Genomic DNA, 57671 nt, shown 5'->3' with positions numbered 1-57671 from the left:
AACATTTGAAATTTCAAAGGGTTAAGGATGGTTTTATTTCCTATACACTTGAAGACCATGCGAATGGTGATAGTTGGAAAAATATTTTGGTTATATATAACGCATCTAACAAAATCATTGAGTATCAAATAGATGAAACTTGGCAAGAAGCAGTTTCAAGAGATACGTTTGCTCTAGAAGGAAAGCGTACCCTGGAAACGAATATAAAGGTTCCAGCCCTATCTTTGTACATAGCATTTCAGCAATAACTGAAAATATATGCTCAAATAAAACTAGAACTAAATTCATGAATTCTGAAGCCCAACCAAATAATCCGCTACACGGAGTTAAACTAGTCACTATTCTAGAAGAACTTACTGAAAAATATACATGGGAAGATCTTGCAGGTCAAATAAACATCAATTGTTTTAAAAGTAATCCCACCATTAAATCCAGTTTAAAATTCCTTCGAAAAACCCCCTGGGCAAGAACCAAAGTTGAACATTTGTATTTACAATCCATCCCAAAAAAATGAGCTTAAACATCGTACTCATAGAGCCGGAAATTCCAACCAATACTGGAAACATTGGCAGACTTGCGTTAGCAACAGGCGCCCACCTCCATCTTGTAAAACCTTTTGGATTTGAAATTTCAGACAAAAGGCTTAAACGAGCCGGGTTGGATTATTGGCAGTATATTTCCCTGTTTACCTATGAGAGCCAAGATGCTTTTTTTGCCACTCACCAAGACAAGCAAATGATTTTCTTTTCCTCTCACGGCAAAAAAGACCATTGGGATATTTCTTATGAAGATGACATGTTCCTTGTTTTTGGAAAAGAATCCGTTGGACTTCCAAAATCAATCGTAGAAAACCAAGCAGTACAAACGGCTAAAATTCCGCTATATAATACTAAAATAAGAAGTCTAAATTTAGCCAATGCAGTAGCTATAACTGTTTACGAAGGATTACGTCAATTGCATGGTTAACCTCATGTGAGCCCCAAAAAAAAAGACCAGTATTCTTTTCTTTTATATCTGTGCAAACAGCGCATACCTGTTCTTTTTTCTACAGAAATTCGTACAATGGCCTAACTAGAATCTATTTTGGCGGTATAAGCACATCGCAGACAACCTTAAAAATTTAAGTATCCTACCTCAGTTTTTATTATTTTTAAATAAATTACTATTTTTGAAAGCAATGCGATATGCCGTCTTACTCCTATTACTACTAGGATGCCTATTTTTTTCCTGTAAAAATGATGCTAGTGAGAAGCTTGCCATGGATAATTCGAAAGAAATAAATTTCAATATCCCTACCGATTTTGTATTAGAAGAACTGTACCGACCTAGTGAACATAATCAAGGATCATGGGTTGCCATGGCACGGGGTACTGGAAATACGATCTATTCCTGCGATCAGTATGGTAAAATCTATTATTTCAAAGCACCTGCAATAGGAGAGACCCTAAAAAATGTTGACGTACAACCTCTAAATTTAGAAATTGGGGAGGCACACGGACTACTTTGGGCTCATAATAGCCTTTATGTAGCCGTAAATAAACGATGGCAAGACGATGTAAAAAACGGCAGTGGCATCTACAGGCTTACAGATACCGATGCCGATGGCTCATTAGATACCGTGAAAATACTCTTGAAGCTTGATGGCGCAGGGGAGCATGGACCTCACAGCTTTGTACTAGCACCAGATGGGAAAGAAATCTATTTTATAGCGGGTAACCATACCTCGGTACCGGATCAACTAAAGGAAAATAGTAGAATACCTAACAACTGGGATGAGGACAATCTTTTTGAACCCTATTTGGATGCACGTGGGCACGCTAATGATATTAAAGCACCGGGAGGCTGGGTCTGTAAATTTAATCCGGAGGGGACCGAATGGGAATTGATTTCCGCAGGCTACCGAAATCCATTTGATATCGCTTTTAATGCAGATGGGGAACTTTTTACCTATGACGCTGACATGGAATGGGATATAGGTATGCCTTGGTATCGTCCTACGAGAATATGCCATGTAACAAGCGGTAGCGAATATGGTTGGAGAACTGGTTCTGGAAAATGGCCAGCCTATTACCCAGATGCCCTACCTGCCGTTCATAATCTAGAGCAAGGCTCACCCACAGCAGTATTATCAGGACAAGAACTTAATTTTCCAGATACGTATTCGAACGGCCTTTTTGTGATGGACTGGAGTTTTGGTACTATTTACTTTGCAGATTTAAAGGCAAAAGGAAGCAGCTATACAGCAGAACGAAGAGAGTTTCTATCAGGCACTCCCCTACCTTTAACTGATATGATTGCCGGTACCGATGGGCATTTATATTTTGCCACTGGCGGGCGTAGAATAGACTCCCGCTTGTTTCGCCTACGTTATATTGGAGAGAATCAGCAAAAAAAAGAAACATCTTCTTATGCTAAGGAAGGTAAACTAAGAGAATTACGTCATAGCCTTGAAACATATCATAAAGAACAAACCCCAAAAGCTATTGAAACAGCTTGGTCTAATCTAGACCATGAAGATCGTTTTATTAGATATGCTGCCCGTATTGCGCTAGAACACCAATCAATAAATCAATGGTTTAGCACATTCTTAGAAGAAAAGAACCCTAAAAAAATTATAGAGGCAAGTATTGCTTTAGCGCGTCAAGGCGATGCCTCTCAACAATCAAAAATTTTAAAAAAATTAGCACCTATTCCCTTGCAAAATCAGTCGATGGAGCAGCAATTGAATCTCCTCCGTGCTTATCAATTACTTTTTATTCGGATGGGCGAACCGAATGATACTGATAAAAAGGCAGCCGTAAAAAAATTAAAAACCTCTTTCCCCAATACAAGTAACGATATCAATCGAGAATTAGCACAACTGTTGTTGTACTTAAAAGCTGACAATATTACCCAAGAACTGGTTGCATTATTACAACGCCATACCGAAGAAGGTACTGCAGGTAAAAGTGAGTTCCTTTCGGAAGCAATTACAAAACGTAGTGAGCAATACGGACCACTGATTAGAGAAATCATCGCTAAAATGCCCCCTACGGAAGCTATTTATTATGGGGTACTACTCAGTCATGCGGATAAGGGATGGACAAAAGAGGCTCGTGCCTCCTATTTTCAGTGGTTTTACGACGTCCTTAATGCCAAGGGAGGTCTAAGTTTTAAGCCAGGAATGGAAAATATTCGTCTGGCGGCTATGATACACGTTCCCGATAGTAAAAAGGAGTACTTTCAGGAATTATCCGGAGTCTATTCGCCCGAAAGTGCTGTTGCAGATTTACCAGCACCAATTGGGCCGGGGCAACAATACAGCGCCAACGAAATAGGTAGTGTGGTCTGGGGCGCCGAACTTGCAGATTATAAGGTGAATTTTGAAAAAGGACAGCGTGCTTTTCAAGCGGGTATGTGTATTTTATGTCATAGGATTCGAGGCGAAGGCGCAGCGGTAGGGCCAGATCTGACCCAGGCCCATACCAAATTCAATAATTACGAAATGTTGTTCGCTACCTACAGCCCAAATGATGAAATATCAGACCAATATGCCAATACCTTGTTCCATTTAAAAGACGGTAAAAAAGTGTCGGGTCGCATAAAATCCGAAACTGATGATACCGTGACAGTGATGCCTAACCCTTTCAATGATAGTTATGCCTTTAAGGTTTTAAAAGAAAAGGTTGACAAAAGGGAAGCATCTCCCCTATCCCCAATGCCGTCAGGGCTTTTAAACCGCCTGAACGCTAAAGAAATTAAAGACCTATTTGCCTATTTACAGGCAGGCGGCAGTAAGGACCACGAGGTCTTTACACAACAAAACTGATATAACAAGCATTTAAATCAAATACGAAATGAAAACAGCAGCACAACTATTGACTTTTATTGCATTTATGATAGGATGCATTGGGCACGGCCAAACGACTACCGACCCCCAAAACGGTAATTCCAACAAAATTATGCCCACTTCCTTCTATGAAGGATTGGAATGGCGAAACATTGGCCCATTAAGAGGAGGACGCTCCCTTGGTTGCGCAGGTAGCCCTTCGCGACCCAATGAATATTATTTTGGTGCCACAGGTGGCGGACTTTGGAAAACTGTAGATGGCGGTACCGAATGGAAACCGATAACTGACGGACAATTAACCAGCTCATCCGTTGGTGCGGTAGCCGTAGCAGAGTCAAATCCAGATATTGTGTATATTGGAATGGGCGAAGTACAGTTGCGCGGTAGTATAACCCAAGGTGATGGTGTCTACAAAAGCACGGATAGCGGTGAAAACTGGGAACATATGGGCTTAAAGGAAACCCAAGCAGTGGCACGGATACGCATTCACCCCACCAATGCCGATATTGTGTATGTAGCAGCTTTGGGCCACCCCTATGGTGACAATGCCGAACGCGGTGTTTTTAAAAGTACGGATGGTGGTAAGAACTGGAAAAAAGTATTGTATGTAAGTGATAAGGCAGGTGCCGTAGATTTGATTATTGACCAAAACAATCCACAAGTAGTATATGCAACCACCTGGGAGGTACAGCGTAAAGCTTGGAAAATGTGGGGCGGCGGTGGCGACAGCAAACTTTGGAAGTCTACCGATGGTGGTGAAACGTGGAACGACCTTACCGAAAATAGTGGTATGCCAGCCCCCCCGATAGGTAAAATCGGAGTGACCGTTTCGCCCGTAGATTCCAATAGAGTCTGGGCCATTGTAGAAGCTAACAAAGGCGGTGTGTTTCGCTCCGATGATGCAGGAAAAACATGGATACGCACCAATGACGAACGTAAATTGAGACAACGTGCTTTTTATTATTCTAGAATTTACGCCGACCCAAAGGACAGGGAAACCGTGTATTGTTTAAATACTGGCTTCTATAAGTCTACCGACGGTGGTAAAACCTTCGATACCACGATTAAGGTGCCCCATGGCGACAATCATGACCTATGGATAGATCCCAACAATCCTGAACGTATGGTGAATTCCAATGATGGGGGTGGTAATGTAAGCATCAATGGTGGAAAAAGCTGGACGGAGCAAGATTACATTACCACGCAATTGTACCACGTAATGGCAACGAGTGATGTTCCCTACCACGTGGCAGGGGCACAACAGGATAATAGCACAGTAGCAGTGCCTAGCGAGGGTTGGGAACACAAACAGGCAAGAGGACCTAACCACGGATGGTATTATCCCGTTGGTGGTGGGGAAAGCGGTTGGATTACACAACATCCCATAGATAAAGATATTTTTTACGCCGGTAGCCAAGGAGCACTATTGACCCGTTATGACCGAAGCAATGGGCAAACCAGAGACATTCAAGTCTACCCGCGCTTCTTCTCAGGAGAGCCTGCTAGTGCCCTACCAGAACGATGGCAATGGACCTTCCCTATTATGTTCGCACCACAAGATTCCAAGGTAATGTACACTTGCTCACAACACGTATGGAAAACGACCAACGACGGGCAATCTTGGGAAAAAATAAGTCCAGACCTTACCTATGCAGACCCAAGTACCTTAGGAAAAACTGGTGGGGTTATTACGATGGACATGAACGGACCGGAAATCTATGCTACTGTTTTTGCCCTAGCACCCTCATCCCATGATATCAATACGATATGGGCAGGTTCTGACGATGGGAAAATTCACATTACCAGAGATGGTGGAACGAATTGGTCAGATATAACACCTACTGAACTTCCGAAATTTTCTCGTGTCAGTATCATAGAGGAGTCTTTGCACAGACCAGGGACACTCTTCGTCGCCGCAAACCGTTACCAAGTAGATGACCGTCAACCCTATGTTTTCAAAACACATGATTACGGCAAAACATGGACGAAGATTATTAACGGCATTGCGGATGGTCATTTTGCCCGAGCCGTGCGGGAAGACCCAATGAAACAAGGACTTTTATTCTTGGGTACCGAACACGGGGTTTATTTTTCTTCCAATGATGGAGACGTATGGCAACCGCTTCAATTAAAGCTTCCTGATACACCAATTAGAGACCTCGTAATTAAAGACAATGATGTTGTATTGGGAACACACGGTCGGGGGTTTTGGATTTTGGATGACATTCATCCCTTACGACAATACCAAGAAGAAATGAACGCTGAATCCGCAGTATTGTTCAAGCCCTCCAATGCCATAAGGGGTATTTCGGATGCAAAGATTCAATACTACCTAAAGCAAGAATTGGATACCATCACATTTGAAGTTTTGGATGCCGAGGGCAATCTCATAAACACGTTTACAGGTAGTAAGCCCAAGTACGAAGAAGACCCTGACCTCCCTTGGTGGAAAAAAGGAGGCTCTTCCAAACCTACCACGGCAAAAGGGCTAAATACGTTCACTTGGGATTTACGCTATCCAGGAGCTACCGATTTTGAAGGGATGATTATATGGAGTGCACAACCTACTAGAGGACCAAAAGCACCTTTAGGTGACTATCAAATACGTATCAAAACCCCTGACTATGAAAAAACAGATAACTTTGCTATCGAACTAGACCCAAATTTAAAAGGCATTACTAAAGCACATTTGGATGAGCAATTTCAATTATCCAAAGACATTATGAAAAAAACCGATAAGGCAAATCGTACGGTTATTGAAATCAGGGAAATGAAAAAACAGTTGGCAGCAACCAAAGAAAAAATTGAGAGTGGAGACTGGAAGAAAACCATGACCCCTTTCCTAACCGAAATTTCAGTAATTGAGGAGGAGCTATACCAAGTAAAAAATCAATCCAATCAGGATCCTTTAAATTTCCCCATAAAGTTGAACAATCGATTGGCTTCGCTTAGAAGAAGTGTGGAAAACGGTGATGCTAAACCTACGGATGGCGCCTATAAGGTATTCAAAGAGCTAACGGCAGAACTAGACCAACATCTGGCTAATCTTAAAACGATAATGAAAGAAGGTCTTCCCAAAGTAAATACCGCTTTAAAGAATATTGGCAGTGCAGAAATTGAAGCGTCTAAATAAGTTCAAACAGATGAACATACCGAAAAAAAGTTTAAAATTTATTTTAACAGTTCTTTTTACATCCTTTATCGTATGCAGCGGCTGTAAGCACGATATAAAAGAAGCGCAGCCAATAGAAAAGACAAAAGCAGATAAACCGCTATCTTTTACCACACCCTTAGGTAAGAACTATTTGATTTCAGAACCTTCGGATAAATTGCGTAAGCTATATAATGAAGCAAAGAGGGACTATGAAGTAAATTCAAATGACAAAGATGCCATCATTTGGTTTGGAAGAAGAACTGCCTATTTAGGCCTCTATGATGATGCCATTGCTATTTATACCATGGGTATTAAAAAATACCCTGATGAACCACGGTTATACAGGCATCGCGGTCATCGCTATATTTCGATACGCAGATTCGATGAAGCCATTGCCGATTTCGAAAAAGCAGGACAGCTGATTCAGGGCAACGAAAATGAAATAGAACCCGACGGCATGCCCAATGCACAGAATATTCCAGTAAGTACATTACATGGTAATATTTGGTATCACTTAGGGCTTGCTTACTACCTCAAACACGACTATGAGAAAGCCTTTGACGCTTATCTAAAATGCAGGCAGGCAGGATCGCTCCCAGATAATATCGTTTCAAGTACGCATTGGCTCTATATGATTCAACGGCGCTTAGGCAATAAAAACTTGGCCAACACCCTTTTGAAACCAATTAATATGCAAATGGATATCATTGAAAACCAAAGTTATCATGACTTATGTAAATTATATAAAGGGCTTATCCCAACAGATTCTTTACTGCAAACAGATACTGAGAGCCCCTCAAATGATGCCGTATCATATGGCCTCGCCAGTTGGTATTTATATAATAATGAAAAAGAAAAATCAGCCGAAATCATGAATGAAATAGTAGGTCGATCATCTTGGAGCACCTTCGGATATATTGCGGCTGAAAGTGACCTTATTCAATATTTTGAAAAATAAAGCTATAGGGGCTTTTTAAAAGTACCGGAAAAACTCAAATCACTACTTTTGCATATATATTTTTAGACTTGACAAAATGCAAAAAATAAAAATAGCCCCTTCACTTCTTGCAGCGGATTTTGGGAATTTACAACGTGATGTAGAACTGGTAAACCAGAGCGAAGCGGACTGGCATCATATTGATGTGATGGATGGTGTTTTTGTGCCTAATATTTCCTACGGAATGCCCGTTATAAAGGCCATTCAAAAGCATGCGACGAAACCTTTGGACGTGCATTTAATGATTGTAGATCCAGATCGCTATATAGCCAAATTTGCAGCTTTAGGGGCGACTTACCTAACCGTGCATTATGAAGCCTGTACCCATTTACATAGAACGGTACAAGCTATAAAGGCAGCCGGTATGAAAGCAGGAGTGGCGTTAAACCCGCATACCTCCGTACAACTACTTGAAAACGTTATCCAAGATGTCGATTTGGTCTGCGTGATGAGTGTAAACCCCGGTTTTGGTGGCCAATCTTTTATACCCAACACCTTTGCTAAGGTAAAAGGTCTTAAATCCCTCATTACCGAAAATGGGAGTGCTGCCTTAATAGAAGTTGATGGTGGCGTTTCTTCGGCAAATGCAACCGATTTAATAGCAGCAGGAGCCGATGTACTTGTGGCCGGAAGTTTCGTTTTTAAGAGCGAAGACCCTAAAGCAACCATAAAAAGCTTAAAAGGATAATGGAACAGTTAGACGTTATTATTGTTGGAGGAGGGCCCATAGGCATCGCATGCGGATTAGAGGCGCATAAAAAAGGCCTTAACTATGTGATTATAGAAAAAGGCCCTATTGTTAACTCACTTTTCCACTATCCAGCAAATATGCAGTTTTTCTCCTCTTCGGAAAAGCTGGAAATTGATGAGATACCCTTTATCAGTACTGAGGCAAAACCAAAACGGGACGAAGCCTTGGAATATTACAGGCGAATCGTCACCTCCAATAAGCTACATATTAGACTATTTGAAAAAGTTGAAAGCATTATAAAAGCAGATCAAGGCTTTCAAGTTCAAACCACAAAGCACCGCTACACCGTATCAAATGTAGTTATCGCTACTGGGTTTTACGATATCCCCAACACGATAAATGTGCCGGGAGAAGCCTTAGAAAAAGTATCTCATTACTACAATAATCCACATTATTATGCAGGCCAAAAATTAGCGGTTGTTGGTGCCAGTAATTCCGCTATCGATGCGGCATTGGAATGCTATCGTAAAGGAGCGGAAGTAAGCCTAATCATTAGAGGACCCGAAGTAGGACAACGGGTAAAGTACTGGGTACGACCAGATATTATCAATCGTATTAAAGAAGGAAGCATTAAAGCCTATTACAACAGTACCGTTAAAGAAATTACCCAAGAGGAAATACTTATAAATACATCAGAAGGCACCATCAACCTTGAAAACGATTTTGTTCTTGCCCTAACAGGTTACACCCCTAACTTTAAGTTTTTACAGCATTTAGGCGTTACGCTAAGTGATGATAAAAAACGCTTACCCCAGTATAATTTAGAAACCATGGAAAGTAATGTAGCAGGGCTCTATCTTGCCGGTGTTATCTGCGGCGGCATGGAAACGCATAAATGGTTTATAGAAAATTCCAGAGTGCATGCGAAAATGATTATGAAGAATATTATTACAGGAGTAAAAAACACCAAAAACTAATGGACAACTTTTCTATTGCCATACATGGTGGCGCCGGCACTTTAGTGAAAGGCACGATGACACCCGATAAAGAAATAGCATACAAAAGCACCTTACAAAAGGCTTTGGACACAGCCTACGACTGTTTAGCACAAGGAGGTTCTTCCGTAGATGCCGTTGAAAAAGCAGTTGTATTTTTAGAAAACTCTACCCTGTTTAACGCGGGTAAAGGAAGTGTATTTACAGCGGAAGGTACGCATGAAATGGATGCTGCCATCATGGAAGGTGCCACATTGCACGCTGGTGGTGTTTCCTTAATTACCGGTATAAAAAATCCAATTTGTTTGGCTCGGGACATTATGGAAAAAAGCGAACATGTTTTTCTGGCAGGTAAAGGTGCGATGGACTTTGCCATAAGCCTAGGCTACACCTTAAAAGATGCTAGTTATTTTTATGATGCCCTTCGCTATGAACAATGGCAACAAATTAAAGGAACGGACAGCTTTCAATTGGACCATTCTACAAAAAAGAATCATAAATTCGGTACCGTTGGCGCCGTAGCCAAGGACCGCAATGGTACGATTTCGGCTGCGACATCAACCGGCGGTATGACCAATAAAAAATTTGGTAGAATTGGCGATAGTTCCATGATAGGGTCAGGAACCTATGCCAACAACAAAACCTGCGCGGTATCTTGCACAGGTAGTGGTGAATTTTTTATACGCGGCGTAACCGCTTATGATGTTTCCTGCCTTATGGAATATAAAAATTATTCGCTGCAAGAGGCCACGGACGAAGTCATTTTAAAAAGAATGGTAAACTTAGGGGGTGATGGTGGACTCATTGCTATTGATGCCAACGGAACCATAGCCATGCCTTTTAATACCGAGGGAATGTATAGAGGTTTCAAAACATCTTCTGGTCAAGAAGCAACGGCTATTTATAAAGATTAGACCAAAGGAGCATCCAAGGGTAATACTTTCAATTTACGGCTCTTAATATTAAATCGGTCTCCATTTGCTAGGATATGTGTCCTAAGATTGGATAATGACATGGGCTCTCCCTCCTCTAATATTTTTTGATTGTTATGCTTCAATTTACTCGGATCGAACAAAATCACCATGCCAGAACCTATCACTTCGAAAGTGTTACATTTTTTTATTACCAGACCCGTATCCTCTGCAAGTCCAACACCCAATAAATTCGGAAATTTAGCAACTGCTTCCGATAAGCGTCCAAACCGGCCTCGTCTTATAAAATGGGAGTCTATGATGAGGTTGGGAATAAAGTCCATTCCCTCTCCCATACCAACGGCCCCCTTTATAAAAGCCTCCTTACTGCTCCCCCCTGTAATCATCTCTTTTGACATACACATGGCACCAGCACTGGTACCTGCAATGACCAAAGAATCTTTTTGATATCTATCTACAAGAACCCTATGAAGGCTAGTAGTACCGATTTTACGAGTAATTTGAGACTGATCACCGCCAGAAAACATAAAGCAATCCGCTTGTTCTGCTAGCGTAATATTTTGTTCTAACTCGGAATCCTCACGTTTTCTAACGTCCATTAGGTGCACATTGGTACAGCCTAATTTACCAAAGGCATCCAAATAGTTCTTCCAAACCTCATCGGGAATACTAGAGGCAGTTGGTACGACTACAATCATTGCATCTTTACCGCCACTTTCGTGAACCACCCGAGCTAAGATGCCATCTCCAATAAATTCCAAGGTACTTTGTTCAGGTGTATCTACTCCCTTATCCTCATTACCTCCTATAGGTATCAAAACTCCCCGAATGTCCATTTAATTTATTTTATGCCGCAAAAATACATCTATCAATTGAATATAAAATCATATCTTTTCTTTTTAGCAATACGAACTAGAACCTCTATTAGATGAAAATAAGAACGATTAATGCCATGAAAGGACCAAATTACTGGTCCGTCCGCCGCCACAAACTCATCGTAATGGTCTTGGACCTTCAGGGAATGGAAGACCGACCATCCAATAAGATACCAGGATTTTCAGACCGGCTTAAAGCACTTTTCCCCAGTATGTACTCCCACCGCTGTTCAGAAGGTTGTGAAGGTGGTTTTTTTATGCGCGTTGATGAAGGAACTTGGATGGGCCATGTAGTAGAACATATAGCATTGGAAATACAGACTATGGCAGGCATGGATACTGGTTTTGGTCGTACGCGAGATTATGGAGAACACGGCGTCTACAATGTTGTCTTTTCCTATCTTGAAGAAAGTGTTGGACGGTATGCTGCCAAAGCGTCTGTAGCCATCTGCGAAGCTTTAATAGTAGGAGAGAACTACGATTTAGATGAAGATTTACAAAAGATGCGAGAACTGCGCGAAGAAGATCGCTTAGGTCCAAGTACAGGTTCTATAATCGAGGAAGCAGAAAGCAGGGGTATCCCATGGATAAGATTAAACAAATACTCCCTGTGCCAATTAGGTTACGGAGCCAATCAAAAAAGGATTCAGGCAACCGTTACGAGTGAAACCAGTAGTATTGGTGTAGAACTTGCCTGCGACAAAGAAGACACAAAGCACCTTTTGGAACAAGCGGAGGTTGAGGTTCCAAAAGGAGAAATTATTTCTAAGGAAAGTAGTTTAAAAGAGGCGTGTGATTATGTAGGCTATCCCTTAGTTATTAAACCTATAGATGGTAACCACGGCAGGGGAATCACTGTAGATATAAATACTTATGACCATGCTTTGAAGGGGTATCACGAAGCTAAGGAAGTCTCTAGAAGAGTTATTGTTGAAAAATACATTACTGGTGAGGATTTTAGACTTCTGGTAATCAATAATGTTCTTGTTGCCGCCGCTAAACGCACCCCAGCACATGTTATCGGAAATGGAAAAAATACTATTGAAGAGTTGGTGGCAGAAGTAAACAAAGACCCCAGACGTGGTTACGGTCATGAAAAGGAATTAACGGCAATTACCATTAATAATCTTACCCAAACCATAATAGCCGACGCAGGATATACTGTAGCTTCGGTATTACCGGAAGGTGAACGATTAATTTTAAAAGACACAGCCAACCTCAGCACAGGAGGCACAGCTGAAGATGTCACAGATAGGGTACATCCGGCAAACGTTTCCATGGTGGAACGTATCTCCAAAATTATAGATTTGGATATTTGTGGTATTGATATTATGGCAAGTGCCATAAGTAAGCCCTTATCCAAAACTGGGGGAGCAGTCTTAGAGGTAAATGCCGGACCTGGATTCCGAATGCACCTGGCGCCAACTACAGGACTACCAAGAAATGTGGCAGCACCTGTGGTGGATAAACTATTTCCACAAAGTGGAGACACAGGCAAAATACCCATCGTTGCCATAACCGGCACCAATGGCAAAACCACCACAAGCCGACTCATTGCCCATATTGCTAAAATGAGAGGATTTAGGGTGGGCTATACTACTAGTGATGGTGTATATATCCAAAATAGGCTTCTTATGAAAGGGGATTGTACCGGACCACAAAGCGCAGAATTTGTATTAAAAGATCCCACCGTAAATTTTGCAGTTTTAGAATGTGCTCGAGGGGGAATGCTAAGGGCTGGGCTAGCTTTTCCAAGTTGTGACGTAGGTATCGTAACCAATGTCTCTGCAGACCATCTAGGTCTTAAGGGAATACATACCATAGAACAGTTGGCACGAGTTAAAGGCGTAGTGCCCGAAACGGTTGCACCAGATGGGTATGCGATTTTAAATGCAGATGATGATTTGGTCTACGCAATGCGAAAAGGAATACAATCCAATTTAGCCCTCTTTTCTATGGATGAGGAAAACCCAAGGATAATGGCCTTACAACGAAAAGGAGGAATTACGGCTATTTACGAAAACGGCTACGTAACATTATGCAAGGGCACTTGGAAAATGCGTATCATGAAGGCCGAAAATATACCGCTGACATACGGAGGAAAAGCCAAATTTATGATACAGAACATTCTCCCTGCTATTATTGCGGCAAATGTGCGCGGTATTAGTATCGAAGATACTAAAGCTGCGTTGGAAACCTTTATTCCTTCAGCTTCGCAGACTCCGGGCAGACTTAATCTATTCAAATTCAATAAATTTCAAATGCTCTTAGATTATGCACATAACCCTGCAGGAATGCGGGCGCTCCAAAAATTTACTAATCAGCTGGATGCCACCGTAAAGGTGGGTATCGTGGCCGGTATTGGAGATAGACGGGAAGAGGATAACATGGAAATAGGACGGATTGCAGGAGAAATGTTTGATGAAATAATTATCCGCCAAGACAAGCAACTCCGCGGAAAAACAGAGCAAGAATTAATAAAAATGGTAAAAGATGGAATCTTAAAAGACTTTCCAAAAAAGAAAATTACCGTAATACCTTCTGAAAAAGAGGCCATACATTACGCCGTAGACAATGCTATCGAAGGAACATTGATTGTACTGTGCAGCGATGTGGTTCCGGACGCCCTTGATTTGGTAAAAGACTTGAAGAAAAAAGAGGCAGAAGGCAAAAGGTTTATAACTAATTGACTAAAACTACAATTTAAAAAGCAGCCATAGGTTTAAATAAACCTATGGCTGCTTTTTAGTAGAGATACCTTAAATACCTATTGTATTAAAAGGTTAGTCTTGATGACCTATTGCCAGCCGCCACCTAGGGCTTGATACAAATCTACGATTGCTTGAAGTTTAGCATTTTTCGTGTTAATAAGGTCTAAATTAGTGTTCAAAGTATTCTCTCTGGCATTCAAGACCTCCAGATAATTGGCTAAACCATTGTCCAATAATTCTTGTGAATATTCTCTTGCCAAGGTATACGCTTTATATTCCTTTTCCTTGATTTTTATCTTTTCAAAGGCCGCATCATAGGTATACAAGGCATCCGAAACTTCTTTTGAAGCGGTTAACAAAGCAAGCTTAAAATCCAATTTTGTTTGTTCCTGACGTGCTTGTGTTACTTCGTATCGGGTTCGTATAGTCCTTCTATTAAAAATTGGCTGTATTAAACCACTCACTACAGTAGCAAATAAGGAACTGGTGTCAAATAATTTATCAAACTGTAAACTCTGTAATCCTCCAGTAGCGGTCAATGTTAATGCAGGATAAAAATCACTTCTCGCTACATTGGTCAGCTCAAAGGAGTTTATGAGGGCATACTCGGCAGCTATCACATCTGGCCTATTAGCTAATAATTCGTATGGAATTCCAGACTTAAGCGGGGTTGTTATCCGTTGCTCCTCTAGCCTGCTTCTATTAAGCTCACCAGGCTCACCGCCCAATAAGATGGACAAGGAGTTTTCAAGAAGACGAGCAGAATTTTTTAAATCGATTAAAATCGCTTCGGCAGTATGTACTTGTGCTTCTGTCTGTTTTACCGCAACTTCGGTAACATTTCCTGCTTCCTTTAGGGCTTTGGTCGTTTCCAGTCCACTTTTACGGGTAGCGATAGTAAGCTCGGTAATCTGAATCTGTTCATCAAGGGATAAAAGCTGATAATAGCGCGATGCGATATTCGCCACCAATGTACTTTTCACAGCTTTATGCGCTGCAACGGATTGTAGATACGTAGCTTCAAAAGCACGCTTGTTGCTTCGTATTTTCCCCCATATATCTGCCTCCCAAGATAAACCCCCGCTAATTTGATATTGATCTAGCCTATTGAACTGGGCTCCAAATTGACTATTAGAAGAAAGTTCGCTGTGCGCATATTGAGCGATAAGGTCCAACGCAGGTAGATAGCCTGCCTTGCCCTGTTTTAAAAATGCTTCGGAAATTAATATCTGTTGAATGGCTTTTCTTATATCGATATTATTTTGAAGCCCTTCAGCTATGTAATTCTGTAATATAGAATCCGTAAATAGTGTTCTCCAAGATACCAAAGCCATGGAAACGCTATCTTTTTGTAAAGAATCTGTCCTGAAATAATTTGCTTTGAGCAATTCATTCTCTGGGCGTTCATACGTTTTTGCAGAAAAACAGGAGACCAATAACATTGGAAGGACCACAACCACAATAATCTTTATATATTTTGATAATTTCATACTATTACGACTCTTGATCAGTTTCTAATTTTTCCAAATCCGGTGATCCGCTTATCTTTTCTTGTAACCATTGGAAGAAAATGAATAGTATCGGTATTACAAAAACACCAGTTACAGTACCTATCAAAAGGCCTCCAACAGCTCCCGTACCAATAGATCTATTACCTGCGGCACCAACGCCACTTGCAAGCACTAAAGGCATTAATCCTAAAATAAACGCAAAAGAAGTCATTAAAATAGGTCTAAGCCTAGATTCGGCTCCTTGAATTGCGGCATCTAGAATACTATTTCCTTCCCGCCTTCTTTGAATTGCAAATTCTACAATTAAAATGGCATTCTTCGCTAATAATCCCACTAACATAATAAGTGCAATTTGAAAGTAAATATTATTCTGCAATCCAGCCATTTGGGTGGTAAAATATGCCCCAAATACACCCAAGGGTAAAGATAGTAGTACTGCAAATGGAATGAGATAACTTTCATATTGCGCTGCTAATAAAAAGTAAATAAAAACCAAGGACAGTAAAAATATCGTTGTTGTTTGATTTCCTGCATTTACTTCTTCCCGTGTTAAACCGGAATAGGCGGTAGTATAATTGACCGGTAAGGTCTTGGCCACCTCTTCTACCGCAGCAATCGCGTCCCCAGAACTATATCCAGGATTGGTTGCGGCAGTAACTTTTGTGGAATTAAACAAATTAAAACGGGTAACCGATTGAGGTCCATATACTCTAGTGAGGGAAATGAATTCTGTAATCGGGGTCATTTCACCTGCATCTGTCCTAACAAAAATTTGATCTAGGTTATCTATATTGGCTCGATCTTCTGGCAAAGCCTGAACATACACACGGTACTGTTTTCCGAATCTAGAAAAATCCGAAGCGAAAATACTTCCAATATATCCTTGCAAAGTGGAAAAAATACTACTCACAGACACGCCCAACTCTTTGGACCTAGGAACGTTTATCTCTAACTCATACTGCGGATACTTAGTATTGAAAGACGATTGCGCATATTGAATTTCAGGCCTTTTGGAGAGTTTTTCCATAAATACCTGATTCATCTTGTCCAAATCTGTAAAACTTCCACCAGAGCGGTCTAGTAAATTAACCTCTACACCGGCAGAACTACCAAATCCTGGAATACTCGGTGGCGCAAAAAAGATAATATTCGCTTCTGGTATCTTAGCGGCAACCCCAAACATTTTGGCTGTAATACTTTCAATAGATAATGAATCTGCCCTACGCTCATCCCAATCTTCTAAACGAATAAATCCGAGGCCATAGTTACTTCCTGAACCACCTAAGAAACTTCTACCTTCTACAATAGAACCTTCGCGCACACCGGGAATCTCAACTAGTTTTGCATATAGCTCTTCGTTCACCTGGTGTGTCCTATCAATGGAAGAGCCTGCGGGCAACTCTACGTTCAAGAAAATAATTCCTCTATCTTCATCCGGCACAAAACCTGTTTTAACACTTCCAGAAGACCACCATATACCTCCCAAAGCCAATAAAAGTATAACTACTGTCATCCATTTATTTCGATATAGAAAATGAACCGCATTCGTGTACTTTCGGGTGGTTGCCTTAAAGCCTGCATTGAAAGCATCAAAAAAACGCTGTACAAAGCCTTTATTTTTACCATCCTCTTCCTCGTGCGGTTTTAATAATAAAGCGCACAAAGCGGGACTTAAAGTTAATGCATTAATTGCAGAGATACTGATGGCCACGATTAATGTGACGCCAAACTGTTCGTAAAAAACACCTGTGGGGCCTTGAACAAAGGTAACAGGTATAAAAACCGCAGCCATTACTAGGGTAATAGAAATAATAGCACCGGATATTTCCTGCATGGCAGTCTCAGTAGCCTTCTTCGGATCCTTTGCTCCTTCATCTAATTTAGCATGCACAGCTTCGACTACGACAATAGCATCATCCACAACAATCCCAATGGCCAAAACCAATGCGAAAAGTGTTAGCAAGTTTATAGAGTATCCAAAAAGGTTGAGAAAGAAAAATGTCCCTATAATCGAAACAGGTACTGCTATTGCCGGAATCAATGTCGATCTAAAATCCTGAAGAAAAATAAACACCACTAAAAAAACCAGCAAGAAAGCCTCAATTAAAGTAGTTACTACTTTTTCTATCGAAGCATTCAAAAAATTATTGGTATTATACGGAATAAAGATTTCAATACCGGCAGGTAAATCTTTCTTAATTTCTTCCAATTTACTTTCAATTTCCAAAATGATATCCCTAGCATTAGATCCTTTCGTTTGGAAAATTCCCATATTTACCGCAGGATAGCCCGAGGTCATAGAACTACCAGTATAGGACTGTGCGCCCAATTCTATATCAGCTATATCGTTTAACCTAAGAAAACGACCATTTGGTAATGCTTTTACAATAATATTGCTGTATTGTTCCTCGGTTTTAAAACGACCTCCATATTTTATAGTGTAACTAAATGCTTCCCCATTATTTTCTCCCAGAGAACCTGCTGCCGCTTCTAAACTCTGCTCCCTTAAAACAGCTGTAACATCCGTAGGTATAATTCCATATGCAGCTAGTTTTTCAGGTTGAAGCCAAATACGCATAGCATAGTCCTTGGAACCGAAAACATTGACAGCTCCAACACCGTTTACCCGTTGCAACTCTGGAATTACATTGATTTTTAAATAATTCTGTATGAAGGTATCGTCATAATCGGGATTACTACTATAAAAAGACATGTACATTAAGGCACTAGTCTGTTGTTTTTGCGTAGTAACTCCTGTTTGTATTACTGCTTGAGGCAATAAGGAATTCGCACGTGCCACCCTATTCTGTACATTTACAGCGGCAATATCAGGGTTCACGTTTTGGTCAAAAAATACATTGATAGAAGCCGTGCCGCTATTGGTTGCCGTAGAGGTTAAATAGGTCATGCCCTCAACCCCATTTATTTGCTCTTCTAAAGGAATAATAACACTTTCCAAGATAGTTTCCGCATTGGCGCCTGGATAAGTAGCGCTCACACTTATCGTAGGCGGTGCAATATCTGGATATTGTGTAATGGGGAGTGTAGACAAACCCAATACGCCTAAAATAACTATAATTATAGATATAACAGTAGACAATACCGGACGTTCAATAAATATTTTTAACATGCTCTTTGGTTTAAATCCAATTTATCTAAATACTTTTTTAATAGGTTTGGCGATACTATCAAAAGGAACCGATTTTGGAAAAATCTTAGTCTCACCCTTTATTTTATCTACGCCGATACCAACGATTTCATCCCCTTTATTCAACCCTCCTGTTACCAAAAGCAAATTATCTACGGCAGTAAGTATATCAATCGAGGTTGATACGGCCATACTATCCTTACCAACTATATAAACATAAGTATTTCCTTGGCGCTCATAGGTGCTTTCCTTAGGAACAACAATGATATCACTATACGTTTTAGGAATTTGTATTTTAGCGCTGTTTCCATTGGTTAAAAGTCGTGACGGATTATCAAATTTGGCCCTGAACGTAATAGCACCTGTAGCCTCATCCACCTGAGAATTAATTGTTTCAATTGTTCCCTCCTGATTGTAAACTCTGCCATTTGCCAATATGAGTTTCACCTTGGGCAGATTCTTGATCTTATCAGCAATGGTTTCGCCTTGCGTATCTTGAATGAAATCTAGATAATCCTTTTCGTTCATTGAAAAATAAGCGAATACCTCACTTATATCGGCAACGGTGGTCAATGGTAATTGATTTGTGGGACTAATCAATGCACCCATTCTAAATCGTATGGAACCTACATAACCATCCACTGGGCTTTTTATAGACCCGTAATTAATATTAGCATTTATAGAGTTATAACTACTCTGTGCCTGTTGTAATTTTGCCCTGGCAGTTTCCAATTGTACATTACTGATGATATCCTTTTCCACCAAAGGCATCAATTTATCAACTTCTACTTGCGCTGCATTCACGTTTGCTTTTGCCGCAGCGGCGTCTTGGGAAAGCGATTGCGTTTCTAATTTGAATAATGTTTCGCCTTTTCTTACTTTCTGACCCTCATCAACTAAGACGTCGGTAATGTAACCTGATATTTTCCCACGCACTTCGCTGTTTATAATACCCTCAATACTTGCAGGATAGGTAGTTAATGCAGTAATGTCCTTGGTTGGGATTTCTATTACCTGAAATTCCTTTGGGCCTGAATTCTGAGCGTTTTCGCCCGAATTGTTTTCTCCACAAGAATGAAGGAACAATATTGGAACCAGTACTAATAAAAATCTTAATTTATTCATAGCAACGGATGGGTATTATTTAATTATTATTTTGAAATGCAACTATCTTTTCTAAAGTATCCTCCAAATTTTGTTTTTGAGTTTCCAAGTAGGTTTGAAATATGATTCCCACATAACCTTTTTCTTTAAATTTTGCAGGATTATAGTTTTTATTGAATGTATTTACTTTGTTTGCAATTCGTAATTCTTTGTAAACGGAATCTACATGCTCATTCAGCATATTTTTCACATAGCTGCCAGTGCTATGAAAAAAGCGTTTCCTATTTCCGGTTCTAGTATAGTAGTCCACAAATTTTAAAGAAATTAGCAACTTTAAATTCGTAGATACGGAACTTTTACTTGATTGGGTGATTCCCATCAACTGTTCAAAAGAATAGCCCTCATTAGAAGACAAAACGAGAATGGAATAAATCCGCGCTGCCAATGGAGGTAGTTTATGCCGTTCTTGAACGAATAACCCCAATTCCTCTACCAAATCCTTTTTTTCCTTAGAAGTACAATTCATCCTTGTCCTATTCCATTTATGATACAAAAGTAAAAGTTAGTTCGTATAGTTCGGAACTAATTAATCTAAATAAATGTTAATACGATAACCGTTAAAATAAGTTGTTGCTTTTATTTAAAAAAATAGTAATAGAATTAGAACATTAGCTATGGTCTTTCCTGTTTTTTCGAGTCTACAGAAACTAGAATTCAAATACCAAAATTGCTACTTCAAAATATTGATGCATGGTAGTTATTTTCTGTAATATACCTTTAAAAAAGAACGACGAAGTTCTACAATTATATTAATTTAAGACCACTAGGTAATAAAATCCAATATAAACAGACAGCATTTTCCCTTGGATTGATGCAAAGGGATTGTATATTCTATAACTGCTAATGTTACAACTAGAATACCGCTAGCTAGTACCCTATCACTTTATTTTTTCGAAACAATTCATGCCTTTACCTTGATTATTAACTAAAACAAAGAACCATGTCTAAAAAGACATGGTTCTTTGCTTGCAGTGACCGCGAAGGGATTCAAACCCCCAACCCTCAGAGCCGAAATCTGATGCGCTATTCAGTTGCGCCACGCGGCCTTTTATTAAATATTCAAAAATAGAATTTCTACTTGCGATAGTGTTACTTTACGACAATTTAATTTTAACAATACTAGAAATAGTTTTTCCATCAGCCTGACCTGCCAACTCCTTTGACACCATGCCCATAACCTTACCCATATCTTTCATCCCAGATGCTCCTGTTGCCGCTATAGTCTGGATGACTACTTTTTCTATTTCGGCATCGGTTAACTGTTCTGGTAAAAACTGTTCTAAAACTGCAATTTGTGCCAATTCAGGTTTCGCTAAATCTTCTCTACCTTGCTCACTGAATATGGCGGCACTATCCTTCCGTTGTTTTACCAACTTTTGCACTAATTTCACTTCATCATCTTCGGAAAGCATTCCATCCCCACTTGTCTGAGACAACAGAAGCTCTGATTTAATGGCGCGCAACGATTCCAAGGCCACGGTATCCTTTGCCTTCATCGCTGTTTTCATTTGATCTGTTACCTGCTGTTGCAATCCCATAATAGCCTATTTTAAGAAAGTACGAATATAAAAAATATACCCGTCAACAACTCTTTTTTCGGGTATAAAAGTTATGATTTAAGGTAAGTCTAGTCTACATTATCGTGTAAGAAAGAGTTATTTGACCGCAACTGAATATCATTGTTGCTATCATCACTTAAACTAGTCCTAGAAATCTTTTGCTCTCTAGTATTTTCGTTTAAATCGACCCCTTGTCTTTTGTATGCAGGTTGCTTTTCAAATTCGTCTATATTGTTTACACTATTCTTAAACTTATAATTAAAATCCTTCAATTTCCTCCTTCTTTCATCAGCCCTTTCCTTTAATAATTCCTCTATAGGTGTTTCCATTGGGTCCATTTGCTCATCGGGCCGCGCTAAAGGAGTTTTAGGAGCAAGGGTTTTTCTTTCAAAAACCAGCTCATCCTCCACTATCTTAGGTTCAAATTCCTCCGCTTTTGATTTTGCTCCCGTAAGTTTGTTTTCCAGTTGCATATAGTCATCTAGACTATATCTCGTTTCTCCCTTATTATTATACTCCAAGACCGGGATAATTTCAACGCTATCATTTACGTCCATATCCTTAACTTCATCATTAAGGTCGAACATGACAACATTTTTATTTTCCTCTTCATCGGTGACCAAAGGCAACTCAAAGCCCATTGCAAATTGGTCCTCTTTATCTTCTGCTTTCAACTCTTCTGCCTGAACCACCTCTATCTCGCGCAGTGCATCCGAAGATTCTATGATTACAAAATCTTCCTCCGAAACATTTTTAGCTACTACCTCTTCATAAAAAACATTAAAATTTTTGATATAATTTGTGGTAGGTATTAAATCGAAATCTCCATGATCAACCAATTCATAACGGGTTTGTGGTGTATCGTCCACTTTGTCCTCTACAACAACATGTACCGTTTTATTGGAGGACATAAGCTCCATTTCCGCTTTCTGCTCCTCCTCCAGATTATGGATTATTTTTTTTGACTCAGTGTTTACAATATCGTCCTGTTGTTCTATATTAAATCCCGTTGCGATAACTGTTACAGCGATGGCTTCGCCTAATCCATCATCTTCACCAACACCCATAATGATGTTCGCTCCATGCCCTGCTTCAATTTGAATGTGGTCATTGATTTCACCAATTTCATCTATAGTAATTTCTTGAGCACCTGAAACGATGAGCAACAACACATTTTTAGCCCCCTGGATTTTATTATCGTTTAACAAAGGCGAATCCAAGGCCTTCATAATAGCCTCATTTGCCCTAGCGGAACCCGAAGCAATTGCGGAGCCCATGATGGCCGTACCACTATTGGAAAGTACGGTTTTAGCATCGCGTAAATCTATATTCTGTGTGTAGTGATGTGTTATTACCTCGGCAATCCCTCTTGCCGCGGTGGCCAAAACTTCGTCTGCTTTTGAAAACCCAGCCTTAAAACCAAGGTTACCATATACCTCTCTTAGCTTGTTATTGTTAATTATGATTAAGGAATCTACGTTATTTCTAAGCTTCTCTATACCTTTTTGAGCTTGATCACAACGCATTTTCCCTTCAAAATTAAAGGGCATGGTAACGATACCAACCGTGAGCACATCCATTTCTTTTGCAAACTTTGCGATAACAGGAGCAGCACCAGTTCCTGTTCCCCCACCCATACCCGCAGTAATGAATATCATCTTGGTTGTATTGTCTAACATCTGTTTGATGTCCTCCATGCTCTCCATGGCAGCTTGCTCCCCAACTTCGGGGTTGGCACCAGCGCCCAATCCTTCTGTTAACGAAACCCCCAATTGAATCTTATACGGAACGGGACTGTTGTCCAAAGCCTGTGAATCTGTATTACAGATAACGAAATCTACTCCGTTAATTCCGGCCTGGAACATATGATTAATGGCATTACTACCACCTCCTCCTACGCCAATGACCTTGATTACATTGCTTTTATTCTTTGGTAGATCAAAAGAGATATTGTCAAATTCGCTGCTGTTGCTCATATTGTTTTTATTACTGGTTATAGTATGCTTTATGCTGTGGTTGTTCTACTCTGCGTTATCTAAAAATTCCTTTAACTTTTCGGACCATTTATCAAACACTGATTTACGTTCCTTTCTTCTTTCTTCGTTGACGTGAAGCTCCTCCACTCGTTCTTCTTCATCGGTTACTATATCCGATTCTAGAGCTGAAGTAACCTCGGCCTGCATTTTAGATTGATTCTTCACCGCATTCATTAACAGACCTACCGCCGTGGCATATAAAGGACTTGCTATCTCGGCGTCAGAATCACCTGCCAAATGCTCATTCGGATATCCTATTCTGGTATCCATTCCTGTAATGTACTCTACCAATTGCTTTAAATGCTTTAACTGGCTTCCCCCACCAGTAAGAACAATACCCGCAATTAGTTTTTTCTTTTGTTCGTCATGTCCATAGTTCTTGATTTCTACGTACACCTGCTCAATAATCTCTACAACCCTAGCATGTATGATTTTTGAGAGGTTTTTTAAAGAAATCTCCTTAGGCTCCCTTCCTCTTAGACCCTGTATGGAAACAATCTCATTCTCTTTGTTTTCCCCTGGCCATGCAGAACCAAACTTCATTTTTAATAACTCAGCCTGCTTCTCTATAATAGAACAGCCTTCCTTGATATCTTCGGTGATTATACCACCACCAAAAGGGATGACCGCGGTGTGCCTTATAATACCATCTTTAAAAATGGCTAAATCGGTAGTACCTCCTCCTATATCTATTAGTGCAACCCCTGCTTCTTTTTCTTCCTGACTTAAAACAGCATCGGATGACGCCAATGGTTCCAACGTAATATTCCCTAGTCCAAGGCCTGCACTTTTAATACACCTACCCACGTTTTTTATGGAGGTTACCTGACCTACAACAACATGGAAATTAGCCTCTAAACGCCCACCATACATGCCTATAGGCTGCTTAATTTCCGCTTGCCCATCAACCTTATATTCTTGTGGAAGCACATGAATAATCTCCTCTCCCGGCAGCATAATTAACTTATGCACTTGATTTACGAGCCTGTCTAAATCAATATCTCCAATAACCTCCTCAGAATCTGCTCTGGTAATATAATCGCTGTGCTGTAAACTTCGGATGTGCTGCCCTGCGATGCCCACTACTACGTTACTGATTTTTAGGCCCGAGGTACTTTCGGCCTCTTCAACAGCCTGTTGTATCGATTTTATGGTTTGTGTGATATTGTTTACTACACCACGGTGAACGCCCAAACTTTTAGACTTTCCAATGCCCAAAATCTCAATCTTTCCATATTCGTTTTCTTTACCAATGATGGCAACGATCTTCGTTGTTCCGATGTCTAGACCGACTGAATAATTAGCTTGTTCCATTCCCTTTTAAATTTTAGTGCACACTACTTGATTATTGAATTCCAAACTTACTACGGCAAAATCTTCCAAGGTTTTATCCTTGTTCGCCTTAGCGTAAAACGCTTTGAAATTGCTGAACTTTTCCGCTAGACTATCTATATTTCCTAAATTCACTACAAATTGGTTTAATCTAAATTTCAATTTGTAATTGTCCTTTTCATCAATATGAATACCAATTACGTTTTTACGCAAAAAGCCATCCGCATTGATAAATTCCAAAATAACATATACATCCTCCAGGCTTTCACCGGTAACATTCCCTGTGATTATTGGAACCCTGGCAGAATGATTAGCCGAAAATGGCATACGCCTTCCTTCGTCATCCAGATAGAATTTCGATTTTCCCTCTATGCGACCGATTGGTTTACGTTGAATAATTCTAGACGTAAGTTCACCATCTATAGTAAGATACACTTGGGCACTTTTCACCATTTCATTAGCTTCTATTGCCTTTTCTACAGTATTCAAAGCTATCTTTTCTTTAGGTACATTTTTAAGTCCACCATAATTTTGTATTAACAATTTATTAACCGTTCCTTCCGTGAGGTAGAGGTTCTCGTCCCCACTAAACTCTACCTTCATTTTAACAATATTTCTCCTGCTGTTTCGCTGATTGGAAAACGCGTACAGCCCCATGATTGCTAAAATCAGCGCAATTAACTTTATGTTACTCCAGTTCGTTTGCATATGTCAGTTCATTTTTAATTTTTTCTATTTCCAGACCTATATCCCCAGCTCCCATAGTCACCAGTAAATCAGGATTTTGAGCCTTTATTTCTGCCAGAATAGCTTCCTTTTTTACTACCTTTTTACTGGAATTGGTCATTTTTCTTAACAACCAGTCGGAGTCTATTCCAGATATAGGTGTTTCCCTTGCAGGATAAATTTCGAGCAATAGGACCGAATCGAATTTGGAAAGGCTTTTCGCAAATTCATTACCAAAATCCCGAGTTCTAGTAAAAAGATGTGGTTGAAAAACAGCCAATACCTTTTTATTAGGGTGCATTTCTTCAATCGCATCAAACACGGCATCTATTTCTGTTGGGTGATGTGCATAATCATCAATAAATACAAACGCCGGTGTATGTATCTTATATGAAAATCTACGCTGCACACCCTTAAATGTACCCAATGCACGTGCCAAGTGCTCCGGTGGGGACCCAGCTTCTATTGCCATAGCAAACGCAACCAAACCGTTAAGTAAATTATGCCTACCCGGTTTTGCGAACCTGACGCCTTTCAAAGCTATATTAGGCGCTACCAAATCAAATACATAGGCGCCTTGTTCTATTGTTATGCTATGGATACAATAATCAGAATCGTCCTCTATGCCATATGTTATGCCTTCCAACGGAAGACCTTGGCGAACAAAAAGAGTTCCTCCGGGCTTTATACGTTTTGTAAAGTCGATGAAGGAATTAGTTAATGCTTGCGCATCACCATATATATCTAAATGATCGGCATCCATAGAGGTTATACAAGCGACATTAGGTGTAAGACGCAAAAAAGAACGATCAAACTCATCTGCCTCTACAACTGAATACTCGGTTCCTTCCAATAGAAAATTACTATAAAAATCTTCAGAAATACCTCCTAAAAATGCTGTAAGCGGCGTGCCAGTTTCTTTTAGTAAATGTGCCAAAATACAAGATGTCGTTGTTTTGCCATGCGTTCCTGCAACCGCAAAACAGAATGAATCTTTAGTGATAAGACCCAGTACTTCGGAACGCTTTTTTATCACAAAACCATTGTTCTGAAAGTATTGGTATTCACTATGCGATGCAGACACGGCAGGCGTATACACAATTAGGGTACTTTTCTTGTTCTGAAATGATGCTGGAATCAATTGCACGTTATCTTCGTAATGAATAGAAATTCCTGTTTCAACCAATTCACTAGTCAACGGGGTTTTTGTTTTATCATATCCTGCAACAGGAAGGTTTATAAACCTGAAATATCGCGCTAACGCAGACATACCTATGCCTCCGATACCAATAAAATAAACCCTATGTATGCTTTTCAAATCCATATTAAAATTTCAAGAACCTATTAGTAGGTATGCTATATTTTTAATAATTTCTCCACCTGGTCACATATATCTTTTGTGGCATTTGGTAACGCCAGTGCTTTCATATTACTAGACAGCTCCTCTTGTTTTTCTTCCGAATTAAAAACCGCTATAAAACTGGCTTCAAAATCTACATTTAAATCGGATTCCCTAATCAGAATTGCTGCCGACTGATTCTCCAGAGATTGGGCATTTTTGGTCTGATGATCTTCCGCTACATTGGGCGATGGAATAAAAAAGGTAGGTTTTCCTACGATACACAATTCAGATACCGAACCAGCACCCGCCCTAGAAATAATGATATCTGCAGCAACATAAGCCTTATCCATATCATTCAAATAGGAATGCACTTTTACCGTTTCGTTCGCATGTCCTTTATACTCTTCTATATAACCTTTTCCGCATTGCCACAAGACCTGTACTCCTAGATCCTGAAAAAAAGCTAGCTTTTCAGATACAAGAGAATTGATACGTCTTGCACCAAGACTGCCACCCAAGAACAGAACCGTCTTTTTAGTTGGGTTCAGCTCAAAGAAATCCAAAGCATCTTTCTTATTTACCGTAAGCAACACCAAATCAGCACGAACCGGGTTCCCTGTTTTAACTATTTTATCGGCTGGAAAAAAGTGTTCCATACCATCATAAGCCACACAGATTTTCTGCACCCTGTCCTTAAGTAGTTTATTGGTAATACCAGCATAGGAATTCTGCTCCTGTAACACACAAGGTATACCCTTACCTGATGCCATCCTTAAAAGCGGCCCACTGGCAAACCCTCCCGTACCGATTACGGCATGGGGCTTAACCCGTTTTACTATGTTACCTGCTTTTATCAAACTACTTATTAATTTAAATGGAAACATCAAGTTCTTAAAGCTTAGTTTCCGTTGTACCCCTGTAATCCACAAACCTTCTATCCTATACCCCGCTTGGGGTACTTTTTCCATTTCCATTCTATCCTTCGCACCTACGAATAGGAATTCAGCCTTTGGAAACCTTCGTTTTAATTCGTTCGCTATGGCTATCGCCGGATATATGTGTCCGCCTGTTCCTCCTCCAGAAATAATAAATCTATAATTGTCCACTTAACACTTCTAAAGGGTTGCTCTCATCAAAATCGGCTGATTCACCATTATCCTGCACCAAACTCTTGTTACTAGCACTCAAAATAATTCCTATAGCCAAGCAGGTCATCCAACTGGAAGTTCCCCCACTACTTATCAATGGCAAATTCTGACCTGTTACCGGAAATAATTCTACGGCTACCGCCATATTAATAAAGGCCTGAAATACAATTGGTAGTCCCACACCTAAAACCAATAGCTTGCTAAAAATAGAGGTAGAACCATTGGCTACTACCACAATACGAAACAGTAAAAACAGGTAAACCAATACAAGGCCAAAACCACCCACAAGACCGTATTCTTCGACAATTATGGCATAAATAAAATCCGAAGAACTCTGTGGTAAAAAGTTTTTCTGCACACTCTTTCCAGCACCCTTACCTACAATACCACCCGTAGCGATAGCAATCTTTGCTCTTTCTATCTGGTAATTCGCATCTGTATCTTCTGGACTCGTAAAACTATCTATACGGCTCATCCAAGTATCTACACGGTTAGGAAACAAATCTGGAAATGCTTTTGCCGTTACCACAAATAGGGTCAAACAAACCAATCCGGTCGCTACTATTCCCATCAAATACTTTATAGGGTAGCCTCCCAAAAAACATAGCATCAATACCATGGAAAATATAATACCTGCGGTAGAAAAGTTAGCAGGTAAAATCAAGACCACTACAAAAAATACAGGAAGCCATAAGGGTAATATACTTTCGGTAAACGTAACTGTACTATCCCGTATCTTAGAAAGATATCTAGCCACATAAATAAGTAGTACTACTGCCGCCAAATTGGAGGGCTGAAACCCGAACCCGACATAGGGTATATGAATCCACCTACTGGCATTGGTCTCCCCACTATTTGTTCCTTGTGCCAATACAAAAACCAACAAAACCAAAATTATGGGTAAGGCAATCAAAGAGAGTCCCCTAAAAAAATGTGTCGGGATTTTATGAACACCGTAGATAATGCCAAAACCAAAAAATAATAATAACGCATGCTTTACCAGATGACCAACAGTAGTTCCATTACCTAACACATAGACCAGATTACTACTGGCGCTATAGACCGGTAAAAAGGAAAATAAGGCCAATAGAGCCGCAATGGCCCAAATAGCTTTATCTCCTTTAATATTTTTAAACAGTTTTAGCACTTATAAATTTTTTACACAATTCTTAAACTGATTACCGCGGTCCTCATAATTTTCAAACAAATCAAAACTAGCACATGCCGGAGACAACAAAACCGTATCTCCGCGTTCGGCAATCTTATAGGCTACCTTTACCGCTTCTTCCATGGCATATGTTTCTACCACTAAATCCACAACGTTCCCAAAGGTTTCCTTAATCTTACTATTATCCATGCCTAGGCATATAATAGCCTTTACTTTTTCACGCACCAATGACATCAAGGCCGTATAATCGTTTCCTTTATCCACACCCCCAACAATCCAAACTGTTTGGGTCTTTACACTGTCTAGTGCAAAATAGGTGGCATTTACATTGGTTGCCTTAGAATCGTTTATGTACTGCACGTGATTTATTTTCAACACCTTTTCCAAACGGTGGGGTGCTCCCTGAAAATTAGAAATGCAATCTCTTATGGTCTCCTTCCGGATACTTACCAATTTTGCAATGGTAGCCCCTGCCATTGTATTCTTTACGTTGTGTTGTCCTTCGAGTGCTAAAGCGTCTGTCGTCATCGTTATCTTATCCGTTAGTGTTCTTATTACAATATTTTTATCTTCTAAGTAAGTTCCTTCCTTAAATTTTTTAGTTAAGGAAAATGGCATTAATTTGGCTTTGACCGGGTTGGCTTTGAGCCAGGAAACGATTACTTCATCGTCCGCATCGTAAATGAGATAGTCGGTCTCCGTTTGGTTCATTGTAATCCTGAACTTTGAGGCGATATAGTTCTCGAACTGGTAATCGTACCGATCTAAATGATCTGGCGTAATGTTCGTGATTACCGCGATATCTGGCCTAAATTCCTGAATACCATCTAGCTGAAAACTACTTATCTCCAAGACGTAATACTCAAAATCAGTATTAGCGACCATTTTAGCAAAACTATCCCCAATATTACCAGCCATACCTACATCTAGGTCTCCACCTTTCAATAGGTGATTAGTAAGCATCGTGGTAGTCGTTTTTCCATTACTACCAGTTATACCAATAATCTTGGCACCAGTATACTTGGATGCAAACTCAATTTCAGAAATAACCGGTATACCTTTCGCTACCAATTGCTTTACCAAAGGCACGGTATCCGGAATACCTGGACTTTTCATTACGATAGTTGCCTCTAGTATGCGGTCCTCTGAGTGGTTTCCCTCTTCCCAATCAATTCCATAATGCGAAAGAACGTTCTTGTACTTCTCTTTAATTTTTCCTTTGTCGGATACAAAAACATCGTATCCCTTTTTTTGACCTAAAATAGCCGTACCCACGCCACTTTCTCCGCCCCCAAGAATCACTAAAAATGCCATTTATCGTAATTTTAAAGTCACTATAGTCACAATGGCCAATAGGATTCCTACAATCCAAAAACGGGTTACGATTTTACTTTCATGGTATCCTTTTTTCTGATAATGGTGATGTAAGGGCGCCATTAAAAAAACACGCTTCCCTTCTCCATATTTACTCTTCGTATATTTAAAATATCCTACCTGCACCATAACGGAAATAGACTCCGCAAAGAATATCCCACATAGAATAGGTATCAATAATTCCTTGCGGATAATGATGGCAATTACGGCAATGACACCACCGATAGTCAAACTTCCAGTATCTCCCATAAATACCTGTGCGGGAAATGCATTGTACCATAAAAACCCTACGAGAGCACCTGTAAATGCAGTTATAAAAACCACCAACTCCTCCACTCCCTTTATGTACATAATATCCAAATACTCCGAAAAAATTATATTACTGGAAACCCAGGCAAAAATCCCTAGGGTAATTACGATAATGGCCGAAGTACCGGCTGCGAGTCCATCTATACCATCGGTAAGGTTGGCCCCATTGGAAACCGCCGTAACGATGAGAATGATGATAGGGATAAAAATTAACCAGCTATATCCTGCGAAGCCATCGCCCATCCATGAAATAAAACTGCTATAGTCCAGCTCATTATTCTTAAAGAAAGGAACTGTGGTCATTGTAGACTTGATATCCGACCCTTTTACCTCTTCTACGGTAAAATTCTCAGTAATCATTGTTTTCGTATGCTCGCGCATGGTTACTTCTGGATGAAAATAAAGCGTAGCACCAACTACCAATCCTAATACCACCTGACCCAAAATCTTAAACCTACCTTTTAGTCCGTCCTTGTTCTTCCTAAAAACTTTGATATAATCATCTATAAAACCGATAATCCCCATCCATAGGGTAGTTACAATAAGAAGGATGATATAGATATTATGTAATTTCGCGAAAAGCAAGACTGGAATCAGTGTTGCAAATATGATAATAATACCGCCCATCGTTGGCGTTCCAGCTTTTTGTTTTTGCCCATCTAGTCCCAAATCCCTTACAGTTTCGCCAATCTGCTTTTTTTGAAGAAAAAGAATGATGTGCTTACCGAATATCGTAGCCAAACCCAAGGAAAATAGGATAGCCATAGCCGCCCTAAAAGTCAGAAACCCAAAAAGGGATGCCCCAGGGAACTGGTATTCATTTTCTAAATATTCGAATAGGTAGGTTAACATATATTCTCGCTACAAGCCAATTAATATTGGCCTTGATTATTTATCTAAACTTTTCAATACTTCGGTTACCATCTTAAAATCATCAAAATCTATCCGCTTCCCGTTGGATTCCTGATAGGTTTCGTGTCCTTTGCCGGCTACTAGAATAATATCATTGGCAGCGGCTAATTGACAAGCCGTTTTAATCGCTTGTTCCCTATTTTCAATAGCTAATATTTTATTGGTATACTGGGGTTCCACACCCGTCTCCATTTCTGCAATAATTTCAGAGGGTAATTCTGTTCTAGGATTATCCGAGGTGAAAATCACCTTGTCACTCATTTCCGAAGCGATATTACCCATTACCGGACGCTTTGATCTGTCTCTGTCGCCACCACACCCCACAACGGTGATGACGTTTTCATTTCCAGTCCTCAATGTGTTGATTGTCTCAAGCACATTTTTTAAAGCATCCGGCGTATGGGCATAATCGACTATAGCCGTGATTTTTTGTTTTGATATGTAATATTGAAACCTGCCATCTACATTATCCAACTCACTTAACAGTCTAAGGGTCTCTAACTTTTCCAAGCCTAGTAAATCTGCCGTAGCATAAATGGCTAACATATTATAAGCATTAAAATGGCCTATTAATTTGGTCCACAACTCATGGTCGCCCACCTTCAACAATTGACCATCGAACTGATTCTCTAAAATCTGGACCTTAAAGTCAGCATAATTCTGTAAGGCGTAGGTATATTTTCTAGCATTGGTATTTTGTAGCATCACCAAACCGTTCTTATCATCTATATTGGTAAGGGCAAATCCTTTTTTAGAAAGGTTATCAAACAGTAATTTCTTGGTATCCCTATACTCTGCAAATGTCCTATGATAATCCAAGTGATCGTGCGATAGGTTGGTGAAAACAGCACCTTCAAAGACCAAGCCTTCTGTTCTTTTTTGATGAATACCGTGAGAACTTACCTCCATAAAACAGAACTCCACACCAGCATCGTTCATCAAACTCAGATTCTGGTTGATAGTAAGTGCATCTGGGGTTGTGTGTGTAGTTTTATACTCCGTATCATCCACCATAATTTTGATGGTAGATAACAATCCTACTTTATAGCCTGCCTTTTTAAATAATTGATATAATAAACTGGTAACGGTAGTCTTCCCGTTTGTGCCAGTAACCCCTATCAATTTTAAGTTCTTGGAAGGATTTCCATAAAAGTTTGAAGCCATAACAGCCAGTGCACTATTTCCATTAGCCACCTCAACATAGGTAATCTCGTTGACCATATCTTCTGGAAGTTGCTCACAAATAATGGCCTTGGCACCTAAATCTATTGCCTTTCTTATGTAGTTATGACCATCTGTAAGTGTTCCCTTAATCGCTACGAAGACATCGTCCATTTGAACGTTACGCGAGTCAAAACAAACGGCATTGACACTACAATTAGTAGTGCCACTTACCGCCGTCAGGCTAACTCCAAATAATATGTCTTTTAGTACCTTCATGAAAGCTCCAACACTATTTTTTTTACTACTTTAATATTTGTTCCTTTTGATATGGATTGGCGGTAAACCTTTCCATTTCCCTTTAACTCTACCTCTATTCCTAAATTTTCCAATATCGAAATGGCGTCCATACCACTCATACCATGTAAATTAGGAACCTTTACGTACTCTTTTTGCATGTGTGCAAAGTATCCTTGGTACGCTTTATCCAAACCAATGTCAAATTCATCTTTAATATAAATCTCGTCGATTAAAGGGGAGGTAGCATATACTTTTTGAGCCACTGACTTAAAAACAGGACCCGAAACATCCGCTCCGTAATAGCCAACACTTTTATCCGGCTTATGAATCACTACAATACAGGAATACTTAGGATTGTCTGCTGGAAAGTATCCAGCAAACGAAGAAATATATTCATATTTATCCTTATCCTTAGACACATAATTGGTTTGCGTAGTTCCTGTTTTTCCTGCCATAGAAAAGTTTTTTGAGTACATGCCGTTACCCGTGCCACTCTTTTTCTCAACAACATCTTTTAAAATCTGTTGTACCTTTCTTACCGTCTCTTTGGAACAAATCGACGCATTTAACACTTCCTTGTCAAACTTCTTAATACTCTTGTTCCATTCTTTGACTTCTTTTATAAGTCTTGGCTTTAACAATTCCCCGTCATTGGCAATGGCATTATAAAATGCCAATGTTTGCAAAGGGGTGATAGACACCTCATAACCGTAAGCCATTTGTGCCAAGGACAGTCCTGACCAACCTTTATCACCGGGATATCTTAAAACAGGAATACCTTCACCCCTTACTGGCAGCCCTAACTTCTTATGTAGACCCATACTCATGAGTCGATTCACATACTTCTCCGGATCATCCTTATACCCATTGTGCATCATCTTGGCAAATGCTACATTTGAGGATACCTCAAAAGCTTTTGCTACAGATATCTTACCATGTCCACCGTGCTTTGTATCCTTTATTCTATGGTTATATAATTTCCAAGTACCATTCTCGGTGTCTATAACAGAACTGGTATCTACCACTTTATCCTCTAAGGCAGCCACAAGGTTCATTAATTTGAAGGTTGAACCTGGTTCGTGAGATTCTCCTATAGCATAATTTAAACGCTCGTAGTATTTTCCGTCTTTGGTGCTCCCAAGATTAGCAATGGCTTTAACTTCTCCAGTTTTAGTTTCCATTACAATCACCGTTCCATGATCTGCTTTATACTGCTCCAACTGTTTCAATAATGCATGATGTGCTATATCTTGAATATTGATATCTATGGTAGAGTAGACATCATAACCGTCTTTGGGCTCCACAATATTATCCGACCCAATTGGTTTCCATTGATTCTTTGCTATTTTTTGTTTTAGACGCTGTCCTTCAATACCACTTAAATACTCGCTAAAAGCGCCTTCCATACCCACTCGGGTGTGGTAACCATTTTCATCTATTCGCTCATATCCTACACTTCTTTCTGCTATTTTTCCTAAAGGATGTTCTCTTTTGGTTTTTTGTTCAATGATGAGTCCGCCTTTAAACGGTCCTTTTTTAAACAACGGAAAATCCTTCACTGCTATGTAGTCCGTATAATCTAGGTTACGGGCAACTAAAGTATACCTGTTCTTATTCTGCTTTGCCTTTCTTAAAACTTGCTGATAATGCGAAGAAGTTTTACCAAAAAGTTTAGCTAGCGCATCTGAAAGGGGCTTTATATTTTCTTTAAAGTCGGCATCAGACACCGTTACCGCATCAAACCTAATAGTGTATTTGGATACCGAAGTAGCTAAAAGACTACCATCATCTGAATACAAATTACCCCTATTGGGAGCTATAGTAAACATTCTGGTCGTTCGTGTTTCCGCTAATGCCATATACTTTTCACCGTCTACGAACTGAATGGAGACTAACTTGAAGAGCACAGCGCCTGCAAAAAGCACCAGCGCACCAGCCACAAAATACAATCTTGTTAATATACTCTTGTCCGTTGCGGGCATAACTATTATTTAGACCTTAGAGATTTGACCCTAATTTTTTTAGGGGGAGTTTCAGATGGAAAAAGACCCTTTTCCTGAACGGTCTTTGTAATGGTAGATTCCAGCTTTAATTGCTGAACATCTGACCTGGCATCTACAAATTTGCTTCTTAGCTCACGTACCTCCTCATTCAATGCAGCAATTCTATGCACCTTTCTATCCGCACTATGAGAGCTACTTATCATAACCGCCGCCAGAAAAGAAGCATAAATGATAAAAAGCCAATTCTTTGGGGCATCTCCACTAACCAGAAACGTGCCCTTTAGAATATCTAATATGCCCTTTTTCATTTTCATAATTCCTGTACTAATCGTTCGGCTATTCGAAGTTTTGCGCTACGCGCTCTATTATTCTTTGCTATTTCTTCTTTGGATGGAATTATCAAGGGCCCTACTTTTTTCAAAGGCACCGAGATATTACCATAAAAATCCTTTTCTGGATCTCCTTTAAACTGACCGGCCCTTATAAACCGTTTTACCAAACGATCTTCCAGGGAATGATAACTTATCACGCTTAACCTGCCTCCTGCATTGAGCAATCCGGGAACCTGCTCCAAAAACTCGGCAATTACCGCTATTTCTTGGTTAACCTCTATGCGAATAGCCTGATAAATCTGCGCCAGTATCTTATGCCTTTTATGATCTGGAAGAAACTTTTCTAAGGTCAATTTTAATTCCTCTGTGGTAGTTATTCCTTTTCCTTCCCTGCCTTCAGTAATTGCCTTTGCCAAGGCGTTGGCATTTCTTAAATCACCGTAATTAAAGAACATATTCCGCAAATCATCATAAGAATAGGTATTTACCACATCATGTGCCGAAAGCTGGATACGTTTACTCATCCGCATATCCAAATCCGCATCAAAGCGCGTAGAAAAACCACGTTCCGCTTTATCGAACTGATGAGAGGAAACCCCAAAATCAGCTAGAATACCGTCTACTTTCCGAATGCCATAGAACTTTAAAAACTGGGTGATGTACCTAAAGTTTTCACTAATCAAAACAAATCTTTCGTCTCCGAGAACATTAGCTTGCGCATCTTCGTCCTGATCAAATGCGAAGAGCTTTCCATTATCGCCTAGCTGTTTCAATATTTCCTTGGAATGACCTCCACCTCCAAAAGTAACATCTACATAAATTCCATTTTCTTTAATGGCCAAACCATCGACAGACTCCTTGAGCAATACGGGATTATGATACATCCTTCTTAGGCTTTTCGGCATAATTTACTTCGTATGCCAGTTGTTCCCTTTCCTCTGGCGTAGAATCAACATCTCCGTTATACGTAGCTAAATCCCAAATTTCTATATGACCATCCATCGGAGATAGTTTTACATCCTTTTTTATGTTTACCAAACCAATAATATCTTTTGGTATCAATAATCTACCGGTTGCATCTATCTCCACTTTACGAAGGCCGTCATTAAATTTTCTTTTAAACTCTCTATCCTTTCTACTGCTTCCCAAACGCTCGTCTAGCTTTTTCAATTCCGAGTGCCACACGGCAGCAGGGTATAATTCCAAGCATTCATCGTAATACGATTTTTTCACAAAAAACCCATCATTAAGCATAGGAGTCATCTGACTCCTAAGGGATACCGGTAACATTATCCTTCCCTTCGCATCTGCCTTGCAGTTGTAAACACCTGTAAAATAGATTTCCAAAATTGATGGTCTTTGATTATATAACTCAAATATATAAATATTATTACCACATTTTACCACTTAAAGCCACTTTGTTAATAAAATAGGGAATTTTCTACAAATTTTACCTCTAACTGCATCTTTATACCACTAAAATTTAAGTTTTAACGTTAGGCATACAACTACACCGTACACCTCAAAAGACTTTACATTTAGATATGTTCATTCTATATATTGTATTATATTGCAATTCCTATATTTGCCTAAATACCAGAAGCACTCTGAATGAAAGACGATTTAATTAAAGAAGGAAAATTTAGGTATACAGAAAAAGGAGAAGGCACTCCCATCGTTATTCTACATGGTTTAATGGGAGGTTTGAGTAATTTTCATGGTGTAACCAATTTTTTTCCAGATAAAGGATATAAAATTTTGGTTCCCGAGCTGCCTATATATGATATGCCAATGCTCCAAACCAACGTAAAGAATTTTGCAAAGTATGTTGAGGAATTTATACAATTTAAGGGCTTAAAAGATGTAATTCTTTTGGGTAATTCTTTAGGCGGACATATAGGCCTATTACATACCAAAATGTATCCTAAACTTATGAAAGCTCTTATAATCACTGGTAGCTCTGGTCTGTACGAAAGTGCCATGGGAGATGGGTATCCTAAAAGAGGAGACTATGAGTTTATTAAGAAAAAAGCACAGGATGTTTTTTACGATCCCGCAGTCGCAACCAAGGAAATAGTAGATGAAGTTTTCGCTACAGTTAACGACAGGGTAAAACTAGTAAAAACCTTGGCCATAGCTAAAAGTGCCATTCGCCATAATATGGCTCAGGACCTGCCTAGCATGACTACCCCAACTTGTATTATATGGGGCGAAAACGATGCCGTTACTCCACCGGATGTGGCTGAACTTTTTCACGAACTATTACCCGACTCCGACTTACATTGGATTAAGGAATGTGGCCATGCCCCTATGATGGAGCATCCACAACAATTCAATGCTATCTTGGATGCATGGTTACAAAAGAGAAAGTTCTAGGTTAATTTGACAAGTAGTTAAATTCATCAATCCTACTTTTTTTGCTCGTACCGCTATATAGTATTAGAAATCTTGTTTTTATTTTAGGGAACTCGCTTATCAAAACATAAATCATCTTGAAAATTAAGTCTGCCGAATTTGTTATGAGCAACACTAATGTTGCTAAATGTCCAAAGGAGCCTATTCCAGAATACGCATTCATTGGCCGCTCAAACGTTGGTAAATCATCCTTGATAAACATGCTTACAGATCGCAAAAGCCTGGCAAAAACATCGGGCAGGCCAGGGAAAACGCAACTCATAAATCACTTTAAGATAAATGAAAATTGGTTCTTGGTAGATTTACCAGGATACGGTTACGCCAAAGTATCAAAAAGAGATAAGAATATTTTTCAAAAATATATTACTAACTATTTTCAGCAACGCGAACAACTTGTATGCTCCTTTATCCTTATTGATATACGCCATGAACCACAAAAAGTGGATATGGAGTTTATGGAATGGATGGGCGAAAATGGCATACCCTTTGTGATTATCTTTACAAAAGCCGATAAATTGAAACCTAAGGCAATTGAACGAAGTGCTAACGCCTATGTAGACCAAATGCTCCAGGGTATGTGGGCAGAAGCTCCTCAATTCTTTATAACCTCCTCTAGTAAGACCATTGGTAAAGAGGAAGTTTTGGGCTATATCAGTACTATTAACAATAATTTTTTTGAGGCCACAAAAAAGAAAGGATAACACTAGGCTTTAGTAGAAAAGTTCAAATATAAAATTCAAACAAAATTTGTTTTTTTGGGACTTCCTGCTTCTTTATTATAGCAGGCGGCAGGTTTTAAAATATTCAAATTACTACGTTAATAAAGATATTACGCTGTCTTTACGCCTAGCAAAAAGGTCTCTTTTTTTAGTAATTACTGACTACGATAAGCTTTTTTCATTAGAGCTAGCTCAAACTATACTAATCGTGTCTTGGCCTGAAAAAAGTATATCGTTTACTTTCTACTTTTTTTCTCGGACCTTTTTACTAATTTACGTATGCAGCATACTTAGACCCGTCTCTTAACCAAGGAAATAAGTGCATCGGGCGCCATAAAGGAATTTAACTCATGCGTATGTATTAGCACCTCTAGGCCATTATCAACTGCTATGAGTACAATAGGAAAAGTAAACTTATGACTAAATTTGGAACGGTATATCTTCCCAAACTCATTTTTGTGCAGGAATTCTAGCTCTGTCCCAACTTCTTCCAACTCTTTACGAAATTGTGTCCATATCTTCTTCTCAGAAAGTGCCCCATGGGTAAGCTTACATAAATTACAATTGTAAGTAGCCGGACTTAAAATCTTATGAGCACCGTCCACAATACTATTTCGTAGTCCGGAGTCGGCATTGTAAATAAATAAAAGTTTTTGAGACATATAGCACTTACGATTAAAATTTAGATTTAAATAGAGCCTGTTTCATAGCCTTTGGACTCTAAACAGCATCCAAATGATTTACTTTAAACAAACTAGTGCACTTTACAACTACACAAAAGGACAAACCTCATTACAAAGTATAGACCACTCTAAACGTTAAGAATCTAGGTTGAATGAAAGTTTCCGAAGTAAAAACAGATAGGTCATTAGCACTATTTCTCACTTGAGAGTCGATATCCAAAATATTAGTTGCCCTTATCTCGTATTCCCATTTTGCATCCCTATCCTTTCTGTAGGCGAGCGAAGCATCCCAATTTTGAAACGATTGTGAATCACCATTACCAAGGTCTTGATTGGTATAGGTATAGTTAGTACGCACCGTAACCTTTTTCCAAATATATGCATCAAAATCAACCGAAGGGGCATTGGTAATAAAAGTAGTTTCACGACTCCCTTGGTTGTTATTGGTTACGCTATAGCGATACTTAAAATTTATATTTGGTGCTTCTTTAAAGTTGGTACGTATTCCTGGCGTGTAGGTCTGCGTGAAGCCTTCATTAAGGGATTGCTGGCCTTGAATGAATTGATTTATTTTACTATAATTAAAATTCGCGTTTAAACTTGTCCTAACCTTACCAAAGGTTCGCTGTACCCGCCCCACTACACTCACGTTTTCATCCGCAAAATTAGAGTTGAAAAACGTACTGGTTCGAATAACGTTCTCGAAATTTGTCAAACCTCGTACTTGGTCAATATTACTCGTATATGCTGCTCTGGCGAATACATTGGTATAATTAAATAGATTAAAGCTACTGTACAACAAACTTATATTATGAGATAAAGCATTTTGCAAATCGGGTGTGCCAAACTGAATACTGTTGAAATTATTAAGCACCAAGCCTTGCGCCAATCGCGTAACGTCTGTAAATTGATTTTGCATCGCATAATTCACCGTTAAAGATTCACTTTTCTTGAACTGTATCCGTGTTTCAAAATCGGGTAATAATCGGAAAAAATTATCCTTAAAAGTTTCACCAAATTGGATATTCTTGTTGCCATATGCGTGTACCGAAAACCCAGGCGTAATCGTGAACATACCTGTTTTGAGCCTATAGTGTAACCCCAAATAAACATCGCTAAAATTATACTCTGTGTCATTTATCGCCAAACCTTCATTGATGGTAGGGGTTATCTCGAATTGAGATCCATCAGTCAAAAACTGAAAAATATTGGAATTAAATTCTTGCCTACTTAAAATGGTACCAAGGGTCAGGTTAAGGTTGCTCTTCGCATTTAGGATTTTATAATAATCCAATTTTGCATCTAATTGATTGGAAGCTATACGTCTGTTCTGACCAAGGTTATAATTGGTCAGCGAAGTATCGAGACCTAAGGCATCCGCGGTAGTGTCAAAAGCATCCTCTCCATTGGGGTCGTTGACCAAAACCGCATTGTAAAAAGGGTCTTCGTTCTTTATCAAATGTTGGGCTTCAAAAGCAAATATATTGGTCTCCCCAAGTGTATAATAATAATTGACATTTTGATTGATACTGTAGGGCTTCACTTCCTCTAATTGACTAGTATTCCCAAGAACCGACGAAAAATTATTCTGAGTTTGTGAATCATTGGATGTTCGCCCTAAGACATCATAATTCAACTGATTGTTAAGGTTAGGTTGATAGGAGGCACTAAGCTTTAATAAGGCTTGATTAGATCGCTCTCTACCCGATTGTTCTGTTGCCTCGTCTGGAATACCTAAATCGGGATTCGTATATTGTACAAAACTCGTTTCTCTGGAAAGGATACGACTACTATTATAAATTAAAAAACCGCTCAAGTCCAGACCTTTGTTTGGAGAATAACTAAAATTACCTGTTGCCAACTTATTCTCTACCTCTAAGGCATTCTCTTGAGTTGTTAGAAAATTAAGACTGTTATCCCCTAGATTTATGTTTGTTCCACTACTACTACTAGGGGCTCTAAAACCCCCGCCAAAACCTCTAATATCTCGCCTAGATAGCGCCGCCTCACCTGTGTTGTTCAGATCTCCAATAAAATTGAGCGTATATTTTGGACTGTAATAAAAAAGCTTAGGTTGTAGGATGTAGAGTTCATTATCTGGTGCAATACCTACCCCTGCCGTCACATCACCGAACCAAAAGTTCTCTTTCCCATCTTTGAGTTTAATATTCAAGGCCACATTGTCCTGGTTATTTCGAACACCGCTCAATTGACCAACTTCTGAATAATTACGCAATACCTGAATCTTATCCACGGCTTTAGATGGTATGTTCTTTGTTGCTAATTTGGTATCCCCGTCAAAAAAATCCTTGCCATTTACCATGAGCTTGTTCACCACTTTCCCCTCTACCTCTATTTGGCCATCCTCATTGATTTCTACACCTGGTAAATTTTCAAGTATGTCTTCTAATTTTCGCTCGGTTCCTGTGGTAAAAGAGTCGGCATTGTAGACCACAGTATCCCCTCGGATACTTACCGGCATTTCATAAATCAGCTCTACCTCGTCCAAAGCATTATCAGGCTGAAGGATATAATCCTTTACAATATCGCTTTCTTTGGTTGAAAGAATTTCCTTAAAGGTGGTCATTCCTACATAGCTAACTTGAATTTCATACGTGCCATTTTTCCCAAGCTCTAGCTTAAATTTTCCTTGGGGATCTGTAATTCCATACGATTCCAAACCGCTTGTTTCTTGATTTATAGCAATAACGTTGGCTAGCTCAAAAGCATCTTTTAAACTATCCGTAACCGCACCCTCAAATTTCACTTGGCCATAAGAGATACTTGCTACCATGAACAGCAATGCACAATATAATTTTTTCATTCGTATGTATTAGGTGATAGTTGATTAGGACTATACAATCGCTGCAATATCAATTTCTCCTTCTCCCTCTGTTATTTCGCATTTCTAACATTTTACTTTGAATGGTCTTTTGGTACTCGATTTTGGTTATTTCCTTTCCTTTATCTGGGGCCTTAATTTTAATCTCTTCTTTTGGATTCATTACAATCTTGGCGCAAAGCATAGTCGTGCTACCCGCACTTACCTCTAAAATAAGACCTGGAAGACCCCAAAATTCAGCAGGACCATGCCCAACAGGTATTTGAGGTGTATACCAGGCTTCGATTTCGGTCATATTCACCTCAGGCTCCAGCGTCTCAACAGCTGTAGAATCTGTTTTCGTTGTTTCAGGTGTTCTTATGTCACCCCAAGAAAAATCGTACCAAGCAAGTTCACTTGATGGCACCAAAGCGGTAGCCCTAAAACACAAATATTGGCCTATTTGTTTAGACTCCTTACCCATATCCCACGAAATTTTCTGCAACTTATCCTTTACTAAAAATCGTTTGCCATAAAACTCTTGGCTTTGCACCAACACATCTTCTTTTACATTTTTGTACTGCTCTCCACGAGCGAAGTTATTTCCCCAAGAATCCGTAGCACCGGAAATGGCATCTAACTTGTCCTCTTCGTTAAACACGGATTCTTCCTTATTAAAGCTTAGAACGTAAGTCTTTTCTAGCCTATTCTTCAAACGTGCCTGTACCTGTTTTTTTTGTGCCTCACTCATTCTTGCTCCCCAGCTACCCAACTCCATCTTAGATTTAGAAAAATAAAAAGCTTGCCCTTGAAATTCTACAACATTAGGTTTAAAAGAAAATAGAAAAACAAAGGAGATGAAAGCAAACATAACGACTAGTGATTTCATAGTGGGTTTTTAAACTAATTATGTTGAACGAATATAATTAAAGACTAAACAATGCGAGATTGTTTATAAGAACATTAACATTGATGCAGCTTAATATAGCGTTAAAGAATCAATTATTTTTGTGTGGTACATAGCAGCAAAAATTATGTTTTATTACCCAAAGTAGTACTGCAGTTAGTTTTCGAAGTAAGTAAATACTAATATTTCATCAATAAAGTTCTAAGAAACTAACTAACGCTATAAGACAAAAAGCACTACTGCTTTATCGTTTTACTCTTTCAATTCCATTTTTTCGGCAAAATAATCACAAAAGTCCTTCATAGTAGCTGTCATCTTTTCATCTTGCGTCGCTTTCATAAACGTTTCCGTTAGCGACACCAAAGTTTGATGAAAAAAAGTTTTCATCTCATCCACAGGCATATCTTTCGTCCATAAGTCAATCTTTAAAGACTCTTGTTTTTTACTGTCCCAAACCGAAAGGAGCATAGCTTTGGCCTCCTCGTTATCTATGCCACCATCTTGTGCGGACCATGATAGTTTTTCCGGTACACGGTTATCATCTAACCCTACACGTAAATTAATTTCTGATATATGTGATTCTGCCATCTAATTTCTAGGTTTGTAATTCGATTTTTTAAATATTTCCTCTGCCGGCAAAGTCAACATCTGTTTGAGACCAATACGGCTATTATCCATAAATGCTTTAATAATTTGCCAACCTATATACCTTCCTAACCTTCCCGGAGATTCATTGTCCAGTTCCAAACCAAATTTTGAAAATGGCGCTGGGTCTAGAAAACGAGGATTCAATTCGTTGTCCGTACTGTATAAATGTTCTTGCTCAACAAAATTACGCCAAATTGGCTCTTCGCTGCTTATAGCCCAATCCAACTCCTCTTTCGTGTACCCTATTTTTTCCATATCAGTAGCTGTTGGCATAAGCATATCTTTTAGATAAAGTTCTTTTCCAAAATAAATCATCCGTGCCAAAAAAGTTCTGTCTCTTGGTTTTGGTACTACTTTTTTCGCAAAGGCACTGGCTACATCGCTTACCATATAGGTTCGGTCCAAGGATTTAGCAATATAACGTTGAAAACCACCATAATACTTATGCTCAGAACCTAAATAATTATCAAGGCCTATGAACAAAAGGGAATCAGCAAGAATTATACGGTTATTGTAATCTACATCATTGGTGACCGTGACAACTCTTGGAATATACTGTTCGGGAAAGTAATATTTTATATGTTTGAACAATTGTTTAAGTCTGGCTTCCTCATCCATAAAACTATTGAAGGTATTCCCAACTTCTTGGAAGAGCTCTCTTTGTAAGGAATCGTTCAATTTAGCTACCCAAATACTATCGGGCGCTGGAAATAGATAGGGGTATTTAGAACGCAACAGGGGTATCTTATCTGGTGTTGCTAAAGCAAATTCTCTATCAAATCTTGAAACCCGAAGCTCTAGAGCAATTTTCTCTATGTCCTGAGCTACCTTATTACTATCATTACACCCCATAAGAAACAGTGAAATTGATAATACCGTAAAAATCAGTTTTTTCATACCAAGTATTTCGGAATTCATTTTATTATTCTCCAAAGACGACTTATTTTTAAGGCAAAGTTAATCGATTTCTAAATATTGACGCCATTATGCAGACGGAAAAAGTAATAGATCATATTGTAAACTGGTTAAAGGACTATGCTACTAATGCAAATCAAAAAGGATTTGTGATTGGAATTTCTGGAGGAATAGATTCTGCGGTTACATCTACCCTTTGTGCAAAAACAGGTCTAGACCTGCTTTGTTTGGAAATGCCAATTCACCAAGCTCCAAATCAATCCGACCGTGCATCCAGACATATCGAGTGGCTTCAGGAACAGTTTAAAGGTGTTAAAAGGCAACCCGTTGAGCTTACTCCTGTTTTCGATAGTTTGGTCACGGCTTTCCCTGCTATAGCTAACGAAGAAGAACGTTTTATGTCATTAGCCAATACCCGTGCTCGTTTACGCATGACAAGTCTGTACTACTTTGCGGCACTTAAACGCTATCTAGTAGCAGGGACAGGAAATAAAGTTGAGGATTTTGGCGTAGGATTTTATACTAAATATGGAGATGGTGGCGTGGATTTAAGTCCGATTGCAGATCTTATGAAATCTGAAGTGTATGAAATTGCAAAGGCACTTGGGGTAAATGAAGAAATAATAAAAGCTGCGCCTACAGACGGACTTTGGGGAGATGACCGAACAGACGAGGACCAGATTGGAGCTTCCTACCCAGAACTGGAATGGGCAATGAAAATGAAACATCAAGGAAAAACAATAGATGACTTCTCTGACAGAAAAAAAGAGGTGTTTTCCATCTTTATGCGTTTCAACGGAATAAACCAACACAAGATGGTAGCCATTCCTGTTTGCCAAATTCCAGAAGTGTTGAGATAAACCACTCACCTAACAATCAAGTAGATAAATCGATTAAATTATATCAAATTGTTACATTCGTTCAAAAATAACAGAACTTTGATTTCGAAATTAGATTTATAAGTCTTACATTGCATGTGCGTATTTATACACAAATAAGCAATTTTAGCCAGTCTAGAAAAACCTACATAATGATCAAAGTTTTAATTGCGGATAATCACCCTATTATAAGAATGGGTGTACGCCAAGTTCTTGAATCCACAGCAGGATTTGAAATGGTAGACGATGTTTCCACTACCGACGAGCTGTTTAAAAAACTGGAAAATGTTACCCCCGATGTTGTAATGTTAGAAATGGATATTCCAGAAATAAACGGAATAGCAGCGCTAAGAAAAATCAAAAAAGAATATCCAGATGTAAAAGTGCTAATGTATAGCGGCCAATCTGAGGACGTATACGCCCTTAGTGCTATTCGTGCCGGAGCATTTGGCTACTTGTCCAAATCGTCGGATACTGAGTACATCGTAGCAGCGGTAAAAAAAGTTAGTGAAGGCAGCATGTTTATTACCAACGAGCTAGCACAAAGGTTAGCTTTTGATGAAGGAACAAAAAAGCCAAGAAGATTCTTCAGAAAATTATCTACAAGAGAGGTCGAGGTTTTAAAACTCTTAGCGAGTGGAAAACGAAATAAAGAGGTCGCCCAAGGGTTAAATCTTAACGAAAAGACGGTAAGTACGTATAAAGCACGTTTAATGAAAAAATTAAATGTGGATAATATGGTAGATTTGTTGCAGCAAGCCAAAGCTCTGGAACTATACTAAGACAAAAAATATTTATTAAAAAACCCGCTTATGCGGGTTTTTTTAATTTAAGAAGTCTCTATCTAAGATAAGACCCTATTCAGTTTTTTATTCAACAACGTATTCAATTGTAAGTAATTCATGATTTCCTCCAATACTTCTTTATTATCGTCCTGTTTATCTTGGGTTTCGTTTTGTAAGGTTAGCATTCTTTTTTTTATCAAAAAACAACGTAAAGTTAAAATAGTTTCACTCACCAATTGAGCTATACTGGTTTCCTTGGCTTTAGGATAAATATCTTTTCGTTCCCAATCATGCAAGGCATATTTTTCCTCTTCCATTAGCAAGGAAGAAATATTATTTGCCATTTCTTGCTCAAGACCCATCATAAAACCTTGAATGGCGAATTCTTCTGCCTGGTTCAATGCTGCTATCAGTAAATAATAAATATCCCTAAATTGGGAATTTGTAAATTCTATTTCATCTTCCTGCAGGTCTAAAAATATTTTTTTAAATACGGTACTCTCTACAGATTCAGGCTCCATAACAAGGACTCCTTCCTCATTCTCCTTTAGCACCAAATCTTCAAATTTTTCCTTTTTGTCACCATACACCAAAAGAAGCTCAATGATTTTTCGTTCCAGCTCAAACTGCACATCCACTTTCTCCTCTACCTCTTCATTTCGAACCACATTAAATGCTTGTGGTTTCGATTTTTCCTGTTTTTGGCTATCGGTTATATCCTTCTTGTCTATTTGTGCCAAGGTATTGAACAACACGGCCTCGGAGATGTTCATAATTTGAGCACACTCCTGAATATAAATTTCCTTTTTTATACGGTCTGGAATCTTAGCAATACTATTAACGATATCTCGCACCGTGTCGGCTCTCTTGATAGGATCGTTTGAAGCCTCCTTTACCAATAAAGAAGCTTTAAACTGAATAAAATCCTTTGAATTTTCCTTCAAGTATGATTGCACCTCCTCCAACTCGTTGTTCTTTGCAAAACTATCAGGGTCTTCACCTTCAGGGAAAGTACATATTTTCACGTTCATGCCCTGTTCCAAAATCAAATCAATACCCCGCAACGAAGCACGTAGCCCTGCTGCATCCCCATCAAACAAGACGGTTATGTTTTTGGTAAGCCTGTTAATGAGTCTAATCTGTTCTGGCGTCAATGCCGTTCCACTGGAAGAAACTACATTATGAATCCCTAGTTGATGAAACTGAATAACATCTGTGTAGCCTTCTACCAAATAACAGGTATCTTCTTTGGCAATCGCTTGCTTCGCATAGTAAATACCGTAAAGCACCTTGCTCTTATGATAAATATCGCTTTCAGGAGAGTTTAGGTATTTAGCGGCTTTCTTCTCATTGGTTAGGATTCTACCGCCAAAGCCCAAGACCCTGCCACTTAGGGAGTGTATGGGGAACATTACTCTTGCTTTGAACCGATCAAAAGTTCTTGGAGTATTTGGATTATTAGCATCCTCCTTTACAATGGTAAGGCCCGTCTTACTTAAATAATCTAATTTATAGCCTTTGTCCAGTGCTGCTTTTGTAAAACCGTCCCACTGGTCTAAGCAGTAGCCCAATTCAAACTTTTTTATAGTCTCCAGGGTAAATCCACGTTCTTTAAAATAACTAAACCCAATTGCCTTTCCAAGCTCCGTTTCTAATAACATTTCCTGAAAATGGTCGCGAGCGAACTCCGAAACCAAGTACATACTTTCGCGCTCACTCGCCTGTTCTTTCTGCTCGTTGGACTGCTCCGTTTCCTCTACCTCTATATTGTACTTTTTGGCTAAATATTTTATAGCCTCCGGATAAGTAAAATGTTCGTGCTCCATTAGGAAAGCGACTACGTTGCCACCTTTGCCGCTACTAAAGTCCTTCCATATCTGTTTTACGGGCGACACCATAAAACTTGGCGAGCGCTCATCAGTAAACGGACTCAATCCCTTAAAATTGGAACCAGATTTTTTCAATTGTACAAAATCACCAATAACCTCCTCTAAACGAGCGGTCTCATATACTTGATCTATGGTTGTTTTTCCTATCATATAGCCGCACTACTTTTCCCTAATTGGGACAACAATATATTTATGTATTTTAAAATATCAAAAGTACTACTAAAAATGATTCTTTTTTTTCGAACACAGTCCGAAAAAGGGGAAACAAAACAACTTGTAAACTGTACCTGTCCATATCGCGAATAGCAAGAAACTGTGAAAGCAGTGACGCAGGGAAACTTTTTCCTTTGTTTTAGATAAAACTGTTCTAGATTTCCACAAACAGGTATGCAAATACACTCATTGCAAGCGCAATATATTATAAAAATGAATTTTCGGATGGAGTAAAAGTAAAGCAAGAACAAAACCTTTTAGCACTTATTTATACAGTTACCAAAGCTCACGCTAAAGAATCCTATTATATTTGATACAAAGTAAACCTCTATGTATTTACCAGACTAAAACAAAAAGAGACCCTAAAATGGGTCTCTTTTATCTTTAAACAGATTTAATTAGGTATACTAAAGACCACTCGGGTTCTCACCAAGAGTGTCATAATTTGATCCTAAAAGAGAGAAATCCAAAATATCAATAATCCCGTCCCCGTTAAAATCAGCTTCAGAAATAAAACCAGGCTGGCCGGCACTAATATCATAACTTGCCCCTAAAAGAGAGAAATCAAGTATATCAACGATATTATCGTTAACCGCATCTCCCATTCTCAATTCTCCCATATTTATAGAATTCGCCCCTGCCACCAAAGTTACAGTTTGTACTACTTGCAAGGAATTTAGATACTTAACCGCTAATTGGTAGGAGCCTGGTGCAATAGTGTTAACTGTTCCATCAATAATCATATTACCTGCTACATCAGCGGTCGCCGTTAGGTCATAAACTGCTGTTATTGAACCAACATCATATAATTTAACACTATAACCCCCACTATGATTCGTTCTGGACTGCAAGGTTGTAGATATGTTTATATCTGCAGTTGTTCCTGCACATGGCGGATCAACTTTTAATACCAGCACATTAGATGTTCTGCTCACTTGTTGATCAATGGCATATGGTGTATTTGACACCACAGCAACAATATAATTCAATCCTCCGTTAGGGGTACCTGTTGCTTCAACAGTTTCCAGCAGTGTTACCGGTATCTGCACAGTTCCTCCAGACCCAATAACACCCGTAAACATTGATTTTGCTATGGCTTCGTTGGCATAATAGGTTTCATCAGGCACATTAAATGGTGGTGCCCCGGATTGAATATACAAACGACTGTCCATTACAAGTAATGAAACATTAGCACCAGGTGTTCCGCTCACCTCAATTGTTTGAGTGGGCGTTTCCACACATGATGGTGACACAGGAATACCTACTGCTGCAATTGAAGGCGTTGGCAAGGCATTTGGGGCTACTATAGCCTGTCCGCCACCAAGACTTCCATCTTCGTACAGGCTAGATACCACGGTTGAACCATCGCTAAAGGTTATCGTAATTGTCGCCCCGATTAACTCAAAACCAGATACGGAACCTGCCCCACCTGCTCCTGGGACATCTTTGATACTATTTGGATCAATATCAACCGTGAAATCAAACTTTTCGTTAGAATCAAAATCGGTAAAATTCATTCCTATGATATCATAGCCTCCATTTCGAGGTCCGGTAAACGGATCCACACAAGCGTTAGCTGGGCTTACAAAACCAACAGCCGCAGCGCCACTATTAGCAGTAAGACAACTTGCAGTAGCATCCCCACCTGTTCCAACCGGGTCAAAAACATTATCTGGTAAAATACCCGTACTAATATCTATGGCTATTCCTGTTATTTGAACATTCCCTGTAGAGTTGTTGGTGAGCTGAAGGCTACTCCCTCCATACGTACTCGCCCCGAGTGGGCCACCAGGTGTAATTTCAAGAAGCGCCGATGGGTTGCCGGATGCAGGCATATCTGCCACATTCCAAATAAAATCAACTTGTGAGCTTAAAGAAGGTATACATACGTCTGCTGCGGTTACGGTAACATTATAAGGACTGTTTTCTGCTGCTCCTGGCATAACCCCCATTCTTCTTTCCGATTCGGGCAATGACGTACTTTGTGGATTACCACTAAATGCGGTAACATGGGATAATACCATGCGATCAATTATGTGATTACTAGAACGTGCGGAAATCAATACATTATACATACCCGGCGCATCAAAAGTTGCGTATATCTGATGTGGGTCATTGTCACTGGTATTGGTCGCCCAACTCCATGTATTGGAATTTACATATACTTTGAACCAACCGTTGGATCCTGCGCCAGCAGGAACATTTCCAATACAATTATTCGTACTTCCGTCTAGTCCTTTGGGGCACACTATAGCGCCTGAACCTTTTTCACCATAAAAAGAATCGGCTTCTATTTTTAACCAAGCATCATTGTGATCTGATGTGTTAGTCCCAAGGCCAACTTGATTGCGCCATTGAAATTTGTATGTTCCCGTTGTTGTAATTTCAATGGGGTAACTGATTAATCCATTTCCAGTATTATTAAAAGACTGAGGGCCTTCCCAAACAATAAAATCCCCACCAGTTGCTGTACCAGGGCTATTTATATTGGGTGAGTTAGCATCAGCCGTGGTTACCCAACTACCCGGTAGATTTTCCACAGACTCCATCTCAACGACTACCAGTCCATTTTCTTCAATAAAAGCACCTTCAGTTCCTGTACCCGTTCCTTGTAACATGGTACCGGTAATTAGTCCCGTAGTAGAATCTATATTTAAAGTAGGAGGCAATCCTATTGCCGAAAACACAATATCCCCACATTCATCCAAATCGTCATCAGTGGCAATTACTTGCAAGCTAACCACATCCCCTTCTATACTCTGTTGTATCCCGGGATTGCTTACAAGAGGTGGTGAATTCGTTATTGATATCGTACCTCCCAAAATTTCAATAGCTTTTATATTAGGGTTTTCGATACCTTGTAAAAAATCAATATCTAAATTACCATCAGCCACAGTTACATTAAATGTTTCTACTCCGGCCGTATTCCAACCATAAGTTGCTGTTTGATCAAAATCATCCAGCATAAGATTTCCTTCAATTTCTACATCAAACACACGAATTCCGTTGGTTTGTGCTCCTGTCCAGACTTCGGCAAAAATTAAATTTACCGTATAATCGCCGTTGGGAACGGTGAAATTCCATTGCATATTGTCCGGATTTGCAACATTACTGTAACGCTCTGTTGCAAATACATTATCAGGATAACCTGTATTATTAGTGCCTGTAAAATTTGCAACCCCAAAAGTAATATCAGCTGCCGGCGAAACAAGATTTATATATGTTGATGGCGTGCCGGTGTTGGCAGTGCCTTTGGCAGCTACCACAGCTTGATCTTCAGTCCAATCCGGATTCGGACCGTCCGTTGCGGCCACTAGAGCTCCTCCGGTATTGACACGAAATAAAACATTCGCTACACCAGCACCGGAAATCAGGGAAACCACTGAGATGGAACCATCGTCATAGGTTAGTGTAAGGGATGCAGATTCTCCTTCGACCGCCCCAGTATGATTTACTGCAATATTTGTAGTTTCTCCAGGGGCAATGAGTAAAAATGATGTATCGGTTACAATCGTAAAGGCTGCAGCATTGGCACCAGTCAATTGCGCGTCTGTTATAATAATTCCTACATTTTCACCCGTATTAGATACAGGAACATTTAAACCACCTCCAGTTGGTACAGATTCGGATGCCGAAACCACGAGTTCGCTGGCTGTAAGTACTGCTCCTGTCGGATTATCGCTTCCGTAGAATTCCATGTTTTTCATTTTGCCACCGCCTCCTTTGGTTTGAGATCCTGCTGTTACATGAATACCATCTCCAGAAACTATTGCTTGAGTGCCATGGCGTTTCGTAATTAAACTAGATTTTGTCGTCCAGTTTCCCGTTGAAGGGTTATATGCCTCGGCAGTATTTACGGCGTCGCCAATGGTATTACCTTCCAGGTCTACTCCAATCTCCCCACCAATAACGTAAAGTTCATTTTCAAAAGAGGCTACGGAAGCTGCCGCACGAGGTGTAGGCAAATCTGCTATGGTAGACCAAGTCTGGGTGATGAAATCGTAGACGTCCACTTCGGCAATCAAAGGTGCAAAAGTACCACCCGCACCCCCAGAAAGGCGTCCGCCCGCCACGTAAAGTTTATCTCCTAGAACGGTAGCATGAAAATGGTCTCTTGCCCTTGGAGCGTCTGGTAAGCTAGTCCATACTCCGGTTAGCGGATCAAATTCATCGAACCAGGGAATAAAACCGCCACTATGGCCTTTTGTATTTCCCGCAATTACGTAAAATTTATCATTGTAAACGACTAAGCCTGCAGATCCTCTTTTTCTGCCTGCTGGAATTTCAGGACCCTGAATCCAGACATTTTCTACAGGGTTATATGCATAAACATTATCCGCCGGAGCTTCCTCGGGATAAAGATTGGTTTTAAATGCGCCAATAACCCAAATCAATCCTTTGTGCTCCAGTGCCTGGAAATGGTTAAACTCCTGAGGGGCAGAATTGGGAATTTGATCCCAGGTTTTAGCTTGGTAATTATAGACATCCAGCGTAGTGGCGTTTTCCCGACCGCCAAAGAGGTAAAATTTATCGCCAGCCTGCACAAAAGAACATTCGTGACGGGCTGTATAATTTTCATCATCGGTTTGGTCGTTCCAAAAATCTTGGGAACCAACATTCCAAATAAATACAATATCAGTGGCGGCATTGGATGCTTGCCCAACACTAATAGTAACGGAGTATGGGCTATTTAACTCGGCACCTGCGGCAATGTTTCCAAAAACTAACCCGGTTGTAGGTTCGATTTGTAAACCTGCTGGTAGGTTTGTAGCAGAATACTGGTAGGGTTCGCCATTGACGCCGCCCGAAGCCAAAACAGTTAAGTTTATCAAGTCTCCTGCTTCGTTATTTTGATTTGGTATCGCTTCTACCACCACAGGTGGGGTAAATTCTCCTCCAACCTGCAAGATTTCGATACCGTTCATCGTTGGATTTTGTATAACTGCAGCAACACTAATATTTAAGATTCCGTCTACAAGCGTCACGGGGAATTCCAGCATTCCACCGACTTGGTGTCCAAAGGTGGCTGAAAGGTCAAGGTCATTTTGCACCAAATTTCCTTCAAGCAATATATCATAAACACGTTCACCTGGGGCACTAGTTCCGACAAAACCATTTCCAGCGTACCAGCGGATGATGTAATTGCCGTTTGGTAATTCAAAAGTCCATTCCATTGCCGGAGCTGCAGCAGCAGGGTCCCATCTTTCAATAGCAAAGAGGTCTTGAGGAACATAGTCAGGTACTGTAACATCACGCCCCGAAATATTTTGCGTCGCTATTTTTCCAGTATTTACGGTCCAATTTATTCCGTTGAAAGTTCCACTTTGAGCCCCTGCGCCGCCTGTTGCTATCCAGTCGGGATTTGGTGCATCCGTCGCAGTAATCGCTGCTCCGTTTGCACGGATACGTAAAATAGGAACCGGTTCATCGTTAACGTTTACGGTAAATGTTTGCTCAACAAAGAAGTTATTGGTGTCTGAAGCTTTAATGGTAATATCAGCTGTCGCCTCTGACGAAGGAATCTCGATGGTCAACGTCTTACCAGTAATAGAAGCGTTAATCGTGGCATCTGTATTACCTTCAACTGAAAACGTTAAATTCTCATCACCACCATCATCGGTAAAGAATTGGTCGAGCTCAAAAAGCACGTCAGGGTCATTAATTAGAGCCGCCACATCGGGGAGTATTTGTTCCACAGTTGGTTGACCCGTCTGCACATATAGGTAATTCCAAGTACCTTCTACTTCGGCACCTGCTTGATTAGATGATCCGATTAATCCGACAGCAAGAGGCTCACTGGAAGATTGGATAGCGTCTAAAATAGAACCAGTAGCGGTGATGGTTCCTGCATTTTGAAAACTACCCACATTATCAAATCGGTAGTCAGCCTTTACCTCTCCATTGGCGGGGTTCACACTGAAGCGAAGTTGTACTCCTCCAGGTCGATCTCCAGTAGCGATGGCTACATCGATTGGTGTTTGCGCTACATCGCCCACCTCTTGGCGAATCTGAAGTCCTGATTGATTGATAACAAATTTGATGTAGTTGCTCTGTGTTCCATCGCCCATGAATATTCCTATTTCACCCGAAGTTGGTGCAGAAGCACCGTAGAGCTGAAGGGGGTCATCAAAGCTTAATAAGGCTCCCTCAATAGCAAAGCCTCCTGTGCTTTGATCAACATTTACTCCGTATTGGAACCCTTTTTCTTGATTATTGGAACCTCCTAGGGCTGTTCCTGCAGTCATTTGCATGGTCATGGCACCTATGGCACCACCAAGAAGATCGTTGGGATTGGGGTCGCTTGGGTCGTCTCGGCGGTCAAGCCAATTCAACCAATTGGGATTGGCATCACCATTGTTCATGAGTCCCGTAAATCCGAGACCTAAAAATCCTTTCAAGACAGGATTATCCGAATCGAGTTCATTCAAAACCGGAAGATCAAACGCATCACTTCCTGAATCAACGGGATCTCCCATTTGGAAAGGGTCGTTAGCGTCATCAATTCCGTCGTTATCGTCATCAGAATCATTGAAGTCAGAAACCAAGATTCCACCAGCAGCCTTGTCAAAGTCGTTTGGTTGAGCACCACCGTTGCAGATAACTTCTTCTTCAGTTTGTATGTTGTCTTTGTTGTCAATTTCGTCATTATTGGTGTAGCCGTCGCCATCATAATCTTCGGTTCCGACAAATTCAGAATCCGTAGAATTAAAACAGGCGAGTACGAACCCATCTGGCTCCAAAACTATAATGTTTCCATTGAAAGGGGCCACCCAAATGGTACCAGGGAAAGGATCACTATCACTGTTGCAAGTTACTCCGAGAGCGTTTCCACCAAGGCCCGAAGCAAAAGTATTAATAAGTGTATAGCTATCATCGGACGGGTCATAATCTACACGGCGTAACACTCCACCATTCTTACCCGCAATAAGGTCGCCTTGCATGGCACCACCAAAGGCTGAAGAGGTATACACATCTAGTGCATTCGTATTTGTTCCCCAAGTGGTGATGAGTTCATCATTGGGTCCGTCAGGATTGTTAATGCCTGGTCCTCTCCAATTCGCCTCTTGTGAATCTGCCAAAGACAGCGGCACTGGAGGCCAGTTGGCGGGCAAACCTACATTTGGATCAGTTGTTGACCCGGGTGTTGACCCATTAGGATCATAAACTTGAGTCCTGAAAACATCACCCGAAAGGGTATTAGGACCGTTGCTTCCTGGATTAGTAAAAAGTCCCGCGCCCGCTGGATTAGCTCTTACCGGATTTGGATGACCTCCATAAAAACTTCCAAATGAATAGGATGAAATATCGTCAGTGATTTTGGTCAAGTGATCTGCATTATTTACCTGTTCGCCGTCTTGAGGAGAACTACTACCGGGCTCTCCGAGAGGGTAATCGTTGCTCACAGTTGCAGGGTTGCCTTCATTTAAAGGTAATCCACCCCAGCCACCATTGGCTCCGTTGTCAGTCACATATACCTCTCCATTGAGACCAATTGCCAAATCATAGCTGTTTCTGTATCCTGGTGAAAATATTTGAACAGGCTCACCTATAACAATCATACCTTGGTTAAGGCCATCGTTTCCTCCCCACGGATCACCAACATCAATTCCGTCATAGTTTGCGTCATTGGGATCAACCGATCCGTTAACGTTTGGTCGCGTTGGGTCATCCAGAGTTGGAATATCATAAATAAAAGATCTACCTGATGACAGATCGGTTTGAATGGGTAATGCTTCCAGAGCACTAAGATCTACGGATAAGATTGCCGCTGAAAGAGCGTACTCAGTGATCCACGCAAAATTATCGGAAGGTGCACCTGCATTGGTAAACCCTCCTGAGGCAACAATCAAGTAGCGGGTTCCATTGACTTCTACAAACTCTAAACCGTTAGTGGCGTGATTTTCTTCTGAACGAGGTAAACCTCTTACGATGTCTGCTACATCCCAAGTAGATCCATTCCAACTAAATCTGGTAATGACTCCTGAGTTGGTGTCGAGATTTTGATCTCCGCTAGGACCACCGATTCTTGCATCGGAAGAAGTAACGTAGACTACAGGATTAGCAGCTGTGCCAGCCACAGTAATCCCTGTAGCTTGCCGCCCACCTCCGGCGCTTGCGCCGTCGTCGTTATGGTTGGGAATATTGGAAACTTCGGTTAGCTCTTCAGCGTCAATGGCGATGTAATCGTTATCTCCGTTTTTCTGAACCGTGAAGATGTCCACATTCCCATTACGGCTCAAAACATAAAGTCGACCATCAGGACCATACATTAAAGATGTTCCACTGTTAATGGAACCTTGACCATTAAGATTCAAGTTACTTTGACTAAAACTCTGCGCTTGCGTATCTAGGGTAACAAAGAACAACAATAACAGCGTCATACCTGTAATTAGGCCTCGTAATTTAATTGAATCACGATACCCAATTCCTACTTTCTGGCCACTGTCTTCCATCCTATAATTATTTAAAAAATAGTTTTTCATTTCCTCTAAATTTTCTTTAGCTAGTTAATATCTATCTATTAACATTTGTTCTTGATACTGTATTCCCTTGCTATCCACAGTATTTATAAAATAAGTTCCAATGGGCAAATCATATACATTAAAGTCAATCATTTTACTATCAAGACCCAAGGGTTGTCTAATGGTCTTAATAAGCCTTCCGATAACATCAAAGATTAAAATTTCTTCTACCAGAATAGGTTCATCAAAAGACATGGTAACCTCATTAGTGGCTGGGTTCGGAGCTATACTCATCTCGTTCAACTGGGTCCTAGCGACTAAAGGTGACTGATTGCCAAACGGGCCGTTAATTACAGAGAAATTAATAGTCTGCGTTGGTCCAACTTTTGGATTGGCAACAAGGGTATAATTTCCTACCGGAAATGGTTTACCTTGAATATCTACACCAATATCTCCAAATAAAGAGTACGGCGGAGCAGCACCTTCAATCCTATTCTCCGTTAGTTCCCCAGTTAACGTAAACTGGACACCACCTGGATTAAAGCTTGAATTAAAAATAATACCCAATGGCATATTGCCAATAGTAGCTTTATTTATCTGTAAGCCATCGGTCAATGCAAATAGTAC

General features: G+C 39.9%; 41 protein-coding genes and 1 tRNA gene (1 of these 42 running past the window's edge). 14 read left to right on the top strand and 28 right to left on the bottom strand.

Annotation, left to right across the window (positions count from 1 at the left end):
• The 9 genes from pulA to Q360_RS0121465 form a co-directional block, all read left to right on the top strand.
• Nucleotides 1-248 carry the final stretch of a type I pullulanase gene (pulA, locus tag Q360_RS24215; RefSeq protein WP_051554888.1) on the top strand. It extends 1714 nt beyond the left edge of the window, so 248 of the gene's 1962 nt are visible here — the last part of the coding sequence; its start codon lies off the left edge, out of view; it ends in the stop codon at nucleotides 246-248.
• Nucleotides 249-286: 38 nt separating this feature from the next.
• Entirely contained in the window at nucleotides 287-514 is a 228-nt protein-coding gene (locus Q360_RS0121500) for a VF530 family protein (RefSeq protein ID WP_027078919.1), read from the top strand.
• Nucleotides 511-966, top strand: coding sequence for a tRNA (cytidine(34)-2'-O)-methyltransferase (locus tag Q360_RS0121495; RefSeq protein WP_027078918.1), 456 nt, complete (start codon nucleotides 511-513; stop codon nucleotides 964-966). Before Q360_RS0121500 ends, Q360_RS0121495 begins: the two co-directional genes overlap by 4 nt.
• A gap of 211 nt (nucleotides 967-1177) precedes the next feature.
• Nucleotides 1178-3808 carry a c-type cytochrome gene (locus Q360_RS0121490; protein ID WP_027078917.1) on the top strand — a complete coding sequence of 877 codons (2631 nt, stop codon included), beginning with the start codon at nucleotides 1178-1180 and terminating at the stop codon, nucleotides 3806-3808.
• 28 nt (nucleotides 3809-3836) lie between these two features.
• A complete protein-coding gene (locus tag Q360_RS24210) occupies nucleotides 3837-6962 on the top strand; it encodes a VPS10 domain-containing protein (RefSeq protein ID WP_084273528.1) in 3126 nt (1041 codons plus the stop codon).
• 10 nt (nucleotides 6963-6972) lie between these two features.
• Nucleotides 6973-7941: a tetratricopeptide repeat protein gene (locus Q360_RS0121480; RefSeq protein ID WP_027078916.1), complete on the top strand. Its 969-nt coding sequence runs from the start codon at nucleotides 6973-6975 to the stop codon at nucleotides 7939-7941.
• A 76-nt stretch (nucleotides 7942-8017) separates the two neighbouring features.
• Complete coding sequence (gene rpe / locus Q360_RS0121475) at nucleotides 8018-8668, top strand: ribulose-phosphate 3-epimerase (RefSeq protein ID WP_027078915.1); 651 nt, start codon at nucleotides 8018-8020, stop codon at nucleotides 8666-8668.
• Complete coding sequence (locus Q360_RS0121470; protein ID WP_027078914.1) at nucleotides 8668-9648, top strand: YpdA family putative bacillithiol disulfide reductase; 981 nt, start codon at nucleotides 8668-8670, stop codon at nucleotides 9646-9648. Before rpe ends, Q360_RS0121470 begins: the two co-directional genes overlap by 1 nt.
• Complete coding sequence (locus Q360_RS0121465; protein WP_027078913.1) at nucleotides 9648-10580, top strand: isoaspartyl peptidase/L-asparaginase family protein; 933 nt, start codon at nucleotides 9648-9650, stop codon at nucleotides 10578-10580. Before Q360_RS0121470 ends, Q360_RS0121465 begins: the two co-directional genes overlap by 1 nt.
• Here Q360_RS0121465 and Q360_RS0121460 read toward each other — a convergent pair.
• Nucleotides 10577-11434: a cyanophycinase gene (locus tag Q360_RS0121460; RefSeq protein WP_027078912.1), complete on the bottom strand. Its 858-nt coding sequence runs from the start codon at nucleotides 11432-11434 to the stop codon at nucleotides 10577-10579. The genes Q360_RS0121465 and Q360_RS0121460 overlap by 4 nt on opposite strands.
• Nucleotides 11435-11526: 92 nt before the next feature.
• Here Q360_RS0121460 and cphA point away from each other — a divergent pair, with 92 nt between their 5' ends.
• The gene (gene cphA, locus Q360_RS0121455; RefSeq protein ID WP_027078911.1) at nucleotides 11527-14163 is read left to right on the top strand and encodes a cyanophycin synthetase; all 2637 of its coding nucleotides are present in this window, start codon (nucleotides 11527-11529) and stop codon (nucleotides 14161-14163) included.
• Between the two features lie 107 nt (nucleotides 14164-14270).
• On the opposite strand, the gene Q360_RS0121450 is transcribed toward cphA, so the two are convergent.
• From Q360_RS0121450 to Q360_RS0121360, 19 genes are all read right to left on the bottom strand, one after another.
• Nucleotides 14271-15674 carry a TolC family protein gene (locus Q360_RS0121450; RefSeq protein ID WP_027078910.1) on the bottom strand — a complete coding sequence of 468 codons (1404 nt, stop codon included), beginning with the start codon at nucleotides 15672-15674 and terminating at the stop codon, nucleotides 14271-14273.
• Nucleotides 15675-15678: 4 nt separating this feature from the next.
• The gene (locus Q360_RS0121445) at nucleotides 15679-18825 is read right to left on the bottom strand and encodes an efflux RND transporter permease subunit (protein WP_027078909.1); all 3147 of its coding nucleotides are present in this window, start codon (nucleotides 18823-18825) and stop codon (nucleotides 15679-15681) included.
• Between the two features lie 21 nt (nucleotides 18826-18846).
• The gene (locus tag Q360_RS0121440) at nucleotides 18847-19968 is read right to left on the bottom strand and encodes an efflux RND transporter periplasmic adaptor subunit (protein WP_027078908.1); all 1122 of its coding nucleotides are present in this window, start codon (nucleotides 19966-19968) and stop codon (nucleotides 18847-18849) included.
• A gap of 19 nt (nucleotides 19969-19987) precedes the next feature.
• Nucleotides 19988-20473, bottom strand: coding sequence for a GbsR/MarR family transcriptional regulator (locus tag Q360_RS0121435; protein WP_027078907.1), 486 nt, complete (start codon nucleotides 20471-20473; stop codon nucleotides 19988-19990).
• Nucleotides 20474-20979: 506 nt separating this feature from the next.
• A tRNA-Arg gene (locus Q360_RS0121430) sits at nucleotides 20980-21053 on the bottom strand.
• A gap of 48 nt (nucleotides 21054-21101) precedes the next feature.
• Nucleotides 21102-21545: a GatB/YqeY domain-containing protein gene (locus Q360_RS0121425; protein ID WP_027078906.1), complete on the bottom strand. Its 444-nt coding sequence runs from the start codon at nucleotides 21543-21545 to the stop codon at nucleotides 21102-21104.
• A gap of 89 nt (nucleotides 21546-21634) precedes the next feature.
• On the bottom strand, nucleotides 21635-23542 hold the full coding sequence (gene ftsZ, locus Q360_RS0121420; protein WP_027078905.1) for a cell division protein FtsZ: 1908 nt from the start codon (nucleotides 23540-23542) through the stop codon (nucleotides 21635-21637).
• 45 nt (nucleotides 23543-23587) lie between these two features.
• Complete coding sequence (gene ftsA / locus Q360_RS0121415) at nucleotides 23588-24916, bottom strand: cell division protein FtsA (protein WP_027078904.1); 1329 nt, start codon at nucleotides 24914-24916, stop codon at nucleotides 23588-23590.
• Nucleotides 24917-24922: 6 nt separating this feature from the next.
• Nucleotides 24923-25642: a cell division protein FtsQ/DivIB gene (locus Q360_RS0121410; protein ID WP_027078903.1), complete on the bottom strand. Its 720-nt coding sequence runs from the start codon at nucleotides 25640-25642 to the stop codon at nucleotides 24923-24925.
• Nucleotides 25623-26984, bottom strand: a complete 1362-nt coding sequence (gene murC / locus Q360_RS0121405) for a UDP-N-acetylmuramate--L-alanine ligase (protein ID WP_027078902.1) — start codon at nucleotides 26982-26984, stop codon at nucleotides 25623-25625. The genes Q360_RS0121410 and murC overlap by 20 nt, the downstream gene beginning before the upstream one ends.
• 32 nt (nucleotides 26985-27016) lie before the next feature.
• Nucleotides 27017-28108: an undecaprenyldiphospho-muramoylpentapeptide beta-N-acetylglucosaminyltransferase gene (murG, locus tag Q360_RS0121400; protein WP_027078901.1), complete on the bottom strand. Its 1092-nt coding sequence runs from the start codon at nucleotides 28106-28108 to the stop codon at nucleotides 27017-27019.
• The gene (locus Q360_RS0121395; RefSeq protein ID WP_027078900.1) at nucleotides 28095-29297 is read right to left on the bottom strand and encodes an FtsW/RodA/SpoVE family cell cycle protein; all 1203 of its coding nucleotides are present in this window, start codon (nucleotides 29295-29297) and stop codon (nucleotides 28095-28097) included. Before Q360_RS0121395 ends, murG begins: the two co-directional genes overlap by 14 nt.
• Nucleotides 29298-30632, bottom strand: a complete 1335-nt coding sequence (gene murD / locus Q360_RS0121390) for a UDP-N-acetylmuramoyl-L-alanine--D-glutamate ligase (protein ID WP_027078899.1) — start codon at nucleotides 30630-30632, stop codon at nucleotides 29298-29300.
• Entirely contained in the window at nucleotides 30633-31853 is a 1221-nt protein-coding gene (gene mraY / locus Q360_RS0121385; RefSeq protein WP_027078898.1) for a phospho-N-acetylmuramoyl-pentapeptide-transferase, read from the bottom strand.
• A 36-nt stretch (nucleotides 31854-31889) separates the two neighbouring features.
• Nucleotides 31890-33353, bottom strand: coding sequence for a UDP-N-acetylmuramoyl-L-alanyl-D-glutamate--2,6-diaminopimelate ligase (locus Q360_RS0121380; RefSeq protein WP_027078897.1), 1464 nt, complete (start codon nucleotides 33351-33353; stop codon nucleotides 31890-31892).
• The gene (locus Q360_RS0121375; RefSeq protein WP_027078896.1) at nucleotides 33350-35356 is read right to left on the bottom strand and encodes a penicillin-binding protein; all 2007 of its coding nucleotides are present in this window, start codon (nucleotides 35354-35356) and stop codon (nucleotides 33350-33352) included. Before Q360_RS0121375 ends, Q360_RS0121380 begins: the two co-directional genes overlap by 4 nt.
• A gap of 5 nt (nucleotides 35357-35361) precedes the next feature.
• A complete protein-coding gene (locus tag Q360_RS0121370; protein WP_027078895.1) occupies nucleotides 35362-35685 on the bottom strand; it encodes an FtsL-like putative cell division protein in 324 nt (107 codons plus the stop codon).
• A gap of 2 nt (nucleotides 35686-35687) precedes the next feature.
• A complete protein-coding gene (gene rsmH, locus Q360_RS0121365; RefSeq protein WP_245603379.1) occupies nucleotides 35688-36614 on the bottom strand; it encodes a 16S rRNA (cytosine(1402)-N(4))-methyltransferase RsmH in 927 nt (308 codons plus the stop codon).
• Complete coding sequence (locus Q360_RS0121360; protein WP_027078893.1) at nucleotides 36583-37056, bottom strand: division/cell wall cluster transcriptional repressor MraZ; 474 nt, start codon at nucleotides 37054-37056, stop codon at nucleotides 36583-36585. Before Q360_RS0121360 ends, rsmH begins: the two co-directional genes overlap by 32 nt.
• Before the next feature lie 264 nt (nucleotides 37057-37320).
• Here Q360_RS0121360 and Q360_RS0121355 point away from each other — a divergent pair, with 264 nt between their 5' ends.
• Both Q360_RS0121355 and yihA read left to right on the top strand, forming a co-directional pair.
• The gene (locus Q360_RS0121355) at nucleotides 37321-38085 is read left to right on the top strand and encodes an alpha/beta fold hydrolase (protein WP_027078892.1); all 765 of its coding nucleotides are present in this window, start codon (nucleotides 37321-37323) and stop codon (nucleotides 38083-38085) included.
• Nucleotides 38086-38201: 116 nt separating this feature from the next.
• The gene (yihA, locus tag Q360_RS0121350) at nucleotides 38202-38825 is read left to right on the top strand and encodes a ribosome biogenesis GTP-binding protein YihA/YsxC (RefSeq protein WP_027078891.1); all 624 of its coding nucleotides are present in this window, start codon (nucleotides 38202-38204) and stop codon (nucleotides 38823-38825) included.
• A gap of 308 nt (nucleotides 38826-39133) precedes the next feature.
• On the opposite strand, the gene Q360_RS0121345 is transcribed toward yihA, so the two are convergent.
• The 5 genes from Q360_RS0121345 to gldB form a co-directional block, all read right to left on the bottom strand.
• Nucleotides 39134-39505: a hypothetical protein gene (locus tag Q360_RS0121345; protein WP_027078890.1), complete on the bottom strand. Its 372-nt coding sequence runs from the start codon at nucleotides 39503-39505 to the stop codon at nucleotides 39134-39136.
• Nucleotides 39506-39635: 130 nt separating this feature from the next.
• Complete coding sequence (locus Q360_RS0121340) at nucleotides 39636-42350, bottom strand: carboxypeptidase-like regulatory domain-containing protein (RefSeq protein WP_027078889.1); 2715 nt, start codon at nucleotides 42348-42350, stop codon at nucleotides 39636-39638.
• A 49-nt stretch (nucleotides 42351-42399) separates the two neighbouring features.
• The gene (locus tag Q360_RS0121335) at nucleotides 42400-43236 is read right to left on the bottom strand and encodes a GLPGLI family protein (RefSeq protein ID WP_027078888.1); all 837 of its coding nucleotides are present in this window, start codon (nucleotides 43234-43236) and stop codon (nucleotides 42400-42402) included.
• A 270-nt stretch (nucleotides 43237-43506) separates the two neighbouring features.
• The gene (gldC, locus tag Q360_RS0121330) at nucleotides 43507-43842 is read right to left on the bottom strand and encodes a gliding motility protein GldC (protein WP_027078887.1); all 336 of its coding nucleotides are present in this window, start codon (nucleotides 43840-43842) and stop codon (nucleotides 43507-43509) included.
• Entirely contained in the window at nucleotides 43843-44799 is a 957-nt protein-coding gene (gene gldB / locus Q360_RS0121325; RefSeq protein ID WP_027078886.1) for a gliding motility lipoprotein GldB, read from the bottom strand.
• Between the two features lie 89 nt (nucleotides 44800-44888).
• On the opposite strand from gldB, the gene nadE reads away from it, so the two are divergent.
• Together nadE and Q360_RS0121315 are read left to right on the top strand one after the other, a co-directional pair.
• Nucleotides 44889-45677 carry an NAD(+) synthase gene (nadE, locus tag Q360_RS0121320; protein WP_027078885.1) on the top strand — a complete coding sequence of 263 codons (789 nt, stop codon included), beginning with the start codon at nucleotides 44889-44891 and terminating at the stop codon, nucleotides 45675-45677.
• 170 nt (nucleotides 45678-45847) lie between these two features.
• Nucleotides 45848-46477, top strand: a complete 630-nt coding sequence (locus Q360_RS0121315; protein WP_027078884.1) for a response regulator — start codon at nucleotides 45848-45850, stop codon at nucleotides 46475-46477.
• Nucleotides 46478-46539: 62 nt separating this feature from the next.
• Here the strand turns inward: Q360_RS0121315 and dnaG are convergent, their stop codons facing one another.
• The 3 genes from dnaG to Q360_RS24200 all read right to left on the bottom strand — a co-directional run.
• Nucleotides 46540-48519 carry a DNA primase gene (gene dnaG, locus Q360_RS0121310; RefSeq protein WP_027078883.1) on the bottom strand — a complete coding sequence of 660 codons (1980 nt, stop codon included), beginning with the start codon at nucleotides 48517-48519 and terminating at the stop codon, nucleotides 46540-46542.
• A 470-nt stretch (nucleotides 48520-48989) separates the two neighbouring features.
• Entirely contained in the window at nucleotides 48990-57065 is an 8076-nt protein-coding gene (locus tag Q360_RS24205; RefSeq protein WP_245603378.1) for a malectin domain-containing carbohydrate-binding protein, read from the bottom strand.
• Between the two features lie 24 nt (nucleotides 57066-57089).
• A partial coding sequence (locus Q360_RS24200; protein WP_036196446.1) for a T9SS type A sorting domain-containing protein occupies nucleotides 57090-57671 on the bottom strand: 582 nt, incomplete at its 5' end.

It is taken from the genome of Maribacter antarcticus DSM 21422, from assembly GCF_000621125.1.
GTDB lineage: Bacteria > Bacteroidota > Bacteroidia > Flavobacteriales > Flavobacteriaceae > Maribacter > Maribacter antarcticus.
This window is presented reverse-complemented; position numbering and strand designations above follow the sequence as displayed.

What these genes read in the sequence shown, in the direction of transcription:
- Q360_RS0121500 (WP_027078919.1), top strand. Translation starts at nt 287, where the DNA reads ATGAATTCTGAAGCCCAACCAAATAATCCGCTACACGGAGTTAAACTA.
- Q360_RS0121495 (WP_027078918.1), top strand. Translation starts at nt 511, where the DNA reads ATGAGCTTAAACATCGTACTCATAGAGCCGGAAATTCCAACCAATACT.
- Q360_RS0121490 (WP_027078917.1), top strand. Translation starts at nt 1,178, where the DNA reads ATGCGATATGCCGTCTTACTCCTATTACTACTAGGATGCCTATTTTTT.
- Q360_RS24210 (WP_084273528.1), top strand. Translation starts at nt 3,837, where the DNA reads ATGAAAACAGCAGCACAACTATTGACTTTTATTGCATTTATGATAGGA.
- Q360_RS0121480 (WP_027078916.1), top strand. Translation starts at nt 6,973, where the DNA reads ATGAACATACCGAAAAAAAGTTTAAAATTTATTTTAACAGTTCTTTTT.
- rpe (WP_027078915.1), top strand. Translation starts at nt 8,018, where the DNA reads ATGCAAAAAATAAAAATAGCCCCTTCACTTCTTGCAGCGGATTTTGGG.
- Q360_RS0121470 (WP_027078914.1), top strand. Translation starts at nt 8,668, where the DNA reads ATGGAACAGTTAGACGTTATTATTGTTGGAGGAGGGCCCATAGGCATC.
- Q360_RS0121465 (WP_027078913.1), top strand. Translation starts at nt 9,648, where the DNA reads ATGGACAACTTTTCTATTGCCATACATGGTGGCGCCGGCACTTTAGTG.
- Q360_RS0121460 (WP_027078912.1), bottom strand. Translation starts at nt 11,434, where the DNA reads ATGGACATTCGGGGAGTTTTGATACCTATAGGAGGTAATGAGGATAAG.
- cphA (WP_027078911.1), top strand. Translation starts at nt 11,527, where the DNA reads ATGAAAATAAGAACGATTAATGCCATGAAAGGACCAAATTACTGGTCC.
- Q360_RS0121450 (WP_027078910.1), bottom strand. Translation starts at nt 15,674, where the DNA reads ATGAAATTATCAAAATATATAAAGATTATTGTGGTTGTGGTCCTTCCA.
- Q360_RS0121445 (WP_027078909.1), bottom strand. Translation starts at nt 18,825, where the DNA reads ATGTTAAAAATATTTATTGAACGTCCGGTATTGTCTACTGTTATATCT.
- Q360_RS0121440 (WP_027078908.1), bottom strand. Translation starts at nt 19,968, where the DNA reads ATGAATAAATTAAGATTTTTATTAGTACTGGTTCCAATATTGTTCCTT.
- Q360_RS0121435 (WP_027078907.1), bottom strand. Translation starts at nt 20,473, where the DNA reads ATGAATTGTACTTCTAAGGAAAAAAAGGATTTGGTAGAGGAATTGGGG.
- Q360_RS0121425 (WP_027078906.1), bottom strand. Translation starts at nt 21,545, where the DNA reads ATGGGATTGCAACAGCAGGTAACAGATCAAATGAAAACAGCGATGAAG.
- ftsZ (WP_027078905.1), bottom strand. Translation starts at nt 23,542, where the DNA reads ATGAGCAACAGCAGCGAATTTGACAATATCTCTTTTGATCTACCAAAG.
- ftsA (WP_027078904.1), bottom strand. Translation starts at nt 24,916, where the DNA reads ATGGAACAAGCTAATTATTCAGTCGGTCTAGACATCGGAACAACGAAG.
- Q360_RS0121410 (WP_027078903.1), bottom strand. Translation starts at nt 25,642, where the DNA reads ATGCAAACGAACTGGAGTAACATAAAGTTAATTGCGCTGATTTTAGCA.
- murC (WP_027078902.1), bottom strand. Translation starts at nt 26,984, where the DNA reads ATGGATTTGAAAAGCATACATAGGGTTTATTTTATTGGTATCGGAGGC.
- murD (WP_027078899.1), bottom strand. Translation starts at nt 30,632, where the DNA reads ATGGCATTTTTAGTGATTCTTGGGGGCGGAGAAAGTGGCGTGGGTACG.
- mraY (WP_027078898.1), bottom strand. Translation starts at nt 31,853, where the DNA reads ATGTTAACCTACCTATTCGAATATTTAGAAAATGAATACCAGTTCCCT.
- Q360_RS0121380 (WP_027078897.1), bottom strand. Translation starts at nt 33,353, where the DNA reads ATGAAGGTACTAAAAGACATATTATTTGGAGTTAGCCTGACGGCGGTA.
- Q360_RS0121375 (WP_027078896.1), bottom strand. Translation starts at nt 35,356, where the DNA reads ATGCCCGCAACGGACAAGAGTATATTAACAAGATTGTATTTTGTGGCT.
- Q360_RS0121370 (WP_027078895.1), bottom strand. Translation starts at nt 35,685, where the DNA reads ATGAAAAAGGGCATATTAGATATTCTAAAGGGCACGTTTCTGGTTAGT.
- rsmH (WP_245603379.1), bottom strand. Translation starts at nt 36,614, where the DNA reads ATGCCGAAAAGCCTAAGAAGGATGTATCATAATCCCGTATTGCTCAAG.
- Q360_RS0121355 (WP_027078892.1), top strand. Translation starts at nt 37,321, where the DNA reads ATGAAAGACGATTTAATTAAAGAAGGAAAATTTAGGTATACAGAAAAA.
- Q360_RS0121345 (WP_027078890.1), bottom strand. Translation starts at nt 39,505, where the DNA reads ATGTCTCAAAAACTTTTATTTATTTACAATGCCGACTCCGGACTACGA.
- Q360_RS0121340 (WP_027078889.1), bottom strand. Translation starts at nt 42,350, where the DNA reads ATGAAAAAATTATATTGTGCATTGCTGTTCATGGTAGCAAGTATCTCT.
- Q360_RS0121335 (WP_027078888.1), bottom strand. Translation starts at nt 43,236, where the DNA reads ATGAAATCACTAGTCGTTATGTTTGCTTTCATCTCCTTTGTTTTTCTA.
- gldC (WP_027078887.1), bottom strand. Translation starts at nt 43,842, where the DNA reads ATGGCAGAATCACATATATCAGAAATTAATTTACGTGTAGGGTTAGAT.
- gldB (WP_027078886.1), bottom strand. Translation starts at nt 44,799, where the DNA reads ATGAAAAAACTGATTTTTACGGTATTATCAATTTCACTGTTTCTTATG.
- nadE (WP_027078885.1), top strand. Translation starts at nt 44,889, where the DNA reads ATGCAGACGGAAAAAGTAATAGATCATATTGTAAACTGGTTAAAGGAC.
- Q360_RS0121315 (WP_027078884.1), top strand. Translation starts at nt 45,848, where the DNA reads ATGATCAAAGTTTTAATTGCGGATAATCACCCTATTATAAGAATGGGT.
- dnaG (WP_027078883.1), bottom strand. Translation starts at nt 48,519, where the DNA reads ATGATAGGAAAAACAACCATAGATCAAGTATATGAGACCGCTCGTTTA.
- Q360_RS24205 (WP_245603378.1), bottom strand. Translation starts at nt 57,065, where the DNA reads ATGAAAAACTATTTTTTAAATAATTATAGGATGGAAGACAGTGGCCAG.